This window comes from Dorea sp. MB18-49, assembly GCF_023669465.1.
In the GTDB taxonomy this organism is placed as follows: domain Bacteria; phylum Bacillota; class Clostridia; order Lachnospirales; family Lachnospiraceae; genus Dorea_A; species Dorea_A longicatena.
Map to the genome: position 1 here is coordinate 1 of NZ_JAMOYX010000016.1, position 52,968 is coordinate 52,968.

69 protein-coding genes and 1 tRNA gene are annotated in these 52,968 nt (G+C 41.6%); 13 read left to right on the forward strand and 57 right to left on the reverse strand.

Annotation, left to right across the window (positions count from 1 at the left end; translation table 11 throughout):
- Window positions 1–264: 264 nt before the first annotated feature.
- The 32 genes from NCY30_RS06545 to rpsJ all read right to left on the reverse strand — a co-directional run bounded on the left by NCY30_RS06545 (window position 265) and on the right by rpsJ (window position 16,548).
- Window positions 265–801, reverse strand: a complete 537-nt coding sequence (locus NCY30_RS06545; protein WP_006427410.1) for a bL17 family ribosomal protein — start codon at window positions 799–801, stop codon at window positions 265–267.
- A 90-nt stretch (window positions 802–891) separates the two neighbouring features.
- Window positions 892–1,851, reverse strand: a complete 960-nt coding sequence (locus NCY30_RS06550) for a DNA-directed RNA polymerase subunit alpha (protein WP_022415190.1) — start codon at window positions 1,849–1,851, stop codon at window positions 892–894.
- A gap of 29 nt (window positions 1,852–1,880) precedes the next feature.
- A complete protein-coding gene (gene rpsD, locus NCY30_RS06555; protein WP_006427408.1) occupies window positions 1,881–2,474 on the reverse strand; it encodes a 30S ribosomal protein S4 in 594 nt (197 codons plus the stop codon).
- A gap of 66 nt (window positions 2,475–2,540) precedes the next feature.
- Window positions 2,541–2,936: a 30S ribosomal protein S11 gene (rpsK, locus tag NCY30_RS06560; protein ID WP_005332330.1), complete on the reverse strand. Its 396-nt coding sequence runs from the start codon at window positions 2,934–2,936 to the stop codon at window positions 2,541–2,543.
- Between the two features lie 32 nt (window positions 2,937–2,968).
- Complete coding sequence (gene rpsM / locus NCY30_RS06565) at window positions 2,969–3,337, reverse strand: 30S ribosomal protein S13 (RefSeq protein WP_022415191.1); 369 nt, start codon at window positions 3,335–3,337, stop codon at window positions 2,969–2,971.
- Window positions 3,338–3,596: 259 nt separating this feature from the next.
- Window positions 3,597–3,710 (reverse strand): 50S ribosomal protein L36, encoded by a 114-nt coding sequence (rpmJ, locus tag NCY30_RS06570; protein WP_005339020.1) that lies wholly within the window; start codon window positions 3,708–3,710, stop codon window positions 3,597–3,599.
- Between the two features lie 180 nt (window positions 3,711–3,890).
- Window positions 3,891–4,109, reverse strand: coding sequence for a translation initiation factor IF-1 (gene infA / locus NCY30_RS06575; protein WP_004607275.1), 219 nt, complete (start codon window positions 4,107–4,109; stop codon window positions 3,891–3,893).
- A gap of 12 nt (window positions 4,110–4,121) precedes the next feature.
- Window positions 4,122–4,370, reverse strand: coding sequence for a KOW domain-containing RNA-binding protein (locus NCY30_RS06580; protein WP_006427406.1), 249 nt, complete (start codon window positions 4,368–4,370; stop codon window positions 4,122–4,124).
- 25 nt (window positions 4,371–4,395) lie between these two features.
- Window positions 4,396–5,160 (reverse strand): type I methionyl aminopeptidase, encoded by a 765-nt coding sequence (gene map, locus NCY30_RS06585; RefSeq protein WP_161159408.1) that lies wholly within the window; start codon window positions 5,158–5,160, stop codon window positions 4,396–4,398.
- Window positions 5,161–5,164: 4 nt separating this feature from the next.
- Window positions 5,165–5,809: an adenylate kinase gene (locus NCY30_RS06590; protein WP_250818578.1), complete on the reverse strand. Its 645-nt coding sequence runs from the start codon at window positions 5,807–5,809 to the stop codon at window positions 5,165–5,167.
- A 60-nt stretch (window positions 5,810–5,869) separates the two neighbouring features.
- Window positions 5,870–7,186 carry a preprotein translocase subunit SecY gene (gene secY, locus NCY30_RS06595; protein ID WP_250818579.1) on the reverse strand — a complete coding sequence of 439 codons (1,317 nt, stop codon included), beginning with the start codon at window positions 7,184–7,186 and terminating at the stop codon, window positions 5,870–5,872.
- Entirely contained in the window at window positions 7,186–7,626 is a 441-nt protein-coding gene (gene rplO, locus NCY30_RS06600) for a 50S ribosomal protein L15 (RefSeq protein ID WP_006427402.1), read from the reverse strand. Before rplO ends, secY begins: the two co-directional genes overlap by 1 nt.
- Before the next feature lie 29 nt (window positions 7,627–7,655).
- Window positions 7,656–7,835 carry a 50S ribosomal protein L30 gene (gene rpmD / locus NCY30_RS06605; protein WP_006427401.1) on the reverse strand — a complete coding sequence of 60 codons (180 nt, stop codon included), beginning with the start codon at window positions 7,833–7,835 and terminating at the stop codon, window positions 7,656–7,658.
- A gap of 14 nt (window positions 7,836–7,849) precedes the next feature.
- Window positions 7,850–8,359 carry a 30S ribosomal protein S5 gene (gene rpsE / locus NCY30_RS06610; RefSeq protein ID WP_006427400.1) on the reverse strand — a complete coding sequence of 170 codons (510 nt, stop codon included), beginning with the start codon at window positions 8,357–8,359 and terminating at the stop codon, window positions 7,850–7,852.
- A 14-nt stretch (window positions 8,360–8,373) separates the two neighbouring features.
- Window positions 8,374–8,742: a 50S ribosomal protein L18 gene (rplR, locus tag NCY30_RS06615; RefSeq protein WP_022415193.1), complete on the reverse strand. Its 369-nt coding sequence runs from the start codon at window positions 8,740–8,742 to the stop codon at window positions 8,374–8,376.
- A 17-nt stretch (window positions 8,743–8,759) separates the two neighbouring features.
- Window positions 8,760–9,302 carry a 50S ribosomal protein L6 gene (rplF, locus tag NCY30_RS06620; RefSeq protein WP_006427398.1) on the reverse strand — a complete coding sequence of 181 codons (543 nt, stop codon included), beginning with the start codon at window positions 9,300–9,302 and terminating at the stop codon, window positions 8,760–8,762.
- A gap of 126 nt (window positions 9,303–9,428) precedes the next feature.
- Complete coding sequence (gene rpsH / locus NCY30_RS06625) at window positions 9,429–9,830, reverse strand: 30S ribosomal protein S8 (RefSeq protein ID WP_118378334.1); 402 nt, start codon at window positions 9,828–9,830, stop codon at window positions 9,429–9,431.
- A 12-nt stretch (window positions 9,831–9,842) separates the two neighbouring features.
- Window positions 9,843–10,028 carry a type Z 30S ribosomal protein S14 gene (locus NCY30_RS06630; RefSeq protein WP_006427396.1) on the reverse strand — a complete coding sequence of 62 codons (186 nt, stop codon included), beginning with the start codon at window positions 10,026–10,028 and terminating at the stop codon, window positions 9,843–9,845.
- 11 nt (window positions 10,029–10,039) lie between these two features.
- Complete coding sequence (gene rplE, locus NCY30_RS06635) at window positions 10,040–10,579, reverse strand: 50S ribosomal protein L5 (protein WP_022416485.1); 540 nt, start codon at window positions 10,577–10,579, stop codon at window positions 10,040–10,042.
- 23 nt (window positions 10,580–10,602) lie between these two features.
- Window positions 10,603–10,914, reverse strand: a complete 312-nt coding sequence (gene rplX / locus NCY30_RS06640) for a 50S ribosomal protein L24 (RefSeq protein WP_250818580.1) — start codon at window positions 10,912–10,914, stop codon at window positions 10,603–10,605.
- 15 nt (window positions 10,915–10,929) lie between these two features.
- On the reverse strand, window positions 10,930–11,298 hold the full coding sequence (rplN, locus tag NCY30_RS06645; protein ID WP_006427393.1) for a 50S ribosomal protein L14: 369 nt from the start codon (window positions 11,296–11,298) through the stop codon (window positions 10,930–10,932).
- A gap of 19 nt (window positions 11,299–11,317) precedes the next feature.
- Window positions 11,318–11,572: a 30S ribosomal protein S17 gene (gene rpsQ / locus NCY30_RS06650; protein WP_022416483.1), complete on the reverse strand. Its 255-nt coding sequence runs from the start codon at window positions 11,570–11,572 to the stop codon at window positions 11,318–11,320.
- 37 nt (window positions 11,573–11,609) lie between these two features.
- The gene (gene rpmC / locus NCY30_RS06655) at window positions 11,610–11,813 is read right to left on the reverse strand and encodes a 50S ribosomal protein L29 (protein WP_021860015.1); all 204 of its coding nucleotides are present in this window, start codon (window positions 11,811–11,813) and stop codon (window positions 11,610–11,612) included.
- Window positions 11,803–12,240 (reverse strand): 50S ribosomal protein L16, encoded by a 438-nt coding sequence (rplP, locus tag NCY30_RS06660; protein WP_006427390.1) that lies wholly within the window; start codon window positions 12,238–12,240, stop codon window positions 11,803–11,805. The genes rpmC and rplP overlap by 11 nt, the downstream gene beginning before the upstream one ends.
- Before the next feature lie 2 nt (window positions 12,241–12,242).
- On the reverse strand, window positions 12,243–12,896 hold the full coding sequence (rpsC, locus tag NCY30_RS06665) for a 30S ribosomal protein S3 (protein WP_006427389.1): 654 nt from the start codon (window positions 12,894–12,896) through the stop codon (window positions 12,243–12,245).
- 11 nt (window positions 12,897–12,907) lie between these two features.
- Window positions 12,908–13,294: a 50S ribosomal protein L22 gene (rplV, locus tag NCY30_RS06670; protein WP_004607294.1), complete on the reverse strand. Its 387-nt coding sequence runs from the start codon at window positions 13,292–13,294 to the stop codon at window positions 12,908–12,910.
- A gap of 26 nt (window positions 13,295–13,320) precedes the next feature.
- A complete protein-coding gene (gene rpsS, locus NCY30_RS06675) occupies window positions 13,321–13,602 on the reverse strand; it encodes a 30S ribosomal protein S19 (protein WP_006427388.1) in 282 nt (93 codons plus the stop codon).
- A 23-nt stretch (window positions 13,603–13,625) separates the two neighbouring features.
- Window positions 13,626–14,468, reverse strand: coding sequence for a 50S ribosomal protein L2 (gene rplB / locus NCY30_RS06680; RefSeq protein WP_022416482.1), 843 nt, complete (start codon window positions 14,466–14,468; stop codon window positions 13,626–13,628).
- 57 nt (window positions 14,469–14,525) lie between these two features.
- Entirely contained in the window at window positions 14,526–14,831 is a 306-nt protein-coding gene (gene rplW / locus NCY30_RS06685) for a 50S ribosomal protein L23 (RefSeq protein ID WP_006427386.1), read from the reverse strand.
- Window positions 14,831–15,451 carry a 50S ribosomal protein L4 gene (rplD, locus tag NCY30_RS06690; RefSeq protein ID WP_006427384.1) on the reverse strand — a complete coding sequence of 207 codons (621 nt, stop codon included), beginning with the start codon at window positions 15,449–15,451 and terminating at the stop codon, window positions 14,831–14,833. Before rplD ends, rplW begins: the two co-directional genes overlap by 1 nt.
- A gap of 29 nt (window positions 15,452–15,480) precedes the next feature.
- Window positions 15,481–16,161, reverse strand: coding sequence for a 50S ribosomal protein L3 (rplC, locus tag NCY30_RS06695; RefSeq protein ID WP_006427382.1), 681 nt, complete (start codon window positions 16,159–16,161; stop codon window positions 15,481–15,483).
- 75 nt (window positions 16,162–16,236) lie between these two features.
- Window positions 16,237–16,548 (reverse strand): 30S ribosomal protein S10, encoded by a 312-nt coding sequence (rpsJ, locus tag NCY30_RS06700; protein ID WP_006427379.1) that lies wholly within the window; start codon window positions 16,546–16,548, stop codon window positions 16,237–16,239.
- A 506-nt stretch (window positions 16,549–17,054) separates the two neighbouring features.
- Between rpsJ and NCY30_RS06705 the strand changes: the two genes are divergently transcribed.
- From NCY30_RS06705 to NCY30_RS06720, 4 genes are all read left to right on the forward strand, one after another.
- Complete coding sequence (locus NCY30_RS06705; RefSeq protein ID WP_147578432.1) at window positions 17,055–17,174, forward strand: hypothetical protein; 120 nt, start codon at window positions 17,055–17,057, stop codon at window positions 17,172–17,174.
- A 522-nt stretch (window positions 17,175–17,696) separates the two neighbouring features.
- Complete coding sequence (locus NCY30_RS06710) at window positions 17,697–18,569, forward strand: LysR family transcriptional regulator (RefSeq protein ID WP_055214638.1); 873 nt, start codon at window positions 17,697–17,699, stop codon at window positions 18,567–18,569.
- A gap of 695 nt (window positions 18,570–19,264) precedes the next feature.
- Entirely contained in the window at window positions 19,265–20,155 is an 891-nt protein-coding gene (locus NCY30_RS06715) for a hypothetical protein (RefSeq protein WP_055214636.1), read from the forward strand.
- A 155-nt stretch (window positions 20,156–20,310) separates the two neighbouring features.
- Entirely contained in the window at window positions 20,311–20,850 is a 540-nt protein-coding gene (locus NCY30_RS06720) for a YcxB family protein (protein WP_055214634.1), read from the forward strand.
- Window positions 20,851–20,941: 91 nt separating this feature from the next.
- Here NCY30_RS06720 and NCY30_RS06725 read toward each other — a convergent pair whose 3' ends face one another.
- The 7 genes from NCY30_RS06725 to NCY30_RS06755 form a co-directional block, all read right to left on the reverse strand.
- Complete coding sequence (locus NCY30_RS06725) at window positions 20,942–21,424, reverse strand: glycine/sarcosine/betaine reductase component B subunit (protein WP_055214632.1); 483 nt, start codon at window positions 21,422–21,424, stop codon at window positions 20,942–20,944.
- A gap of 20 nt (window positions 21,425–21,444) precedes the next feature.
- Window positions 21,445–22,212 carry a proline reductase cluster protein PrdD gene (prdD, locus tag NCY30_RS06730; RefSeq protein WP_028088466.1) on the reverse strand — a complete coding sequence of 256 codons (768 nt, stop codon included), beginning with the start codon at window positions 22,210–22,212 and terminating at the stop codon, window positions 21,445–21,447.
- A gap of 211 nt (window positions 22,213–22,423) precedes the next feature.
- Complete coding sequence (gene prdB, locus NCY30_RS06735) at window positions 22,424–23,149, reverse strand: D-proline reductase (dithiol) protein PrdB (protein WP_117597705.1); 726 nt, start codon at window positions 23,147–23,149, stop codon at window positions 22,424–22,426.
- A 2-nt stretch (window positions 23,150–23,151) separates the two neighbouring features.
- Window positions 23,152–23,451 (reverse strand): CBO2463/CBO2479 domain-containing protein, encoded by a 300-nt coding sequence (locus NCY30_RS06740; protein ID WP_028088469.1) that lies wholly within the window; start codon window positions 23,449–23,451, stop codon window positions 23,152–23,154.
- 17 nt (window positions 23,452–23,468) lie between these two features.
- A complete protein-coding gene (prdA, locus tag NCY30_RS06745; protein ID WP_173784811.1) occupies window positions 23,469–25,319 on the reverse strand; it encodes a D-proline reductase (dithiol) proprotein PrdA in 1,851 nt (616 codons plus the stop codon).
- A 193-nt stretch (window positions 25,320–25,512) separates the two neighbouring features.
- Window positions 25,513–26,928: a proline reductase-associated electron transfer protein PrdC gene (prdC, locus tag NCY30_RS06750; protein WP_173784812.1), complete on the reverse strand. Its 1,416-nt coding sequence runs from the start codon at window positions 26,926–26,928 to the stop codon at window positions 25,513–25,515.
- A 144-nt stretch (window positions 26,929–27,072) separates the two neighbouring features.
- A tRNA-Sec gene (locus NCY30_RS06755) sits at window positions 27,073–27,170 on the reverse strand.
- Between the two features lie 294 nt (window positions 27,171–27,464).
- Between NCY30_RS06755 and NCY30_RS06760 the strand changes: the two genes are divergently transcribed.
- On the forward strand, window positions 27,465–28,499 hold the full coding sequence (locus NCY30_RS06760) for a proline racemase family protein (protein ID WP_055303688.1): 1,035 nt from the start codon (window positions 27,465–27,467) through the stop codon (window positions 28,497–28,499).
- 106 nt (window positions 28,500–28,605) lie between these two features.
- Entirely contained in the window at window positions 28,606–29,193 is a 588-nt protein-coding gene (locus NCY30_RS06765) for a TetR/AcrR family transcriptional regulator (protein ID WP_173784824.1), read from the forward strand.
- Between the two features lie 133 nt (window positions 29,194–29,326).
- Here NCY30_RS06765 and NCY30_RS06770 read toward each other — a convergent pair whose 3' ends face one another.
- The 13 genes from NCY30_RS06770 to NCY30_RS06830 all read right to left on the reverse strand — a co-directional run bounded on the left by NCY30_RS06770 (window position 29,327) and on the right by NCY30_RS06830 (window position 42,141).
- Entirely contained in the window at window positions 29,327–29,563 is a 237-nt protein-coding gene (locus NCY30_RS06770; protein ID WP_006427361.1) for a DUF3343 domain-containing protein, read from the reverse strand.
- 2 nt (window positions 29,564–29,565) lie between these two features.
- The gene (locus NCY30_RS06775; RefSeq protein ID WP_006427360.1) at window positions 29,566–29,769 is read right to left on the reverse strand and encodes a sulfurtransferase TusA family protein; all 204 of its coding nucleotides are present in this window, start codon (window positions 29,767–29,769) and stop codon (window positions 29,566–29,568) included.
- Between the two features lie 50 nt (window positions 29,770–29,819).
- Window positions 29,820–30,917 (reverse strand): YedE family putative selenium transporter, encoded by a 1,098-nt coding sequence (gene yedE, locus NCY30_RS06780; RefSeq protein WP_173784813.1) that lies wholly within the window; start codon window positions 30,915–30,917, stop codon window positions 29,820–29,822.
- Window positions 30,918–31,010: 93 nt separating this feature from the next.
- A complete protein-coding gene (locus NCY30_RS06785) occupies window positions 31,011–32,150 on the reverse strand; it encodes an aminotransferase class V-fold PLP-dependent enzyme (protein WP_006427358.1) in 1,140 nt (379 codons plus the stop codon).
- Between the two features lie 240 nt (window positions 32,151–32,390).
- A complete protein-coding gene (locus tag NCY30_RS06790) occupies window positions 32,391–33,299 on the reverse strand; it encodes a selenium metabolism-associated LysR family transcriptional regulator (protein ID WP_173784814.1) in 909 nt (302 codons plus the stop codon).
- Complete coding sequence (selB, locus tag NCY30_RS06795) at window positions 33,299–35,212, reverse strand: selenocysteine-specific translation elongation factor (protein WP_173784815.1); 1,914 nt, start codon at window positions 35,210–35,212, stop codon at window positions 33,299–33,301. The genes NCY30_RS06790 and selB overlap by 1 nt, the downstream gene beginning before the upstream one ends.
- Before the next feature lie 15 nt (window positions 35,213–35,227).
- Window positions 35,228–36,640: an L-seryl-tRNA(Sec) selenium transferase gene (gene selA, locus NCY30_RS06800; protein WP_173784816.1), complete on the reverse strand. Its 1,413-nt coding sequence runs from the start codon at window positions 36,638–36,640 to the stop codon at window positions 35,228–35,230.
- Between the two features lie 39 nt (window positions 36,641–36,679).
- Window positions 36,680–37,720 carry a selenide, water dikinase SelD gene (selD, locus tag NCY30_RS06805; RefSeq protein ID WP_080543136.1) on the reverse strand — a complete coding sequence of 347 codons (1,041 nt, stop codon included), beginning with the start codon at window positions 37,718–37,720 and terminating at the stop codon, window positions 36,680–36,682.
- A gap of 167 nt (window positions 37,721–37,887) precedes the next feature.
- The gene (gene yedF, locus NCY30_RS06810; protein WP_006427353.1) at window positions 37,888–38,493 is read right to left on the reverse strand and encodes a sulfurtransferase-like selenium metabolism protein YedF; all 606 of its coding nucleotides are present in this window, start codon (window positions 38,491–38,493) and stop codon (window positions 37,888–37,890) included.
- Between the two features lie 126 nt (window positions 38,494–38,619).
- Window positions 38,620–39,279, reverse strand: a complete 660-nt coding sequence (locus NCY30_RS06815; protein ID WP_250818581.1) for a PHP domain-containing protein — start codon at window positions 39,277–39,279, stop codon at window positions 38,620–38,622.
- A gap of 169 nt (window positions 39,280–39,448) precedes the next feature.
- Window positions 39,449–40,159 carry a GTP pyrophosphokinase gene (locus NCY30_RS06820; RefSeq protein WP_173784817.1) on the reverse strand — a complete coding sequence of 237 codons (711 nt, stop codon included), beginning with the start codon at window positions 40,157–40,159 and terminating at the stop codon, window positions 39,449–39,451.
- A gap of 178 nt (window positions 40,160–40,337) precedes the next feature.
- Window positions 40,338–40,862: a cob(I)yrinic acid a,c-diamide adenosyltransferase gene (locus NCY30_RS06825; RefSeq protein WP_173784818.1), complete on the reverse strand. Its 525-nt coding sequence runs from the start codon at window positions 40,860–40,862 to the stop codon at window positions 40,338–40,340.
- A gap of 214 nt (window positions 40,863–41,076) precedes the next feature.
- Entirely contained in the window at window positions 41,077–42,141 is a 1,065-nt protein-coding gene (locus tag NCY30_RS06830) for a PTS transporter subunit IIC (protein WP_250818582.1), read from the reverse strand.
- 237 nt (window positions 42,142–42,378) lie between these two features.
- On the opposite strand from NCY30_RS06830, the gene NCY30_RS06835 reads away from it, so the two are divergent.
- On the forward strand, window positions 42,379–42,642 hold the full coding sequence (locus NCY30_RS06835) for a hypothetical protein (RefSeq protein ID WP_055214624.1): 264 nt from the start codon (window positions 42,379–42,381) through the stop codon (window positions 42,640–42,642).
- 115 nt (window positions 42,643–42,757) lie between these two features.
- Here NCY30_RS06835 and NCY30_RS06840 read toward each other — a convergent pair whose 3' ends face one another.
- The 3 genes from NCY30_RS06840 to NCY30_RS06850 form a co-directional block, all read right to left on the reverse strand.
- On the reverse strand, window positions 42,758–44,170 hold the full coding sequence (locus tag NCY30_RS06840; RefSeq protein WP_250818583.1) for an ABC transporter permease: 1,413 nt from the start codon (window positions 44,168–44,170) through the stop codon (window positions 42,758–42,760).
- Entirely contained in the window at window positions 44,133–45,713 is a 1,581-nt protein-coding gene (locus tag NCY30_RS06845) for a COG1361 S-layer family protein (RefSeq protein WP_250818584.1), read from the reverse strand. The genes NCY30_RS06840 and NCY30_RS06845 overlap by 38 nt, the downstream gene beginning before the upstream one ends.
- A 70-nt stretch (window positions 45,714–45,783) precedes the next feature.
- Window positions 45,784–46,524, reverse strand: a complete 741-nt coding sequence (locus NCY30_RS06850; RefSeq protein WP_055214618.1) for an ABC transporter ATP-binding protein — start codon at window positions 46,522–46,524, stop codon at window positions 45,784–45,786.
- 287 nt (window positions 46,525–46,811) lie between these two features.
- On the opposite strand from NCY30_RS06850, the gene NCY30_RS06855 reads away from it, so the two are divergent.
- The 4 genes from NCY30_RS06855 (at window position 46,812) to NCY30_RS06870 (ending at window position 48,974) form a co-directional block, all read left to right on the forward strand.
- The gene (locus NCY30_RS06855) at window positions 46,812–47,171 is read left to right on the forward strand and encodes a CidA/LrgA family protein (RefSeq protein WP_055214616.1); all 360 of its coding nucleotides are present in this window, start codon (window positions 46,812–46,814) and stop codon (window positions 47,169–47,171) included.
- Window positions 47,164–47,856 (forward strand): LrgB family protein, encoded by a 693-nt coding sequence (locus tag NCY30_RS06860; protein ID WP_055214614.1) that lies wholly within the window; start codon window positions 47,164–47,166, stop codon window positions 47,854–47,856. The genes NCY30_RS06855 and NCY30_RS06860 overlap by 8 nt, the downstream gene beginning before the upstream one ends.
- 33 nt (window positions 47,857–47,889) lie before the next feature.
- Window positions 47,890–48,480 carry a cytidylate kinase-like family protein gene (locus NCY30_RS06865; protein ID WP_070097838.1) on the forward strand — a complete coding sequence of 197 codons (591 nt, stop codon included), beginning with the start codon at window positions 47,890–47,892 and terminating at the stop codon, window positions 48,478–48,480.
- Window positions 48,481–48,665: 185 nt separating this feature from the next.
- On the forward strand, window positions 48,666–48,974 hold the full coding sequence (locus NCY30_RS06870; RefSeq protein WP_055181566.1) for a hypothetical protein: 309 nt from the start codon (window positions 48,666–48,668) through the stop codon (window positions 48,972–48,974).
- Between the two features lie 79 nt (window positions 48,975–49,053).
- Here the strand turns inward: NCY30_RS06870 and NCY30_RS06875 are convergent, their stop codons facing one another.
- Window positions 49,054–49,887 (reverse strand): MerR family transcriptional regulator, encoded by an 834-nt coding sequence (locus NCY30_RS06875; RefSeq protein WP_022415987.1) that lies wholly within the window; start codon window positions 49,885–49,887, stop codon window positions 49,054–49,056.
- Between the two features lie 247 nt (window positions 49,888–50,134).
- On the opposite strand from NCY30_RS06875, the gene NCY30_RS06880 reads away from it, so the two are divergent.
- Both NCY30_RS06880 and NCY30_RS06885 read left to right on the forward strand, forming a co-directional pair.
- Window positions 50,135–51,382, forward strand: coding sequence for an iron-containing alcohol dehydrogenase (locus NCY30_RS06880; protein ID WP_250818585.1), 1,248 nt, complete (start codon window positions 50,135–50,137; stop codon window positions 51,380–51,382).
- Window positions 51,339–52,718, forward strand: coding sequence for an aldehyde dehydrogenase (locus NCY30_RS06885; RefSeq protein WP_250818586.1), 1,380 nt, complete (start codon window positions 51,339–51,341; stop codon window positions 52,716–52,718). Before NCY30_RS06880 ends, NCY30_RS06885 begins: the two co-directional genes overlap by 44 nt.
- On the opposite strand, the gene NCY30_RS06890 is transcribed toward NCY30_RS06885, so the two are convergent.
- On the reverse strand, window positions 52,710–52,968 hold a 259-nt coding region (locus NCY30_RS06890), incomplete at its 5' end, for a hypothetical protein (protein ID WP_250818587.1). The genes NCY30_RS06885 and NCY30_RS06890 overlap by 9 nt on opposite strands.

Consider the following 52,968-nt stretch of genomic DNA (forward strand, 5'->3'; position numbering starts at 1 on the left):
ACGATATTATATCATTTATTTGATAATTTGTAATCATATTTGTTAATAGTAGTAAATTTAACGCTATAGTCAGATTTTTAACAAATCTTGAATATTATTCCGTACAAAAAAAATATATTATATATGCAAACTGTTCCGTTCACTTCGTTCAAAGCCACTGTTTGCATATATAATATATTTTTTTCTGGTTTCAATATCGAATTTTATAAAAAAAAGAGGAACCCCTTTTGGTAGTTCCCCCCTCTTTATAAAATTGACTTCTAACTATACAAGTTCGATCAGAACTTCCATAGCTGCATCACCTTTACGCTGACCGATCTTTACGATTCTTGTGTATCCACCGTTACGATCTGCATACTTAGGAGCAATCTCATCGAATAATTTAGCTACGAGATCAACTTCTTTTGTATTTTTCTTCTTTCCAGCCTGTGCAGTTGGAACTTCCTTTACAGGATAAAGAACCTTCAGCATCTGACGACGAGCATGCAGTCTGCTTGGCATATCCTTTTTGATTGTTTTATCAACTTCGTCATATACAGTAACTTTCTTACCATCTACAACTTCTTTTACTCTCTTGCCATCTTTGTCTTTGCGGGCAACTTTAGCTTTTACAGTAACTTCTTCGAAGTTATCTTTTTCTTTAACAGCTAATGCGATAAGACCTTCAGCGATCTTGCGGATCTCTTTAGCCTTAGCTTCTGTTGTAACGATCTTTCCGTTATTCAGAAGTGCTGTTACCTGGTTTCTTAATAATGCTTTTCTCTGGCTTGATGTTCTGCCAAGTTTTCTATATTTTGCCATTTTAAATATCCTCCATTATAACACTTGGTTATGCTTCTTCGGGCTTACTAGCCAAATGCTCTGCCATGCACTTTCGGGCTTACTGACAGATTATTCTTCACCTTTACTCAGGCTTAAGCCTAACTCATCTAATTTTGCAAGTACTTCTTCCAGAGACTTACGTCCAAGGTTACGTACTTTCATCATGTCTTCCGGTGTTCTGTTTGTCAGTTCTTCAACTGTATTGATGCCAGCTCTCTTCAGACAGTTATATGAACGAACAGAAAGTTCAAGTTCATCAATGCTCATCTCAAGAACTTTTTCTTTTTCATCGTCTTCTTTCTCGATCATAACTTCTGCAGCCTGAGCCACTTCTGACAGGTCGATAAAGAGTTTCAGATGTTCGCTAAGTACCTTTGCAGCCAAACTTACAGCTTCGTCCGGAAGCAGTGTGCCGTTTGTGTATACATCCAATGTAAGCTTATCAAAGTCTGTAATCTGTCCGACACGGGTATTCTCTACTGTAAGGTTCACTCGTTCCACTGGAGTGTAGATAGAATCAATTGGAATCACTGCGATTGGCAGTTCGTCATTTTTATTCTTATCGGCACTCACGTAGCCTCTTCCATTTGTAATGGTAAGTTCCATATACAATTTGCTGTCTGCACCACCGTTTAATGTAGCGATTACAGTTTCCGGATTCATGATTTCAATATCCTGATCCACCTGAATATCAGCTGCTGTTACAACGCCTTCGCCTTCAAACTCGATATAAGCTGTCTTAGGCTCATCAGATTCAGATGTGTTTTTGATTGCCAGAGATTTCAAGTTCATGATAATCTCAGTGACATCTTCCTTAACACCCGGAATAGAACTGAACTCATGAAGAACACCGTCAATCTTAACCTGGCTGATTGCTGAACCAGGTAAAGATGAAAGCATAATTCTTCTAAGAGAATTACCTAATGTTGTACCATAACCTCTTTCAAGAGGTTCTACAACGAATCTACCATATTTCTTATCATCTGAAATATCAGTTATTTCAATATTGGGTTTATTAAAATCAAACACTAAGTCCACCTCCTGTGGGTTACGGTTTATTATTTAGAATATAACTCGACGATTAACATCTCATCTACAGGAACATCGATTGCTTCACGTTTTGGAAGTTCTTTTACTGTTCCTTTCAGGTTTTCCAGATCAGCTTCTAACCATTCTGGAACAAGACGTCCGCCTGTAACCTCAACGATCTCTTTGTATCTTGGTGAGCTCTTCTTAGCTTCTTTGATTTCTACAACATCTCCAGCCTTTACAAGGTATGAAGGGATGTTGATCTGTTTTCCGTTTACAAGTACGTGCTTGTGGTCAACGATCTGTCTTGCTTCACGTCTTGTTCTAGCAAGTCCAAGACGGAATACAACGTTGTCAAGTCTTGACTCTAAGAGTACCATCAGGTTTTCACCTGTCATACCATTCATCTTAGATGCTTTCTTGAAGTAGTTCAGGAAAGGTTTCTCTAATACACCATAGATGAATTTAGCTTTCTGTTTCTCACGTAACTGGAGACCATACTCGCTCATTTTTCTATTCGCTCTTTTTAACTGTCTGTTAGACTTTTTATCAATTCCTAAATAAACTGGATCCATTCCGAGGGATCTACATCTTTTAAGAACCGGAACTCTATTTACTGCCATGTTTTTGTTTTCCTCCTATATAATTCGGACACATACAATCCGTTAACGTAGTGAATAATAATAGTACTAGACTCTTCTGCGTTTTGGTGGACGGCAACCATTGTGTGGTACTGGTGTAACGTCTCTGATGCTTGTTACATCGATTCCGCATGCCTGCAGGGCACGAATTGCTGCTTCTCTACCTGAACCTGGTCCTTTAACCATTACGTCAACTGATTTTAAACCATGTACTAATGCTGCTTTAGCTGCTGTTTCAGCTGCCATCTGAGCTGCATAAGGGGTAGATTTTCTTGAACCTCTGAATCCGAGACCGCCTGCACTTGCCCATGACAGAGCATTTCCCTGTGCATCTGTTAATGTTACGATTGTGTTATTAAAAGATGACTGGATGTGAGCCTGTCCGTGTTCAACGTTTTTCTTGACACGTTTCTTTGTCACTTTTTTTGTAACTTTCTTTGCCATAATAAAACTAACCTACTCTTTCCTTAAATAAATTATTTCTTCTTGTTTGCTACTGTTCTCTTAGGACCTTTTCTAGTTCTAGCATTTGTCTTAGTCTTCTGACCACGAACTGGAAGTCCTTTTCTGTGACGGATTCCTCTATAGCATCCGATTTCCTGTAATCTCTTAATGTTGAGGGCGATTTCTCTACGAAGATCACCTTCTACTGTCTGAGTCTCATCGATTACAGCACTGATTTTCTTTACATCGTCGTCTGTAAGATCTCTACAACGAATATCAGGATTAACTCCTGCTTCTGTTAAGATACGAGTTGCACTTGTTCTACCGATTCCGTAGATATAAGTTAATCCGATCTCAACACGTTTGTCTCTTGGTAAGTCTACACCTGCTATACGAGCCATGTGAATTTCCTCCATTTTCTTTCATTGTTAATTGTCTTTAATAGGGGACATGATTTTGTCCCAGGCATGTTCGGTATCATGCCCTTTCCGGCCACCGCTCATGTTATGGAAACTATGCGGTAATGACGAGCCGGCATTAGAAGCAATATACGAGGATCGTCACCGGTCTTTCGGGTGCGCCTTGTATATTTGAAATAGTATCCACACCGCCTGGCGTGTCCACTATCAGCCGCCTAAATACATCAAACATTGCTCAGAATTAACCCTGACGCTGTTTGTGCTTTGGATTTTCGCAGATAATGCGAACGCTTCCTTTTCTTTTAATTACTTTGCATTTTTCGCAAATTGGTTTTACTGATGATCTAACCTTCACGGGGATCCTCCTTTCATCCATTGCTATGCCTTTGTTGCTACACTGCTTTCTGTTGAAATCGCAACTCAGAGATTCCAGCGCATAAATACACCCAGAAAACGTGCTTATATAGTATAGCATTTATTTGCAAGATAAGTCAATAGTTTTTTGACTTATTTTTACACATTTTTGTTAGAGTTCTTATTTATCTCTCCAGATGATTCTTCCTTTTGAAAGATCGTATGGTGACAGCTCTAATGTTACTTTATCTCCCGGCAGGATCTTGATAAAGTTCATTCTCAGCTTTCCGCTGATGTGAGCTAATACCTGATGTCCATTCTCAAGTTCTACCTGAAACATTGCGTTTGGCAGTTTTTCTACTACAGTTCCTTCAATTTCAATAACGTCAGCCTTTGACATTCTATCTTCCTCCTACTTCTCTTCTTTCATCCAATCCTTAATTAACTTTCTTATGCCTGCATCATCAAGTTCTTTCATATTATATATCCCGTGAACGATCTGTACATGCTTTTTCTTCTTTTTCTTCGGATGGCCGAGTGTTCTGATGCGGCCATCCACCAGATATACATATGTATCATCCACTTCTTTTATGATATACATCTGTGCTTTATCATGTCCGGCTTTTGATCTTGCAAGCATTCCTGCTTCATACATCACCATATCTGTTTCCTCTTATTATATCCGTCTATTCATTGTCACAGGTTAAGGACAGAATTCTAGGTTCGCCTTCGGTGATCAGTATCGTGTTCTCATAATGTGCCGATAAAGAACCGTCTCTTGTTACAACTGTCCAGTCATCATCCAGCCAGTCAACTTCGTAAGTTCCTATATTGATCATCGGCTCGATGGCAAGTGTCATACCGGGTCTTAATTTTACACCCTTGCGTCCCACTTCATAATTCGGGATTTCCGGTGCCTCATGAAGCGCTGTTCCGATTCCATGTCCACAAAGATCTCTTACAACACCATAACCTCTTTCTTCGGCATATCTGCCGATCGCACCGGATATATCAAATAGATGATTCCCTGCTTTGGCATATTTTATACCCTCAAAAAAGCATTCTTTTGTAACCTGGATCAGTTTTTTCGCTTCTTCACTGACTTCACCGACCGCATGTGTTCTTGCTGCATCCGAATGATACCCCTTATAGATTACCCCGGCATCCAGACTGACAATATCACCTTCATGAATGATTCTGTGTTTATCCGGAATTCCATGAACAACTTCCTGGTTCACCGATACACAGATCGATGCAGGGTATCCATTGTAATTCAGGAAAGAAGGAATACATCCATAGCTTCTGATGATTTCCTCCCCCAGTGTATCAATATCCTTGGTACTCATTCCCGGGTGAAGTGCTTTTTCCAGTTCATTATGTACACGTTCGAGTATCTTTCCGGCTTCCGCCATCAATTCGATTTCTCTTTCAGATTTAATCGTGATTGCCATAGTCTTATGCTCCAAGTATCTCTACAATCGCTGCAAATACATCATTGATGTCAACCGTTCCGTCTACTGTCTTTAAAATACCTGCTTTAGTATAATAATCGATCAGAGGCTGTGTCTGCTCATGATATACATTCAGTCTCTTCTGTACTGTCTCCGGTTTGTCATCGTCTCTTAAAATAAGCTCTTTTCCGCATACATCACAGATTCCTTCTGTCTTGGTCGGTGCATATACCAGATGATAAGTTGCTCCACATCCTACGCATGCACGGCGTCCACCCATGCGCTTTACAATATTCTCATCCGGAACATTCACATCAATTGCATAATCAATCTTGTCTCCGAATTCTGCCAGAGCCTTATCCAGAGCCTCTGCCTGTGGAATTGTTCTCGGGAAACCATCCAGAACATAACCATTCTTACAATCATCCTGCTGTACACGATCTACTACCAGACCTACTACCAGTTCATCCGGAACTAACAGTCCCTGATCCATGTATGTTTTTGCCTTATTTCCCAGTTCTGTTCCGTTTTTAATATTCGCTCTGAAGATATCTCCTGTGGAAATGTGTGGAATATCATATTTCGCTGCAATCTTTTTTGCCTGGGTTCCTTTGCCCGCTCCAGGGGCACCTAACATAATAATTTTCATTGGCAGTTCCTCCTTATAGCATTTTAACCCGCGAAAAAAATCTTCCCGCGAGTCAAAATATTAACTATTTAAAAATCCCTTGTATGTTCTTACAAGCGTCATTGAATCAATTTGTTTAAGTGTTTCCAATATTACACTGACAATAATGATCAGAGAAGTACCGCCAAAGGATACTTTTGCTCCAAGCCATCCATTAAATAATATCGGAACAATCTGTACCAGAATCAATCCGCATGCACCAACAAAAATAATATAATTCAAGATTTTTGTCAAATATTCTACTGTTGGTCTTCCCGGACGAATTCCCGGTATGAATCCACCGCTCTTCTTCATATTATTTGCAATCTCCAATGGATTAAATGTAATTGAAGTGTAAAAATATGCGAAGAATACAGTCAGGACAATATATAATACCAGTCCCCAAGAGTATTTAATCTGTTCCGGATTGCACCAGTTACTCTGATTCAATCCTCGAAGTATCTCACTTCCGATTCCACTTCCGTTATCTTTTCCAAGGAATGATGCAATTACAATTGGAAATTGCATCAAAGATGATGAAAAGATAATCGGGATAACACCTGCAGTGTTAACCTTCAACGGAATGTTTGTAGACTGACCACCATAAGATCTTCTTCCAACTACTTTCTGGGAATACTGTACAGCAATTCTTCTTTCTCCATCCTGCAGAATTACGGTAAATACAACCAATGCAAGAATGATTGCAATGATTACACATACTGCAAGACAAGCGGAAGCAATCGCTTTTCCTTTCACGAACTGGTCAAATAACGTCTTCATATCACTCGGAATACGAGAGATAATGTTGATCACCAGGACAATAGAAATACCATTGCCCACACCTTTTTCTGTAATTCTCTCACCAATCCACATCAGAAAAGCTGATCCAGCCGTGAGTGTTAATACGACAATTGCTGCATTAACAAAATTATACTTCACCAGAAGTCCCTGACGTCCAAATCCGACCGCCATAGCTCCAGATTCAATTAAAGCAAGACCAACGGTAAGATATCTTGTAATAGCAACAATTTTCTTTCTTCCGGTCTCGCCGTCACGCTGCATTTCTTCCAACTGCGGAATTGCAATTGTAAGCAGCTGAACTATGATTGATGAAGTAATATAAGGTGTAATGCTTAAGGCAAATACAGACATTTGCTCAAAAGAGCCACCGGTGAAGGCGTTAAATAAATTGAACGCCTCTCCAGTGTTTTGAGCAAAGAAATTCTTAATATATTCACCATTTACGCCTGGTGTTGGCAACTGCGATCCAATTCGTATTACGATTAACATCAAAAATGTATATCCGATCTTTTTTCGAATATCTTTTATCTTGAATGCCTTTCGAAATGCTTCTAACATTAGATCACCTCTGCTTTTCCACCTAATGCCTCGATCTTAGCTACAGCACCTGCGCTGAATGCATCAGCCTGAACTGTAAGTTTCTTAGTAAGTTCGCCATTTCCAAGGATCTTAACTCCATCCTTTGGATTTGTAACGATACCCTGCTCGATTAATGTATCTACAGTTACAACTGTATCATTCTCAAATACTTCAAGAGCACTTACGTTGATACCAACGATTGTCTTAGTGTTTCTGTTAGTGAAACCTCTCTTTGGTATTCTTCTATATAATGGCATCTGACCACCTTCGAAACCAGGTCTTGTACCTCCTGAACGAGCTTTCTGACCTTTATGTCCCTTACCAGCTGTCTTACCATTTCCAGAACCGTGTCCACGTCCTCTTCTGAAATTATCACTCTGCTTTGATCCGTCAGCAGGTCTTAAGTTAGATAAATCCATTGTGACACCTCCTTATCCGAATAAATTAATTATACTTCTTCTACTTTTACCAGGTGAGAAACCTGTTTAACCATACCTCTTGTTGCTGCATTATCTGGAAGTACAACAGTTTTGTTCAGCTTCTTAAGTCCTAATGCTTCAACAGTTTTCTTATGCTTAGGTACAGCACCAATTGTAGATTTTACTAATGTGATTTTTAAATCTGCCATTTTGTTCTACCTCCTTAGCCAAAGATCTCTTCAACAGATTTACCGCGAAGCTTAGCTACTTCTTCTGGAGTTTTAATCTGGCGTAATCCTTCGATTGTAGCAAGTACTACATTCTGTTTGTTGTTAGAACCAAGAGATTTTGTACGAATGTTCTTGATTCCTGCCATCTCGATTACGGCACGCGCCGGACCACCGGCGATAACTCCAGTACCTTCTGGAGCCTTCTTAAGTAATACAGAAGCGCCTCCGAATTTACCGATATAATCATGTGTTACACTGTCATTTTCATCTAATGCTACAGAGATGAGATTCTTAGCTGCATCTTCTTTTCCTTTGCGGATTGCTTCCGGAATTTCTGTAGCTTTTCCTAAACCTGCACCAACATGGCCATTTCCGTCACCAACAACTACTAAAGCTGTGAATCTCATATTACGGCCACCCTTAACAACTTTGGTTACACGTTTAATTGATACTACTTTTTCGTTTAATTCTAATGAATTAGCATCAATACGTTCCTGTCTCATGTGTGCTCCTCCTTCTAGAAATTCAACCCAGCTTCTCTAGCTGCGTCTGCTAATGCCTGTACTTTACCCTGGTAAATAAATCCGCCTCTATCGAAGACAACGTCTTTAATACCTTTTTCAAGGGCCTTTTCTGCGATTACTTTTCCTAAATATGCTGCTGCATCAACGTTGTTAGTTTTCTCCAGGTTTGCTTTCACATCTTTCTGAAGAGTGGAAGCGGAAACCAGTGTATTTCCAACTGTATCGTCAATAATTTGAGCATACATATGATTATTACTTCTGAATACTGCTAAACGTGGGCACTCAGCTGTACCAGATAAACGGTTACGTAATTTTCTGTGCTTGTTTACGCGAACTTCACTTCTTGATTTTTTGCTAACCATTTTCACACTCTCCTTACTTATTTTTTACCAGTCTTACCAACTTTACGTCTGATAACTTCATCAGCATACTTAATACCTTTACCTTTGTAAGGCTCCGGTCTTCTCTTGTCTCTGATTTCAGCTGCGTACTGGCCAACTTTTTCTTTACTGAGTCCTTTAACGATGATCTTGTTCTGACCTTCAACTACTGTCTCAACGCCTTCAGGATCTTCCATCTCAACTGGATGAGAATAACCAAGGTTCAGTGTTAATTTGTTACCTGATTTTGCTGCTCTGTATCCAACACCATTAACTTCCAGAACCTTCTGGTATCCTTCTGTTACACCAATAACCATGTTATTGATCAGTGTTCTTGTAAGACCATGTAAAGATTTCATCTTCTTTAAGTCATTTGGTCTTGTTACAACGATTTCTTCGCCTTCCTGTTTGATTTCCATCTCTGTTGGAAGTGCTTTCTCAAGTGTTCCCTTTGGACCTTTAACAGTCACTACATTGTTCTCAGCGATCTCAACAGTTACGCCTGCCGGGATAGCGATTGGATGTCTTCCGATACGTGACATACCTTGTTCCTCCTTAACTTAGATTCTCGGAAAAGCTCTTATGGCTTCTCTGTTTTCAGTTTCTATATGGCAATCAGTTCAGGCTGTGCCTTACGGCACACCTTCACTAAGTTGCTCGCGGGTTTCTTACCAAATATAGCAGAGAACTTCTCCACCGATACCAAGCTTTCTGGCAGCTTTATCAGTGATTACACCCTGGTTTGTGGAAATGATTGCTGTTCCAAGTCCACCAAATACCTTAGGTACATTCTCGCTTGAAGCGTATACACGAAGACCTGGTTTAGAAATTCTCTTAAGGCCTGTGATAACTTTTTCGTTCTTATCAGCACCGTATTTCAGTGTGATGTGAATTGTTTTGAATACTCCGTCTTCGATAACGTCGTATTTTTCGATATATCCTTCATCTAACAAGATATTAGCGATAGCAAGCTTCATCTTGGATGCCGGAACATCTACAGTATCATGTTTAGCAGTATTTGCATTACGAATTCTTGTAAGCATATCTGCGATTGGATCACTCATTGTCATTGTTCTTTCCTCCTACCAACTTGCTTTCTTAACACCTGGAATCTGTCCTTTGTATGCTAACTCACGGAAGCAAACACGGCAGATACCATATTTTCTCAAATATGCATGTGGACGTCCACAGATTCTGCAACGATTGTATTCTCTTGTGGAGAATTTCTGCTTGCGCTGCTGTTTTACTTTCATTGCTGTCTTAGCCATAATTTACCTCCTTATTTTGTAAATGGCATGTTGAACTGAGTAAGCAGTTCGCGTGCCTCTTCATCTGTTTTAGCAGTAGTAACGAAGATGATATCCATACCTCTTACCTTATCTACTTTATCGTATTCGATTTCTGGGAAGATCAGCTGCTCTTTAATTCCGAGAGCGTAGTTACCTCTTCCGTCGAATGCGTTAGGATTTACACCTCTGAAGTCACGTACACGTGGGAGTGCAAGGTTAACCAGACGGTCAACGAATTCATACATCTTTTCTCCTCTTAATGTAACTTTACATCCGATCGGCATACCCTCTCTGATCTTAAAGTTAGCAACGGACTTCTTAGCTTTACAAACTACAGCCTTCTGACCTGTGATTTTCTCCATGTCAGCGATTGCAGCATCTAAAAGTTTTGCGTTATCTTTTGCTTCACCAACACCCATGTTGATAACAACTTTATCGAGTTTTGGTACTTCCATAATATTTTTATAACCGAACTTTTTGATCATTGCATCAATGATCTCGTTCTGGTACTGTTCTTTCAGTCTACTCAAAGCTTTGGACCTCCTTCCTCAAATTAATCAATCACTTCGCCTGTTGATTTAGCGTAACGTACTTTTTTGTCTCCGTTCATCTTGATACCAACTCTTGTAGCTGTTCCTTTGTGAACATACATTACGTTAGAGATATCGATAGGTCCTTCCTGACGAACGATTCCGCCTTCCTGGTTCTGAGCACTTGGTTTTGTGTGCTTTGTCAGCATATTTACGCCTTCAACGATAACCTTTCCAGTCTTCTGGTTAACAGCGATAACTTTGCCTTCTTTGTCTTTATCTTTACCGGCGATTACTTTAACTGTATCACCTTTTTTGATCTTTAACATTGACATCTTACGCGCACCTCCTTAAAGTACTTCCGGAGCCAGAGAAACAATTCTCATGAACTGTTTGTCACGAAGCTCTCTTGCTACTGGCCCGAAGATACGGGTTCCTCTTGGTGTCTTATCATCTTTTATAATTACAGCAGCATTTTCATCGAAACGGATGTAAGATCCATCTTTACGACGAGTACTGTTTACAGTACGAACAACTACAGCTTTAACTACGTCACCTTTTTTAACAACGCCGCCTGGTGTTGCATCTTTAACAGTCGCAACGATTACATCACCGATACTTGCATATCTTCTTGTTGAGCCGCCAAGTACACGGATACACAGTAACTCTTTCGCACCTGTGTTGTCTGCTACTTTAAGTCTGCTTTCTTGCTGTATCATGCAGGTTTCCCTCCTTATACTATTTCACTTTTTCCATAACTTCAACAAGTCTCCATCTCTTGTCTTTTGACAGAGGTCTTGTTTCCATAACTTTTACTTTGTCGCCGATATTGCACTCATTGTTTTCATCATGTGCTTTTAATTTATATGTCTTCTTTACAATTTTCTTGTAAAGTGGATGTTTTACATGATCTTCGATTGCTACAACGATAGTTTTATCCATCTTGTTGCTGACAACCTTACCAACTCTGGTTTTTCTAAGATTTCTTTCCACAGTCTGTAACTCCTTTCATTTTGTGAGTTTTCAGTTTCTACTGAGCTGCCTTTTCAGTGATTACTGTCTGAATTCTGGCAATATTTCTTCTTACTTCTTTAATTCTGCTTGTATTGTCCAACTGGTTTGTTGCGTTCTGGAATCTTAAATTGAAAAGTTCCTTTTTAGCAGCTACTAATTCTTCATTCAGCTCTGCAGCTGATTTTGTTTTTAAATCTTCAACAAATGCATTAATTTTCACTGTTATCACCGCCTTCTAAGTCTGCGCGAGAAACTACTTTACATTTACATGGCAGCTTGTGAGTTGCAAGACGAAGAGCCTCTTTAGCAACTTCTTCTGGTACACCTGCGATCTCGAAAAGAACGCGTCCCGGTTTAACAACAGCTACCCAGTATTCTAAGGTTCCTTTACCAGAACCCATACGTGTCTCAGCTGGTTTCGTAGTTACAGGTTTATCTGGGAATATCTTGATCCAAACTTTACCACCACGTTTGATGTAACGTGTCATAGCGATACGGGCTGCTTCGATCTGGTTAGAACGGATCCAACAAGGTTCCGTTGCAACGATACCATATTCACCGTTTGTAATCTGGTTACCGCGAAGAGCTTTACCCTTCATGGTACCACGGAATTGTTTACGACGTTTTACTCTTTTTGGCATTAACATGATTATCTATCTCCTTCCTTAACTGTTTTCTCCGGAAGAACTTCGCCTTTGTAGATCCAAACTTTAACACCAACTTTTCCGTAAGTTGTGTTTGCTTCAGCGAATCCGTAGTCAATGTCTGCTCTCAGTGTCTGAAGAGGAATTGTTCCCTCGCTGTAAAACTCTGTACGAGCCATATCAGCTCCACCAAGACGTCCTGATACAGAAGTCTTAACACCAAGTGCTCCAGATTTCATAGTTCTTGACATGCATGATTTCATTGCACGTCTGAAAGAAATACGGTTCTCAAGCTGTAATGCGATGTTCTCAGCTACTAACTGAGCATCTTTATCCGGTCTCTTGATTTCTTTGATGTCAACGATTAACTTTTTATCTGTAAACTGTGCTAATTCACCTTTTACTTTCTCGATCTCTGCTCCACCTTTACCGATTACAACACCAGGTTTTGCTGTGTAAACGATAATCTTTACGCGGTCAGATGCTCTCTCGATTTCAATTTTAGAAATACCAGCACTGTATAATCTCTTCTTAAGATATGTTCTGATTTCATGGTCTTCCACTAAGCAGTCTGCGAAATCTTTCTCTGCATACCATCTTGAGTCCCAGTCTTTGATAACTCCGACTCTCAAACCATGAGGATTAACTTTCTGTCCCATGTTTGCCCTCCTTATCTTTCATCAAGCACGAGTGTAATGTGGCTCATTCTCTTTTCGATTCTGTAAGCTCTACCCTGTGCTCTAGGTCTGATTCTCTTCATTGTTGGTCCTTTGTTTGCATAAGCCTCTGCAATGTACAGATTCTCAGCATTCATGCCGTTGTTGTTCTCAGCATTTGCAATTGCAGACTCTAATAATTTCTTTATTAAACTAGAAGCATATCTTGGATTATATGTCAAAATACCAAGTGCTGTTGTTACATCCTTACCTCTGATGGCATCTAATACGAAGCATGCTTTCTGAACAGAAACTCTTGCGTAAGATAACTTAGCAGAAGGTCTTGTATCTTTGTTAGCATTTCTTTCTCTTTTAATTTGGGATCTATGTCCTTTAGCCATGGATGAACCCTCCTTTCACAATCTAATTATCTAACTTTGGATTTCTTTTCGTCTTTTCCGTGTCCTCTGTAAGTTCTGGTTGCTACGAACTCTCCGAGTTTGTGTCCAACCATATCTTCAGTAACATATACAGGTACGTGCTTTCTTCCGTCATGAACAGCAATTGTGTGTCCGATCATGCTTGGGAAGATTGTAGAACGACGGGACCATGTCTTGATTACAGACTTGTCTCCAGCCTCGTTCATAGCATCAACCTTTTTAAGCAGGCTTGCGTCTGCGAATGGTCCTTTTTTAATAGAACGTGCCATAGGTTCTAACCTCCTTATGAAAACTATTTAATTGCTTTACCATCTCTTCTTCTTACGATCATCTTGTTAGAAGCTTTATTTTTCTTTCTTGTCTTAAGACCAAGTGCTGGTTTACCCCAAGGTGTACACGGACCCGGACGACCGATTCCTGTCTTACCTTCACCACCACCATGCGGATGGTCATTCGGGTTCATAACAGAACCACGAACTGTAGGTCTGATTCCCATATGACGTTTACGTCCTGCTTTACCAATGTTGACCAGGTTGTGATCACCATTTCCTACAACTCCGATAGAAGCTCTGCACTCAAGCGGTACCATTCTCATTTCTCCTGATGGAAGTCTGAGAGTTGCATATTTTCCTTCTTTAGCCATTAACTGAGCACTGTTACCTGCGGAACGAACCATCTGTCCGCCTTTTCCAGGATGAAGCTCGATGTTGTGGATCTGAGTACCAACTGGAATCTGTGCTAATGGGAGGCAGTTACCGATCTTAACTTCAGCTTCTGGTCCATTCATAACTGTCATTCCGTCTGTCAGTCCTTCAGGTGCGATGATATATGCTTTTTCACCATCTTCATAGCAGATCAGAGCAATGTTAGCTGTTCTGTTTGGATCATATTCGATACCAAGTACAGTAGCGTGGATATTGTCTTTTCTTCTTTTGAAGTCGATAATTCTATATTTTTTCTTAGCTCCGCCTCCGCGGTGTCTAACTGTGATTTTTCCTTGATTATTACGTCCAGCCTGTCTGCTCTTTGGAGCTAACAGAGATTTTTCTGGTGTTGTCTTTGTGATTTCAGAGAAATCAGAACCAGTCATCTGTCTTCTGGAAGGCGTATATGGGCGGTATGTTTTAATTCCCATGATTAATCTCCTTTCAATTGTTTATTGTCACGGTTTCTATCCGTATGCTTTGCAATCTTATAATCCCTGGAAGATTTCGATATCTGCGCTATCTTCTGTAAGTTTTACGATTGCTTTTTTAGTTTTAGCTGTTTTTCCGAAGTTGTAAGTTCCACGAACTCTTTTCTTCTTTCCATCGTTGTTCATTGTGTTTACTTTCTCTACTTTAGTTCCTGTAAACATCTTTTCAACAGCTTCTTTAATCTGAGATTTTGTTGCTTCTGGGTGTACTAAGAAAGTGTATTTCTTTTCTCCCATAAGTTCCATACTCTTTTCTGTTACTACAGGTTTAAGGATTACATCATAATACTGAACATTTGCCATTATGCGTACACCTCCTCGATTTTAGCAACAACAGCTTTTGTTGTGATTACTGTGTTGTATTTTAAGATATCGTACACATTGATTGTATTAGTCTTTGCAGTCTTAACATCAGCGATGTTTCTTGCTGAAAGCTCTGCGTTCTTGTTGTCATCCTCTAATACTACTAATGCTTTAGATACATCTAAATTCTTAAGAATGTTTGCAAAGTTCTTTGTCTTTGCTTCTTCGAAGTTGATCTCATCGATTACGATGAATTTGTTTTCTTCGACTCTTGATGTGAGTGCAGATTTCAGAGCTGCTCTCTTCTCTCTCTTATTCATTTTGAAAGAATAATCTCTCGGAACTGGTGCGAATACAACTCCGCCGCCTGTCCACTGTGGAGCTCTTGTAGATCCCTGTCTTGCATGACCGGTTCCTTTCTGTCTCCATGGTTTTCTTCCACCACCAGAAACTTCAGAACGTGTTTTTGCTTTCTGTGTTCCCTGACGGTTATTTGCAAGCTGGCTTACAACTGCCATGTGTACAAGATGTTCATTAACTTCAACACCGAATACAGCATCGCTTAAGTCGATCTTACCAACTTCTTTACCTTCGATATTATAAACAGATACGTTAGCCATCTTAAGTGTCCTCCTTCCTTCGCCAAATCTTAGTTAGCTTTTACTGCTTCTTTGATAGTTACTAAAGATTTCTTAGGTCCCGGTACTGAACCTTTAACCAGAAGTAAGTTGTTCTCAGCGTCAACACGTACAACTACGAGATTCTGGACTGTAATCTTCTTACTTCCCATGTGTCCCGGCATGTGTTTTCCTTTGAATACTTTACTTGGATCTGAACAAGCACCGTTTGAACCAGCATGGCGATGATACTTAGAACCATGAGCCATAGGTCCTCTTGACTGATTGTGACGTTTGATTGCACCCTGGAATCCTTTTCCTTTAGAGATTGCAGTTGCGTCAATCTTATCTCCAGCAGCGAAAATATCAGCCTTGATTTCCTGGCCTAACTCATATTCGCTAGCATTTTCAAACTTAAATTCTCTTACATATCTCTTACCTGTAACACCGGCTTTAGCAAAGTGTCCCTGCTCTGCCTTTGTTACACCGTGACGGTGAACAATTTCTTTCTTTCCGCCTTTGTCCTTGTTGATGATCTTGTCTTTCTTGTCAACGAATCCAACCTGAACAGCTTCGTATCCGTCATTCTCAACAGTCTTGATCTGTGTTACAGCACAAGGTCCAGCCTGAAGAACTGTTACCGGAGTAAGTGTTCCGTCTTCGTTGAAGATCTGAGTCATTCCGACTTTTGTTGCTAAAATAGCTTTCTTCATTTTATTTTACCTCCTGTGATTTACAGCGGAACGCCCGATTGGACGCTCATCCTAAATTATAGGAATTACTGCTTCTTATTTCATTTTGATATCAATAGCTACACCAGCTGGCATCTCTAATCTAGATAATGCATCTACAGTCTTCTGTGTTGGTGCAATGATATCGATCAGTCTCTTATGAGTTCTCTGTTCGAACTGTTCTCTGGAATCTTTGTATTTGTGAACAGCTCTTAAGATTGTAACTACTTCCTTCTTTGTCGGAAGTGGTACAGGTCCACTCACCTTAGATCCATTTTTCTTTACAGTTTCGATGATTTTCTTAGCGGATGCATCTACTAACTGATGATCATACGCTTTCAAAGTGATTCTCATTACTTGACTTGCCATAAAAAAAGTCGCCTCCTTTTCGTACTTATAATCGAGTACGACAAGCGGTGACTGTACACTCTCCCGTGTGTGTCGTGAGAACCCACACGTTGTTACCACATCGCAGTGGCCGTTATAGTAGTTTCGTACAGTGACTTGTCGCCAGTTTCCTAACTTGACATTCGCTCCACGGAAAACCTGCTAATTCCTAGCAGCAACCTCACGCTTCAACGCTATCATGTCACAGCTCTCTTAGTATATCCGATTCCCATACATTTTGCAAGTACTTTTTTTGTTTTTTTATTCATACAATTTATTTTGTACTTTCCACTCAAACATGTTAAGTTTTTGCCAAATAGTATTATTTTCTCTTATTTTAATATTACATTTTCTAATATTTTATTGATATTTCAAATTTTCCAGACTATACTATTACTATAAACCAAAGCAATCAGGGGAGTCAGACATCATGGATGTGTTGCTTCCCTTTTTTTGCACAATATTATAATGAATGGAGTGTGTTACATATGAGTGAAAATGGAAATCAATCTCGTGAATGGAACTCTCGTTTTGGTTACATTATGGTTGCCGCAGGAGCTGCGATCGGCCTCGGAAACATTTGGAAATTCGCATATCTCGCCTTGTAGAGAAAGTAACCAAAATCATTATGCTGTATTCTTTCTCTTCCTTATTATATGTAGTATCTGAGCAATGTTCGTAACCAGCAATGCAATCAATGGTTTAAAATACTATCTTCTGCCTGATTTTAGCAAATTCAATTTCACTGTATTTTCCCAGGCAGCAACCCAGGTTTTATTCTCTGTCGGAATCGGTAACATTATCATTTCCCTCAGATTCGGACTCTTAAGTAATATTAAACTTCCATGGCTGGATGCTTCCGGAATATCACACCTGGGGATTTAAAGAATACGAAAAAGAACTCACCAATGACGGTAAGTTCGGCAGAGTAACTTTATACGACAAAATCCTTACCTGCATTGTTGTTCCGATATTTATGATAATCATCATTTTAAATGTATTCGGATTCATACGATGATTTTAAAAAAGTCATCCGATAAGCTTGTAATTTTGATATTTTTTAGCTACTATTAATAAGCAAATAAATTTTTTATAAATTTTTGTATTTTCATACATTGGAGAATAAAAGAATGGACATCAAAAGTTGGAAAATCATGTTAGCCGTTGATGATTACGGCAGCTTTACCCGCGTAGGCGCGGAACTTGGATACACACAATCCGGTATTACGCAAATGATGAAAAATCTGGAAAAGAAAGTCGGGTTCCCGCTCTACATCAAAGACCACCACGGTATTACACTTACAAATGAAGCAAAGTCACTTATTCCGGCAATCCGCACATTATTGAATGCCGATGAAGTAATTCATCAGGAAATTGCTGCATTAAATGGTGCGCAGAGAGGAACCATCCGCATCGGCACTTATCTAAGCTGTTCAATTCACTGGATTCCAAAGATCATCCGAGAATTCCAGCAGAAACATCCGGATATCATCATCCAGGTTATCGAAGGGGTTGAAGGAGAACTTGCCGACTGGATTCAGGAACGACGTGTAGATATCGGATTTATCAGTCTGCAGAAAAATCATAAATATCAGTTCCTTCCGGTCATGAACGACTTGATGTACGCAGTTGTTCCAGAAAACGATCCTCTTGCAAAAGAAGAAGAAATTCCAATCGAAGCATTTGAAGATGCACCTTTTATCATCACAGAATACACACCAGGAAGCGACGTACACCGTATTTTAAAAAAGCATAAAATCCATCCGGATATCCGCTATGTAACCAGAAATGAATTTTCTTCCCTTTCCATGGTCGAACACGAACTGGGATATTCTATCCTCCCGGGTCTTTTACTTCGCGGCCAGCAGGGAAAATTTGTAAAACGTCCATTGAAGCCAACAATTACAAGACAGTTAGGACTTGCATATTCTTCTCTCGAAAATCTGTCACCTGCTTCAAAGACTTTTCTGGAATATGCAAAAGACTTTCTGCTAGATGATTAAGTCAATATTCATGCAGAGTAAATGACGTTCTTTCTCATTTATTCATTAAAATTGCACGAAACACCTCCCGCTTTATCACGTTTTTCTTGTTGCAATGCCAGTTTTTTCCATCCTTATTGACATCATCGAATTAACGTGCTATATTAATATCAACTTAAAAACAGACACAGACACCAATGGCGGTTCCTTAACAGAATTCTATTATGCGGGAACTGCTCTTTTAAAATCAGACATTATATTATAGTAATTTGTTTTTAAGAAACCATTATTATGGTTGTTATTGCAGTTATACCTAAGCCGGTCGTTTCCCCCAAGAATGACCTTGCGAAGGTGAACTCCAATTGATATATACATCCTCTATATAGAGGAGCATTCCCCAGCTTTGTATATAAAGACAAAACTGCAATGCAACGAGGAAAAACCTCTCAATGACATACCAATAAGAAAGAGCACGACATGTTCAGATGTCGTGCTTTTTCTTATTGAATCTGTCTATAATTTTCATGTTTGATTGACTTTTAACGATTTAATTGGTAAAATATTAATACAAAGCAATGCGTGAATTTATAGAAAATCTTTACAAATCGGGGTGTATAAGATTTCTTTTTTTAAAGTGCTAAAATACATTTTGCACTTATGTATTCACATGTATAGCTTGTCAACAATTAAATATGAAAATCTGGAGGGATGAATTTATGTTATTAGCGATCCAAATTTTATTAGGTGTTTTGTTCGCCGGAACAGGTATCGGCCTTGTTGTCGACATAGGCAAGAACCGCATGGATGAACTCAAAGGTTCTACAGGTAAGCAGTGGGCTTCCGCTTTTGCGGTTGGTATCATAGCCAACTTCCTTGATACTTTAGGATGTGGTTCCTATGCACCATCAACATTCATGTACAAACTTTTTAATCAGATTGATGATATCAACATTCCGGGTACACTGAATGTTGGTGACACATTCCCAGTTATTTTTGAGGCATTCATCTTCACAACTTCTGTAGAATGTGATCCTATCTTCTTATGGGTAATGTATATCTGTGCCGCTGTTGGTTCATTCGGATTTGCATCCATCGTAACAAAATGGCCACGTAACAAGATCAGAATTGCTCTTGGAACCATTATGATTCCTCTTGCTGCGATCATGCTTTGCAAGAACTTAGGTGTCGGACCTTTCGGTATTGTTGGTACTGCAACAGGATTAAGCGGATGGAAACTGATCGTTGCCGCAGCTCTTAATATCTTATGGGGTGCTTTAATGGATATCGGTTTCGGTCTTTATGCACCATGTATGGCAACATGTCTGCTTCTTGGTGTTGATGCTGCTACATGCTTCCCTGTATTCATGGGATCTTGCGCATGCTTAATGCCGGCTTGTTCTATCGAGTTCATTAAATCACACAGATATGACGTACCACACACAGTCGGTAATGCGCTCGGCGGATGTATCGGTGTATTCATTGCATGGAAAGTGGTTACAGGACTTCCGATGTTCTGGCTCATCAACTTAATTTGTATCGTTCTTCTTTGGACTTCTTACACATTACTTAGTGCAGCAAAGAAAGATAAAGCAAAAGGTATTGCTTAATATCTGCAAAACATATAAATAAGCAATGCACTTATTTAAACAAAATAACATCCGGATGGCAGTCTTAACAGACTGCCATCTTTATATCCTGACACTCAAGAAGAACTGCCTGTGCAGTTTCCACGCATTACAATTTTATTTATGGAGAATATCATATGTTTGTTAACGAATATGTAATGACACGCAAGCGTTATGACAAATGGGCAGCTCCAAAATTCTGGAAGCTTCCCATCTTTTACGTATATTGTATAATCTTCGCAGCCGGAACTTTTGGCTGGATTTATTTTCATCATGTAGGCGCTTCGCTCAGATGGCAGTCTGTTGGTGCTACACTTTCCTTTATAGCCCTCTACCGCGGAGTATTTTTCAAATGGATGCATGCTGACAAAACTTTCCGTGTGACACGCGCACAATATTTCAATGGAAAAGACTGGACATGTAAAGTGATGATCCGTGAGAAAGATATAGCACTCTTTATCAACAATAAGATCAACAATCATGTAAACTGGGAAGATCTCACAAAATTTGAAGAAGCAAAAACTTATTATAAATTAACTTCCAAAGATCAGATAGAAGGAGTTATGCTTGACAAAGACTCTTTTACAGAAGGGGATTCGAGCAGTTTTAAACAATGGATGTTAGAACAGCATCCGGAAATCAAATACGGACCTATTGATTCGGCATTTGACAAATAGAAAAAGAGAAGATTTCCATCGCAAAATGTGGTAATCTTCTCTTTTTACAAGTTCTCCGTTTTCCTTTTTTCAGACATTCTGTCCAGATATTTTAACGTCCTTCCAGTTCGTCTTTATGGCGCATCTTGAGTTTCAGAAGTGCCTTCGCCTTCAGACAGTCTACTTTCACCATATTATTTTCTCCGACAACGTCTGTTTCTGTGCCATCGGCACTCTTATTAATATCAATGATTCCATCCAGATAATCATTGACTACAACGAACTTCGCAACCGTTCCGCTGAAATTAAGTCCCGTTACCGGAATTCCACGAATACCAAGTTGTTCACATGTGTTGGTATAATCCACATCACTATTTCCCCATCCATCTGATGATATGATCACACCATCTGCACGCATACACTCAGCCATTGCTGCCGCTCTGGTTCCAACCAGCATCTTATCTTTATTATCATCCGGAGTCCCTACTATAATAAGTCCAAGAAGGTCCAGATCTGTATCCTCAGATACGACTTCCAGAAGAGGATCTCTGAAATGATGTAATGATGTTTCTTTTGTCGATGGTCCAATACCCATAACTTCTGCACCTCCTATTATTACTGCATCGAACGGATAATACCGTCTCTGTACTCATTTGGAGTAATCATAACCGGCATATTACCCATATCGATAATTGAACGTCCGCCTTCAACCCCTGACGGTTCATCCGGGAACATCCACGTATCATACATAGCTCCCTGACCTGCAACCTGACGGATAATGACAACCTTCTTCTTTCCAGGTCTCACCTTATCATGATATTCATGCCGTTCCGTACACTTGTCCCCTTTGAACTTTTTCAGTTTATCCCTGTATGTCTGAATAAATTCATCACACAGTCTGTGCGCAGTAAATGGTCCATGTCTCTCCTGTCCCATTCCGGCCGCAAATGTAACATCAAAAGAAATGATATAATCATCATCTCCCGGTGTACCTGCACGGTTTAAGTATAACTGTTCTTTCAGATTCCCTTCCGATGAACCAAATTCGTGACACTGCTTTCCATTCACATCAACGCCTGTCAGCATTACATATACACCGGTTATGGTGTGAGTAATTCCTTCTCCCAATTTACCAAGCACTTTTGTTGAGATTGGAATGATATCCATGATCGTGTTCGTCCATCTGTCGTGGTCTCCCGGTTTTATGATTTGAATATCAATCTTCTCAATACAATCATCCTGTGCAACAAGCTGATCGATCATCTCTTTACTGACTGTCATATGTCCATCCGTTGTGATATTATTGTGTTCACCCCATTCCACATCTGTCATATGAAATGCTTTGATCACAAGGCGTCTTAAGTCTATCTCTTTCTCAGCCATCATGTCACCTCCTATATTCTTAAGGCATATCTCTTTCCTGTACCGTTCAGGAAATTAAGCATATCTCTGCCCCTTTCTATGCCTTCTCCATGTCTCTAGTATACAATATACTGCAAGAAATTCCAATATATTGTCTCATTCTTTTTTTAAAAAAGGGCAGATGCAAAATACATCTGCCCTTCTTAAGATCAACAATATTCTTTAAATAGAATTAGATCTTAGCAACATACTCGAATGGCAACGGAACAATCTTTCCTGGAGTTTCGATTTTCTCTAACTGCTCCAGAGTTGCCTTTACGATCTGTGTCTGCTGTTCTACGTTGTGAGGACCACCCGCATTAGCACCCATAGGTACCAACGGAGCTACCGCACGAGGAGTACCAGTCTGACGAACAACTGGTGGAAGAGCTGCAATAATAATTGTAGGAATTCCAGCTTCTTCAATCGCTCTCTGCACCAATACTGCAGAGCGGTGGCAGGTACCTCAGCCAGCGGTGAGGATTACTGCGTCAACATCCTCATTTTTGAACATTTCAGCGATAGCAGGACCAGTTTCATGTTTGAATTTCTCCTGGTTTCCACCACCACCCATGAATCCAGCATGTACAGGAGCACAAGCTCTGATAAATCCTTCTGCAGCTAATTCATGAATTCTGTCAATTGGGAACATACAGTTGATGTCCTTATTAACATCACTGTTATCATATCCACCGTGTGATACCATCAGATCACTAGATGGTGTAGTGTTTTCGATCTTTCTCCATGTGAAGTCACCAGCAAGGTTAAATCTCTCCTGGCTCTTCTTGTGAACACCTGCTGCTGTTGCAAGAGCGATAGACATATCTTTCAGCTCTTTTGTTACAGGAGCCCATACTGACGGTGGAGTAATAGGAACGAATATTTCAGACTGTAAGCCTTTAACAACCGTTAAACTCATTTTTAATCCTCCTTATTAGCATCCAAACGTGCTTGCATTTCTTGTTGTTTGCGACGTTCTTTTTCAATATTGCTGACGTATTTCTCATTTACTTCCGGTCCGAGCTGTTCCGGGAAACTCATGTTCCAGCCAACTTCCTGACCTACTTTCGGTTCTGTATCGCAGATGAACATTCTCTTCGGAGCTTTAAAGAACCCCAGACGTCCTTTCAAGTCGATGCTGATGCTACAGTCATCAACATCTACGATCACACCTTCCATATAAATGATCTTATCGCCATAGTGTAAACGTTCATTATCCATTATGATAACACCCGATCTTAGTCGTATTTTTCTTTACGTTTCTGGCTCATCGGCAGAGACTGTTCGTTGTCTACGAGTTCAATCTTCTTACCGCAAGCTGCTTCGATCAGCTCTACGTTTGTAGATTTAACGTTTGGATTCCACTTCTTCTCAGCGGCCTTTACTTCTTCACCAGCCATAGCTGCTTTCAGCATAGCAAGAGCACGGATACCCTCTTCCTGGCAAAGTGTATTACATCCAAGTACCTCATTCTCGATACCAGACTCTGATTTGTTATTGTCAACCATGTACTGCATGTACTTGTTACCAACAACAAGTGCACCCTGAACAGCGCAGAATGAAAGTCCTACTACAGGAATTCCTCTCATACCGATCTGCTCGATGTGGCTTGCGAAATCAATGTGGTTATTTCCGAATCCTTCTGTTGTAACGAAAGCTCCGTCAACATCCATCATTTCTACAGTATGTCCTACACGACGAGATACATAGTACTTCTCAGCATTGATCTGAGGTGATCCTACGAATATAACTCCGCAAAGGTCAACTTCTTCATCATGTAAAGCTTCAAGTACAAGTGGCTCTCTCCAGTAATGTCTTGACATCTCTTTAGATGCAGGTCCGATACACGTTAATGCATGGATACATCCATCAAGTACCTCAAGTGGAGATACGCATACAGGTACGTTTCCTAAGTCTACGTTAGCTCTTGCGCCAAGGATACCAACTGGTTCTACAGGAAGGATGAAGTTATCATGCATAGCTCCCTGTCCCATGATCTCTTTTACGATTACGACTTTCTTCTTACCTGGACGACGGATAGATTTCAGTTCTTCGTCTTCAACAATGAAGCTGTCATCTAATTCTTTCATTACTTCACGGATTTCCTGAGTAATGATATCGAATGCTGTATGTGCAGCCATAGGTCCACGACGTTCCATGTTAGTCTTTTCCTGAACTACGATGTTACCTTTGATAAAGATTTCTCCCTTATCCGGGCATCCAGGACGTCCCCACATGATGTTCTCGTCAAGGTATCCTTCTGAAGAACCGAACTCACCAATCTGAACTCCGCCTTCATCTGTTCCTGTCAGCATCATAACAACGCCGTCAAGTACTCTTGTTGCGCCTTCACCAAGGATTGCATCGCCTTCTTTTGTAGCGATTGGCTGAACATCCATGATTGTCTCTGAGTATGTGTGGTATTGGTCAGGAGTGATGATTTCAAGATGGAAATCTTTAACCAGTTCCTGATTAGCAATTACTTCTGCTTCAATTCCTTCACGGATGTAAAGAGTTGTTCCTTCGATCTTTGTCTCTGGTCCTCTCTTAACCTCTGTGATCTTAATGTGTCTTCTTGTTAATGTTCCTACTACTTTTGTTTCTTCAACAGGTGCTTCTGCTGTTGCTGTAGCTGCTACTGCTGCAGGTACTTCTGCTACTGCTTCTCCTGTTGCTCCAAGAGCTCCAACCGGAATTTCAAGATTGATATCTTTTCCTTCTCCGATATGGATCTTGAGTGTTCCTCCAGCTACTGTTGCTGCTGTTGCAACTGGTGCTGCTGGTGCAGCTTCCTCTGCCGGAGCTTCTTCCTCTGCCTCTTCTGCTGGAGTTGTAGGTGCTTTTACACCATCCAGAACATCATTTGTTAACGGGCAAAGAGAATCACAAGTTTTTGTAAGTTTTGCACCCAGTACTTCTTCGATTGTAAGGCATCCGTCCAGGTTTAATAATCCTGAATCTACCAGATCATCAAAAATTGCTGGATCTTCGAGATTAGCCGGCTCAATTGTGATACCAGCTTCTGCTCTACAGCACAGTACTGCAGGATCATGAGCATGTGCTTTTGCTGTTTCAGCTGTGATTGACATATTGTTTCCCTCCTTGTTTTTGTTTCATACATTTTCCTTGCGGAATATTGTAGTTAAAAAATATATATACAGCTGCGTCCAACTTCCAGAAGAACCTCTCAATTACTTCTGTCAGGCAAAAGAATCGGGGGGTCTCCTACCTCATTGTACGCAACGGTAATACCGATAATATTATGTTTCATTCAGGTTATAATTAAAAATCAATTTCCTGACTTACTTCTTTAGAAACCTTCAGGCTTCTGTACAGTGGATGTCCAACTGTTCTCATAACATGGTCTGTCTGATGGAATACCTTCAGTCCCATCTTCGGTCCGGATGCCATTACAGTATTTGAACAGTCTGAGCAGTTACCGATCAGAATGTATTCACATTTGTCTTTCTTGAACTGCATATTGTTCTTAACCTGTCCAGGACAGTTACCAGGTCTTAAGCACTTCAGTGGTGCTCCCGGTTTGTTTTCAATTGCCTGTTTACATTTGCACATAGATACTACTTTGGCATTCATCTTAGAAGCGATCTCACGCATACGCTCTTCGCTTCCGCCGCAGGCACATACAAGAATTCCCATTGTTGCTCCGTGGAGATCCGGGAACTCGACTGTTACAAGGATTGCTCCTGTCGTTTTGGTTGTTGGTGCATCTAATGTAGTAGACTTTCCTGTGAAAGCTCCACCCATGATGATCTCGCCATATTTTCCGTCGATTCCGCCGGCTTTTTCGATCATCTCTCCAACGCTTACACCAACTGGTACGTCGAAGAATACGTGTGCTTCATTTCCACCGTTTAATTTACCACGGACTGTCATGTTCTTGCTGATACAAGGTTTCTTTTCATCAACCGCTTCAGCAATCTTACAGACAGTTTCTACATTGATAACAACAGATCTAGCTGCTGATGGAAGCTGTGTAGTTGTGAGTAATACCCCAAGACACTCTCTTACTACTGCACGTTCCTCACCCATCGGGTAGATATCAGCCATCAGGTGCATCTTGATATCAGGCTCATTCTCAAGAGCTTTCTGTAATACCTTGATTGCTTTATGATGTTTCTTCTTAATAGCAATAATTGCTTTCTTTGCGTGAGTGATTTCCATACTATATTTAATACCACGGATTAATTTATCACTCTGCTCTTCGATCTGTCTTGTGTTGTGTTCCAGTCCCGGTTCGCATTCAGCTGCATTTACAAGAATGTATCCACAATCCAGTTTGAAGTCTTTCGGAAGCTCTGGGTTAATCTCAGGATCAAGCTCACCCATCGGAGTTTCTTCTAAATTAATATTAAGTTTTACTCCTGTCGGGAATCCGGCTCCTCCCATTCCTACGATTCCGGCTGCTTTCACCAGATCAAGTTTTGATGATTCATCTGTGATACCTTCTACTGATTCGGTAACTGGAATGAATTCATCCGGCTGTTCAGCGGCCGGCTCGATGATGATGCGGTCTTCTGTAATCTCTGTTACTTTTCCATACACGCTTGAAAAGATGTTAGCTCCCAGGCCTGTTGGTGTAGCAATGAGAGTACCCTTTTTCACCTCAGCACCAACTTCTACACATGGTGCACAAGGAGCGCCAACATGCTGACGTAATAACATCTGTACATTTCCCATGACACACTTCTCCTTTTTAATTTTTATTTTATCTAAGTCAAAACGAAACTATGCAAGCTCGTTTACTTATTCTAATTTGATTAATATAGAAATTTTCTATGAATTATTTTTCGCCATTTTTTTAACAAAAACTGTCTGTTTTTTTGGCGGAGGCATGTGGGAATCGAACCCACCCAGGACGCTCTTAACGCCCTACACTAGTTTTGAAGACTAGGAGGCACACCAGTTACCCAACTACCCCCATGTGCTTATATACCATATCATATTTGCCCTTAATTTTCAACACTTTTATTTATTTTTATAATACCAAAAAAGCATTGACTTTTCAAGGTATTTCGTACATAATGAAATCAACAGGTTGAACGAAATACTAGAATGCAGTCTATTTGTTAATTTTATATCGCAATATCTGTTAATTTTATTATTTTTATTTTTCACTCATAGAAAAAGGCACTACGAAAATATAGAGATTTTCAATGTGTTTTTATAAAAACTTATAGATGAATTCTATAGGATATTATAAGGAGGTAAGGATTATGAAGTTAGAAGCAAAAGTTAACTTCAACCGGTTTGAAGAAGCACTTCAGGTTGTAGATGCTCATACAGCCGGTGAGTTCTGCCGTATGGTCATCGGAGGATTCCCTGAGCCAGAAGGCAGCACAATGATCGAAAAGAAAAAATGGATGGAAGAAAAATACGACCACGTTCGTACAGCATTAATGCTGGAGCCGAGAGGACATCACGATATGTTCGGTGCTTTCCTTTGCGAGCCGATCCACGAAGAAGCAGATCTTGGGGTAATCTTCATGGATACAGGCGGATACCTGAACATGTGCGGACACTGTACGATCGGAGCTGTTACAGTAGCCCTTGAAGCAGGTCTTGTTGAATGCCACGAAGGTGAGAACGAAGTTGTTCTGGATGCTCCTGCAGGAATCATCAGAACAAAAGCTCATGTAAAAGACGGAAAGGTAACAGATGTAACTCTTACAAACGTACCTGCATTCATTTACAAAGACAACTTAACAGTTAATATCGACGGAGTAGACATTCCTTATACTATTTCTTTCGGTGGAAGTTTCTTCGCACTGGTTGATACTACAAAGCTTGACATTGGCGAAATCAACGCTAAGACAGTTCCTGCTTATACAGAACTCGGAATGAAGATTCGTGATAAAGTCAACGCAGAAGTTAAGATCCAGCATCCAACTCTGGACATCACAGAAGTTGACCTGGTTGAATTCTACGGACCAACACCGAATCCGGATCAGGCTACAATGAGAAACGTTGTTGTATTCGGAGATGCTCAGGCTGACCGTTCACCTTGCGGAACAGGTACAAGTGCCAAACTCGCTACTCTTCACGGATGGGGCGAACTCGGAATCGGCGAAGAATTTATTTATGAAAGTTTCATGGGAACACGCTTCAAAGGTGTGATCAAAGAAGAAACTAAGATCGGTGATTACGATGCAGTAATCCCAATGATCACAGGAAGTGCATATCTTACAGGTGTTGCTACTTACTTAATTGACTCTACAGATCCATTAAAATATGGTTTCCTTGTAGGCTAATGCATATTCGGGGTTGAATTAGATTGCATTATCATATATGATAATAGAAGCGGATTCGTGTGATCCGCTTCTATTTTTTTATACAGCAAAGAAGGGAATGATCCGAATGCCACGTAAACGCAGATCTACAAAAAGCCGAATTGTTAAAGCAGCCTGGAACCTCTTTTACAAAAATGGCTACGAACAGACTACCGTAGAAGACATCATCAACGCTTCAAAAACTTCAAAAGGTACTTTTTATCATTATTTCAAGGGAAAAGAAGCACTTTTAAATTCACTTTCTTATCTTTTTGACCAGAAATACGAAGACCTTGCTGCGGTGATTGATCCGAATCTTTCTTGTTATGATAAACTTTTATTTTTAAACCATGAATTATTTTATATGATAGAAACCAGCGTCGATATACATCTGCTGGCCTACCTCTACTCTTCGCAGCTGGTTACCAAAGATAAGAAATCTTTGTCTGACAAAAAACGTATTTATTTCAAATGGCTGACAGAGATTATGGAGGAAGGTTTAAAAAGCGGAGAATTCAAAAACACCAGCACCGCTTCCGAACTAATGGAAATATATGCCATGTATGAGCGTGCTCTTCTCTATGACTGGGCCCTTTTCAAAGGCAAATTCTCACTGACCGAACGTACAGACAAGTTACTTCCACATGTATTACAGACATTTGTGGATGGACTTTAATCGCCATGTATTCGAAAGAAGCTGTCAGTTTCCCTTATATACAAAAATTAACAGGCGTTGACCGCAGAGATTTCTCTGCAGTCAACGCCTGTTCTCTTTCAGTCCAGATTTTCCATACCCTTGTTATGACCTCTTATACAAGGCATTCATGAACATCTTCCTGTTCAATCCCTACCTCTTTCATCACATCAAGGATCTGTTCTCGGTCTGTCAGATCCGCACACCAGGAAAGTCCGCATCCTGCCGAAATCGCTCTCGGTACAGGAATCAGTCTGCCTGGTACATTTCTTTCCTTGCATACCTTCTCCATCGCCATCGCATCAGACGTCGTATGGAAAGTTACAACAAGTTTCATTACTTTTTTTCTCATCTTTACTCAATCACCACTTCGTAGTAACCGTCTTTCTCCACAGCTGTTGACTTTTTCCCCTTACTTTTGGCAAATTTTTCAACATTCATCTTCTGATGAGGCTCTGTGACAAGAATTTTCACAGGTCCTGTTTCTCCTTTTAACGCTTCTGCTGTCAGCATTAATGGTTCCGGACAAGAAAGACCTCTTGCATCTACTTCTTTCATATTTAATTCCTTCTTTCCTAGAATACTATGTATTTAAGCATATTTCAATCTTATTTTGTTTCTTCTCTCTTATTCGTAAATGCGATAATAAAGCAAATCACAATACAGATAATACATGCAATCTTACCATTCAATGGTACTGCACCTGCCACTACTTCTTTCGTCTCAGGATTAAGTGCAGTTCCACTTGCCGCAAGTCCGAAGTTATGACACATTGCAGCTCCCACAAACATTCCGACTACGGTTACCGCCGAATCAGAAGATCCCTGCCCCGCAAGGATCAGCTGTCTTAATGGGCATCCTCCTGCAAGTACAGCTGCGAATCCAACTGTGTACATTCCAAGAATATTCCACAGATGTTCAGAATGCGCAATAATTCCAGGTGTATCAAATCCAAGCACGAAACGTCCTGTTGCAAGATTAAATACAAGCATCACTACAAAAAGTCCCGCAATGACACTGATAAGATCAAAGTTTTTCATCAGGATAATATCCCGGATACTTCCCGCAAAGCACATTCTTGATTTCTGTGCAAATGCTCCAAATACAAGACCTCCGATCAAAGATGCAATAATCGGTGCATGCATGCTTCCAGGTCCTGCCTGGCTCGCTTTCAGAAGTGTTGTACATGTAGCAAGGATCAAAATCGCAACCACGATTGCCGGAAGAACCGCTCCGTTAACTTTGTTAGTTACATGTGCTCTTCCAAGACTGAATCCCTTCTTTAATGCAAATACTCCCGTTGCCACTCCAAGGATGAAGCCAACGAAAGCTACCCATGCATTCAGATCACCTGCCGACATACGGATTACCATACGCAGAGGGCATCCCAGGAATACAAGTGCACCGATCATAATGATCACACCAAGAATAAAACGGATCATCGGCGATGATCCCGCCGTTGAGCGATATTCTTTTGTTGCTATTGAAATGATAAATGCCCCAAGTACAAGACCAATAACCTCCGGTCTTGCATACTGTACCACTTCTGCCTGATGCATTCCCATTGCTCCCGCCGTATCACGGATAAAACATGCAATACAGAATGCCATGTTCGCCGGATTTCCAAGTGTTGCAAGGCATGCCGCTACAATACCACACACAACACCGGCCAGTACCAGTTTTTTCTTTGAATCTGATAAATTCATATGTGTTTCCTCCTATACTCTCATTTTCTTGCATTTCCCCATAACTATATGCCTGGCATACTTTTTATGACGCCTTGTCACATATCACATATTTTACGGTTCTTCTGCCAGTTCGCGGATCGCCCTTATAGCCGTATCCACTTCTTCCTCCGTGTTGTAATGTGAGAAACTGAATCTCACAGCCCCCTGTTCTACCGTTCCAAGCGCCTCGTGCATAAGCGGTGCACAATGCCCTCCCGATCTGGTAGAAATATCATATTCCATAAGAAGCTCATCACTCACTTCTGAAGAATCATAATCACCGATGTTCAGCGTCACGATCGCACAGCGTTCTTTCTGACTGTAATCCCCATAAATCTTAACGCCCGGAACATCTTTTACCCCGTTATAGAACCGCCACATCAGATTTTCTTCTTTTTTGCGGATATTATCAATTCCTGTTTTTTCCAGATATCCAAGTGCCGCATGAAGTCCGGCGATTCCATGTCCGTTCAAAGTACCTGCCTCCAAAGCCGTCGGCATCTGCACCGGATGTTCTTTGCTATATGTCTGTATTCCACTTCCTCCGGTCTTTAACGGTCTGATCTGTATTCCTTCTTTTACATATATTCCGCCTGTCCCCTGAGGTCCAAGAAGTCCTTTGTGTCCTGTAAAACATAATATATCTATATCCATCTTCTGCACGTCAATTGGAAATACTCCGGCCGTCTGTGATGCATCCACCACAAAGATCAGTCCGTGCTTATGCGCCATCTTTCCAATTACTGCCACATCTACATAATTGCCGGTAAGATTCGATCCATTGGTACAGATAATCATCTTCGTATTCTCTTTTATCGCTGCCTCCATCGCAGCTATATCCGGCATTCCTTTCTCGTTACATCCTATAACTGAAAGTTCTGTGCCTTTCTTCTCCATCTCATATAACGGTCTTAACACCGAATTATGTTCCAGAACCGTTGTGATCACATGATCTCCCGGATCCAGTATTCCTTTTATAGCAATATTCAGACTTTCCGTAGAATTCGATGTAAATGCAATCTGCCTTGCATTCTCTGCACCGAATAATTTTGCCAGTCCCTCCCTGGTATCATAAATAATCCTGGATGCACTGAGTGCAGCTTCACTGGCCCCGCGTCCTGCATTCCCCATCGAACTCATCGCACTTACTACCGCATCGATCACTTCCTGTGGTTTGTGCATTGTTGTAGCTGCATTGTCCATATATATCATACTTGTCTCCTCCTAATGACCGCACATGATTCAAGTTTTATTATAAAAATATTATTCCGTTCATTCAATACTATTTAATTTCTAAGTAAATTCATACCTCTTTCATATGCTTTTAGTATAGTCTATTTTCTTCATCCCGTCTAATCGAAACATTACATAAACCCACAGCATTCATAGTAATTATCTATAAATGTTGTGGGTTTATTCTATTATTTAGATCTACAGATCATAAACTGTAATCTATTCTTCTATTCCGTATACTTCTTTTACCACTTTAACAAAGCGCTCTGCACTTTTTGATATCTGATAATTCTTATTATACACCAGGTTAATGTCACGTCCCTGATCTGCCTTTGGAATAGGAAATGTCAGAAGATCTCCTGATTTTGCTTCTTCTTCCGCCGCAAGTCTGGATATGATCGAAATTCCCATTCCTTGTTTTACCGACTTCTTGATCGTCTCCTGATTTTCAATACTTGCAATGATCTTAAGCTTATCCAGATTGATTCCGGCATTACGGAGCTGTTTTCCGGCTTCTTTTCTTGTGCCGGATCCTTCTTCCCGCATGATCAGACATTCCTCACTGATCCAGCTTATATCTTCAATATTCTGATGTAACACCTGATATTTCTCCGTATTCGGAGTGATCATTACCAGTTCATCCTTATAAAACGGAATATATTTACAGTGTTTTTTCTCCAGAACCGTTCCGGTAAATCCTACATCTACCATATGATCAATGATCTTGGTCACAACCTGACTGCTGTCCGTTTCAAGAAGCTTTACCTGTTCTTTCGGATACCGTTCATTGAACTTCATAAGAATCTCCGGAAGCAGATACTGTGCCGGAATTGTAGATGCCGCAATTGTGATCAGATGTTTGCTCTCACTTTTCCCTGTTTCAAATCTTTCCTCGATCTTTTTCTGAAGATCGATCATCTGTCTTGCGTAACGGTACAATTCTTTCCCGTCATCCGATAATTTTACTTCTTTTGTATTTCTTACGAAAAGCCTTGCATTCAGTTCTTTCTCCAGTGACGAAATGTGTGCACTGATGGTTGGCTGTGTCAGAAACAGCTGTTTTGCTGCCTTTGAAAAACTGCCTCCCTCTGCTACCTGAACGAAAGCTTCTAATTGTTTTAAATTCATTAGTATGCCACCCTTTCGCTCTCTGCTCCCTTTTTCTTGGTTACCTTAATACTGTCCATATATTCCAAGATCGGTTTTGCACTTTTTCTGCTTGTCTCAAACATGTCTCTGACCTGTGCGATCGTGATCAGCGGATCTTCTTTCAAATGCTCTTTGATCTTCTCTTTCGCAGTCTCCATATAAGAGGTCAGCGTATACATTTCATCATTTATTTTTACAATCTGTTTTTCTTCTAATAAGATGTTCAGGATGTCATCCATGATATCCTGTGGTACATCCTTACATGTAACCTCGGAATATCTTGCAAAGTCAAATCCTGCTTTTTCAAATGTATCCAGCATGATCTTTGACACTTTATCATAAATCTTGTCTTTCCGTACTTCATACTCCGGAGTACATAAGAATTCATCGACTCGTTTCAATACTCCCTGTTCTTCAAAAAGCGTCAGAATCTTGTCGTATACATTTGGTTTTACCTTTTTGAAATATGTGGTCTGTACCTGTGCCTTCTTAATTCCGTAGCGGTACGGATACGTTTCTTCATATTCCTTCAAAGCTTTCAGCAGGATACGTTCTGCCTCTCTTGCAGAATCGCTGTGCCATACATACGTATCTTTCCGCATTGGAAATGCATAGATACTGCCCTGCTCTTCCAGTTCTTTCACATCCTGCTCCACCTCTTCCGGCGAAAGTGCCGTAAGCTTGGCCAGTTCCGTGACTGTGATCAAGGTCTCTGCATGACTCTTCACATGCATTTCTATAACATCTGCGGACGATCCTTCTTCCTTGCGCTTCAGTTCTTCGATCACTTCCGGCTGGAATCTTCTCTTGATCTTCGGATTCGGCTCAAGAACAACACCTCCGCCGATCGTCTCCATTGGTGAATAGAAACGTACTACGAATTTGTCTCCTCTTCTTACCGCAACTTCTTCTTCCATACGAAGCTGTACATAACCGCTTTCTCCAGGTCCAATCTCTTCCTTATCCAGAAGTACCGCACGGCAGAGCACTTCACTGGTTCCTGTAAAGAAATGCAGACGTGTATGATTCGTCAGGATTCTCACAGAAGAATCCAGTACATTTAACTTTACATCCAGAAGGTCGGTATTTTTCATACTGTTCGGAGGCGCCAGTACGCAGCCTCTCTTGATTTCTTTTTTCTTCACATTTGAAAGGTTGATCGCCACACGTTGTCCGGCGTAACACTCTTTCTTATCTTCTCCGTGAACCTGAATGCTTCGGATCTTACATTCTTTTCCGACCGGATACATCTGAAGTGTGTCTTCTTTCGTGATCGTTCCGGACACCAGTGTTCCGGTGATGATTGTTCCAAATCCGGAAAGTGTAAATACTCTGTCGATCGGGAGACGCGGAATAGTATGAATATCTTTCTGTACCACTTCGTCTCTGGTCTGATGTTCAATCTCTTTTACCAGATCATCAAGGCCGGCACCTGTCGCTGCCGATACTTTGACAAGCGGCGCATGTTCCAGGAATGTTCCGGAAAGTTCTTCCCTTACATCCTCTTCCATCATCTCCAGCCACTCTTCATCTACGAGATCACATTTATTCAGCACAATGATACTCTTCTCGATTCCGAGAAGGTTCAGAATATCCATGTGCTCTCTTGTCTGCGGCATGATTCCCTCATCCGCCGCGATCACCAGGAGTACCAGATCCATTCCGACAACTCCGGCAACCATGTTATTGATGAATTTCTCATGTCCCGGTACATCGATGATTCCCGCACGGTCTCCTCCCGGCAGGTCAAAATACGTAAACCCTAAGTCAATCGTAATTCCTCTTCGCTGTTCTTCTTCCCAGCGGTCTGTATTTCTTCCGGTCAGTGCTTTGATCAGTGTTGTCTTACCATGATCAATGTGTCCGGCCGTTCCGATAATAATATTCTTCATAGCCTTCTTTTGCACCTACCGTTCTTCTTTCTTTCCTAATAATTCTGCAAGCTCTGCTGCAATCATCTTATAATCCTTGCGTTCGATCGTTCTGACATCCAGACAGATACTGTCATTGATCGTTCTCGGAATGATCGGGATCTCCAGATGACGCATCTTCTCTTCCATCTCTGCAACACTCATGCCATTTGGCTGGATTGCAACTGCACGGCTTTCCATACGCTCAAGTGGAAGGGATCCGCCGCCGATCTGTGATTCACAGGATACCATCTGAATCTTTGCATCCATTCCAGTGTGACGCAAGATACGCACAAAGCTTCTGGCTTCTTTTTCAATTTCTTCCAAAGGCGTTGCGATCATACGCAATACCGGAATATTCTGAACAGCCATCTCCTCTGACAGATATTCCATCAGAACCATTTCCAGTGCTGCCGCCGTAAATTTATCAATACGAAGTGCACGGGTAAGCTGGTTCTTCTTCATCATATCGATGTACTTCTTCTTACCGATGATAATTCCCGCCTGTGGTCCCCCAAGAAGCTTGTCACCGCTGAAACATACCACATCCGCACCATGTGCGATGGATTCCTGTACGGTCGGCTCATGTGTCAGACCGTATTTCTCCAAGTCGATCAGCACACCGCTTCCGAGATCTTCCACAACCGGAATCTCATGTTCCTTCGCAATCGGTACCAGTTCATCAATTCCCACACTTTCTGTAAATCCAACAATACGGTAGTTACTGGTGTGTACCTTCAGAAGAGCTTTCGTCTCTTCTGTGATTGCTTCTTCATAATCCTCATAATGTGTCTTGTTCGTCGTTCCGACTTCCACGAGGCTTGCACCGCTCTGTTCCATCACATCCGGAATGCGGAATTTACCACCAATCTCGATCAGCTCCCCGCGGGAAACGATTACTTCTCCGCCTTTTGCCAGAGAACTTAAGATCAGAAGTACCGAAGACGCATTATTATTGACCGCCATGGCAGCCTCTGCGCCGGTTAATTTACACAGAAGCTTTTCAAAATGCGAATAACGCTCTCCTCTTCTTCCTGCTTCCAGATTGTATTCCAGATTGGAATACCCACTGACGATCTCTGCTGCTTTCATCATGTGTTCGTAACTGATCGGTGCACGTCCGAGATTCGTATGCAGGATCGTTCCGGTTCCGTTGATCACCTTTTTCATATTCGGTGTATGCATTGCCGCAACGGCTTTTTCTATATTTTCATTCAGTAATGCGATCTGGTGTTTTGCTTTTTCTTCATCATCGCATGTTCCGATATATGCACGGAGCTTTTCCATCTCACTGTGGATCGCTTCCATTACACTTTCACGGCTGTAGGCCTCTATCAATACTTTGATTCCTTCATCCGCCAGAAGAATATCTACTTTGGGGATACTCCGGTATAATACATTCTTATTCATTATGTTTCTCCATTCTGTCATTCTTTTATGACTTCATATCTAGAATAACCGGATCAGCTTATCACTCTTTGGTGCAACTGTTCCGATTACGGAAACGGTTGTATCCAGTCCTGATGCTCTGAAGTCTCTCATCATATTCTCGTATTCTTTAGGCGAAACACTGATGAGAAGTCCGCCGGAAGTCTGTGGATCATAGAGAAGATCTAAGTATGTCTCTTCTACCGAACCAACTTCCACCTGATTGATCGAATATCTCTTATTCTTATAAGCTCCTGCCGGAACAAGGCCCATCTTCGCATAATCGTATGCATCCTGAAGATACGCAATGTCATGCACACTGAGTTCAAATGTCACATCACTTGCCGATGCCATCTCAACACAATGTCCAAGCAGTCCAAATCCAGTGATATCCGTACATGCGGAAACATCATACTTTTCCACAACCTGCTTGCCTATCTTATTCAAGGATGCCATGACCGTCTGTGCCTCGCGGATTGCCGATGGCGATGCCATCTCTGCTTTGATCGCAGTATTCACGATACCACTTCCGATCTGTTTTGTAAGAATCAATATATCTCCCGGTCTGCAGCCATAGTTCTTAAAGATCTTATCCGGGTGAACGAATCCGGATACGCAGAGACCGTATTTCGGTTCATCATCCTGTACCGAATGTCCTCCGACTAATACTGCACCTGCTTCTTTTACTTTGTCTGCGCCTCCCGCAAGGATATCGCCGAGGATCGCCGGATCCAGGCAATTCGGGAAACCTACGATGTTCAGGGCTACCGCCGGTTCTCCTCCCATCGCCCATACATCACTGAGCGAGTTGGCAGCGGCGATCTGTCCGAACATATATGGATCATCCACAATCGGAGTAAAGAAATCAACCGTCTGAATCATCGCAATATCATCTGTCACTTTGTAGATGGCAGCATCATCGGAAGTCTCGATTCCTACTATTAAATTGTCATCCTCAAATTTTGGCAGCTTACTCAGAACCTGAGCAAGGGTCTCCGGACCAATCTTGGCCGCTCAACCTGCTGTTTTGCTTAAACTCGTTAATTTTACATCTGATTTCATTCTTTTTACTCCTCCTGTTTTTCATACCTTTCTTCAGAGGCAGTACAGTCGATGAACTGTCATGCAGACTCTTTTGTATTCATTATACATACGCCGTAGTACAAGAAAGCCGGAACCCCTGTATCTTACTTCAGGAATCCGGCTTTTTATCCAGGTATGTAACTAATTTATGATGGTCTGACGATTCTTCCTGCTTTTGCCATCGTTTCAACAATGCTGTACATGTTCGTTACTGTACCAACTGCAAGCTTGTCTTTCAGACCATAATAATCCAGACAGGTTCCACATGTCATGATCTCTACTCCCTGTGCTTCCAGAGATTTCAGATCTTCCAGAGAATCAGAACCTTCTGTAGTCAAAGTTGCTCCTCCATTATAGAAAAGCATTGTCTTTGGCAGTGTATCAAGCTGTGTCACTGCAAAAATAAATCCTTTGATCAGAACTTTTCCTAATTCATCATTTCCAGATCCCATACGGTCAGAAGAAACGACAACGACTGTATTGTCTCTTGCATCCGGCGCACATACTGCTTCAGCTCCATCTGCTGCCGGTGCTCCTTCCATTTCAATCGTAACTTTATATTCGGCATCCCCCAATTTTTCAGAAGTTACTTTTCCTCCTGAGCTAGATGCCATCTTTGTTACATTCTGCACTGCGATCTCATTATCAACCAGAACTTCAATCGTCTCCGGTCCTGTCAGTGCAGCCATTGCCTTCTTGGTTTTAATAACCGGGATTGGGCAATTGTCTCCCATAGCATTAACTGTAATCATAATGATTCCACCTTTCTATCACCATTTCCACAATCAACACATATAGATTCATTCTATCATCATTTATGGAAAAGGTAAATATATAATTTATAGAATTATTATATAAAAGTCTGAAAACGTCTATCCTTAGAATCCTACCTTCGGGTATCCATTTCCATACTCTTGTACCTCCAGTATGTGATATGCACCGTCCTCATAATATGCCGGTTTCATACCACCTTTTTTCAGAGCTTGCATAAACTCTTCCATTGTCTTTACTTCTTCCGGAAACCAGGTCGCACACGCACCGACTTTCTCCGGTACATGACAGTCGCTGGATCCCATCGTACACAGTCCGAGTTCCTGTGCATATCTCGCCGCCTTCTGGCACGCCTCTACAGAAGTGCTTCCATTTAAGACTTCCAGGCCGTCCAGACCTTTGACTGTCCTTAAGTTCTCTTCCAGACCTCTGTTATTATTGCGGAACGGATGTGCCGCAAAGCAGAAGCCTCCCTGTGCTTTTACCAGATCAATAAAGTCCTGCGCGGAAATTCTCTCATCCGGATATTCTTCAATTCCAAATGCAATAATGTCTCCCTGCAGAGAAAAGAATTCAATTCCTCCAAAGATCGGGAATCCTGTCTTCTTCGAATATTCTGCTGCGTATTCTTTTAGTCCCATATCATCATGGTCCGTGATGCAGATTGCACCGAGACCTTTCTCTCTGGCAATTTCTACCATCTCTTCTAATTTTAAGAAACTGTCTTTTGAACAGGTCATTTCGTGCATATGCGTATCTACAAACATACTTTCCCGGCTCCTTTGTTTTTATTCATACTAAACTTTTCTCTTACTTTTCATTATATAAATAACCACACCGGCTTTCAAATAGGGAATCTTAATATGCCGTCTTATATATAGATCGTATCTATAGTAACGTTAAAGACACTGCCTACGGCAGTGTCTCCTGCGTATCTTAGTCAAGTCCCTGCAGGACACGCTGATCCTCTCTGTTGCTCTCTTTTGTCCTTGTACTCATATTTAACTCTTCCTGCTTCTCCAGACATTCCTGAATTGCTTCATTCAGTGACAGCATCTTCTCATCCAGAGTCGATACCATCTCTGCACATTCTCTCAGATCCCTGCTGATATAATCAGGAGCATCTCCTTCAAATTTGTAATAAATCTTATGCTCCAGACTTGCCCAGAAATCCATTGCGATCGTACGGATCTGAATCTCTACCTTAGTATCCACAACGCTGTCAGAAAGAAAAATAGGTACGGATACCAGCATATGGTAGCTCTTATATCCACTTTCTTTTGGATTCTTAATATAATCTTTGATCGACAATACTTTCAGATCGCTTTGATTACCGATCATCTCCGCCAGCCGGTAAATATCTGATGTAAAGGAACAGATCAGGCGGACCCCTGCGATATCATTGATATACTTTACCATATTCTCGATTGATATCTCGTAGCCGTATCTGCGTAACTTCTTTACAATACTTTCCGGTGTCTTGATCCTAGTCTTAATATGTTCAATCGGGTTGTATTTATGCACATGTTGGAATTCATCGTTCAGTATCTCCAGCTTTGTCCCCACTTCTTTTAACGCTGAATTATACAGGAACATGATCGTCTTCCAACTGTCGACATCCTCATAGTTCTTCATCGTATTTTCCATATAAATGTTCTCTCTCCTCTCTTCGCGAAGAGTTAAACCAGCACTGTTAATATTATACCATAAGCTGTACTAATATGTCATATTTTTCACATTTATTTAAGAAAGATTATACATTTATAAACTACAAAAGAAGCCGTCATCCGACAGCTTCTCTCTATATCTTTTATAATTTCTACTTTTAGAATTCAATTCCTTCTCTTGCCATTACCTTACGGTCATATGGGTGCTTCACCTTCATCATCATCGTTGCATAATCTGCAAGATCCAACATATCCTGCGATACTTCATGCCCTGTTAAGATAACCTCCAGTCCACGCGGTTTATGCTCCAGAAAACTTTTGATCTTCTCCTCACTTAAGACATTCAGATGGATCGCACATAATGCTTCATCCAGCACCAGTACATCAAAATTCGTACAGAACTTCACGATCTCATCCAGTGCTTTGTTGTTATAATGACGCAGCTCTGCTTTCTCATCCCCGTTCATCCGGCTTACGAATTTCACCTGATCACGCCCCGGAAGACAGGTGATCCCCGGTACTGCTTCCAGAATCTTTCTTTCATTCGATGAATTGTCCTTCAGGAACTGGAAGAAGAGCACCTGAAGTCCATATCCGGCGGCTCTGACTGCCTGGCCGACTGCTGCTGTTGTCTTTCCTTTGCCATCTCCGTAATACATATGAATTCTTCCTGTGCCCATCATAACATTCTACCTGCTTTCTCCTAAAAATCTATGTAAAAATTGAACTCATTTTTATTCTATTGGACATTATAATCGTTTAAGCCTGAAATGTAAATGCCTGGAAATCTACTAGCCGCAGTTTTCCAGGCACTCTTTACATTATATTATGAAGTTTTATTTTATCCTGTCATTTTTCGTACATGTTTTTTACACACGATAATTTAAATATAACACTTTAAAATTCCAGCTTCATATCTCCCATCTTGATCCAGTCTTTCTTTCTCATGAATTCTGAAACACCAAGTGTCACAACTGCCGGAAGCACAATCTGGATCAGCAAGATCTTGATCAGCACCATTTGTGCAGACTCTGTCTGGATCATCGTCTGCCATGTCATGATCTGTCCCACTAATCCTGCCGTTCCCATACCGGAACCGGTCGCATTGTTCGTCATATGGAGTACCATTGTTCCCACCGGTCCGAGGATTACACTCGATATAATCGCCGGAAGCCAGATTACCGGCTTCTTCACAATATTCGGAACCTGCAGCATCGAAGTTCCGATTCCCTGTGCCAAAAGTCCTCCGACTTTATTTTCACGGTAACTTGCCACGGCAAATCCTACCATATTACAGCAGCATCCAACCGTTGCCGCACCTGCTGCCAGACCGGACAGATTCAGGATTACACCAAGTGCTGCTGAACTGATCGGCAGTGTCAGTATCATTCCCATCAGTACAGATACGATAATTCCCATCAGGAACGGTTGCTGTTCTGTTCCCCAGTTGATCAGTGAACCAAGCCAGCTCATGAATCCCGAGATCGGTGGTCCGATCAGGAATCCTACCAGACATCCACTTCCAATCGTCACAACCGGAGTCACCAGGATATCTACCTTCGTCTTTCCGGATACCATATGACCGAAGAAAATACCTACATATGCGGCAATAAATGCCCCCAGCGGTTCTCCCGGTCCGGCAAATACCATGGCTCCGTCTACGAATACCTTTCCTGCCAGAATACTGCTTGCAAATGCCCCTGCCATTCCGGCGGTTGCTGCCGATACGACTACCAACGGTGCTTCTTTGAACTTATAGGCTACTGCCACACCGATACCCGCTCCGGTAAGGGATGCTGCAAGTTTCCCTGCGATAAAGATCATCTCTCCAATATTTCCACCCATAAATGTTCCAATCTGCTGGATGATCGTGCCGATGATCAGTGTTGCGAACAGACCGTGCGCCATAGCACTTAAGCCTTCGATAAATATGCGGTCTAATGCTTTCTTTACTTTTTCCATCTTTCTCTCTCCTGTATCTCATTTCCTGTTATATTGACTTTGATGTTTATTACATATGTCTTGTCACTTGTCAAGAGTGTACCATACACATACTGCAAAGGCAACCATTTTTTTCGTGTCAATTTCCCGCCTTTACTTTACTTTTGATTCCTTGTATACTTGGAATATCGAATTGTAATATTTTTCAGATTATCCGGTCTGAAAATCCAAATATATACACGAACAGGAGGTTTTGCTATGTTCCGTTTATGGGGAAAAGAATTTAAAGACAATCATATGCTGCGTGACACCGTGATCTGCGATGATACGGACGACACCAGAACACACAAGATTTTTAATGCGCTGGATTCGATCTGTTATGAGTTCGATCTCAGCAAGCCAATCTGGCTGGATCATAATATTGATGAATTCAAGCGACACGATAAGACAAGATTCTATCAGGATAACTTTGTAGATTCGATTGATTTCGATTATCTGGAGATTCATATTATTGAGGAATAAAAAAATATAAAACAGAAAACACGCGATATACCATCCGGTCTATGATACTCCCAAACACTTTGTGGAGCGTCATAAGATTCCGATTGTATATCGCGCATTTTCTGTTTTTCAATTTTTACTCATTCCGGATCGCCGCCAGCGGACTTAACTTCATCGCCCGCTTCGCCGGGAAATAACCCGCAAGCACGCCGACCAGCACCGCAAATGCCATCGACAACAGTACAAGCCACCACGGGATATACGAGATACTACTGTCTGTGCCTGTAGACAATACCCCACTGCTTCCCACTACAACATTGATGACCGCCGACATCACAAAGCTTAGAATATTTCCGGCAATGCCGCCCAAAAGTCCGATAAAAGCTGCTTCTAACAGGAACATTTCGCGGATATTCCTAAGGCTGCATCCCAGTACCTTCATTACACCGATTTCTTTCGTCCGTTCATAGATCGACATCATCATCGTGTTGGCAATTCCAATCGCCGCTACCAATAATGAGACAGCTCCGATTCCACCAAGTACTGCCTGCACGACTGCAAACTGGCTCTTCATACTGTCCAGATATTCCGCATTGGTCTCAACATTATATCCCATATTACGGATCACATCAGCCACTTCATTCACATGGTCCATATCATCTGCCTTCACCTTCAGCGATGTGTAATAGAATTCTTTCAACGGTTTTCCTGCTTTGGTCTGTGGCTGTCCCGGAATCACTCTTCCCGCATATTCTTTCCGAAGAATCTGCTTTAATGTCTCCAGATCACAATATACACTGTCATAGTTTGCAGAATAATCATCCAGACCGCCGCTTACAATACCGCTTGCCCTTACCACATACTTCTGCACGTTCTTTGGCTGTCCGGAGTCCGACTGTCCATCGCTTCCAGAACTATCGGTACTTTCTCCGAAAGCCGCGCTGTTATCCGTATCATAATTTTCTGTATCTGTGATCAAAAACATAGAATCTTTCATCAGATTAATATTCGGAGTTTCTCCGGTATCATAATACCCATTTCCACTTCCTTTTTCATAAAAATCCGTGATCACACCATTTCCAAATACAAGATCCAGTTTTCCTGTCTTTGGAAGCGTTCCTTCGCCAAGATCAATATTCTGCGCTTTTAATCCTTCCTGTGTCATGCCCTGTAACTGGACATTTGCGATATAAGATCCTTTCAGCAGAATTACGGATGTCTCATAAATTGGTGCTGCCAGCTTCACATGGTTCAATTTGCTGATTGTTTCTACAAGCCGGTCATCAATTCTTTTTTCCGACTGCTCATCGGCTCCGGTGCTGTCTGACATCATGCCGTCACCGCCGTCTGTTCCCGTCACAGTGATACTGGTCAGTCCCCCGGACTGCTCAACCTCCTGATAAAGGGATTGCTGCATGCCAAGTCCAAGTGAAATCATAACTACGATAGATGCTGTACCGATCAACACGCCAAGGACCGTCAGAAATGTACGAAGCTTTCTTCTCCGCAGACTATTGATGCTCATCCTCAGAAGATCGTTCCAGTTCATCCAGTAATTCCTCCTCTTCACTTTCTGCCAGTTGTTTCTTTTTGCGTTTCTTTAAGATTACGACTGCTGCCACGGCTGCAATGACCAGAACCACGATCACAACAGGAATCACCGGAAAGCTTTTCTGTGTCTCTTCTTCCGGAACATCTGCTGCCACCGACTCATCATCCATTTTTTCCGTGACTTCCAGTGTCAGATCTTTCGTTGTCTTAGAAATATTGCCGGATTCATCTTCATAACTGAGCGTCATCGTCACTTTCGACGGACCGTCCGACACTTTCTTACCTTCCAGCATTGCATCGATCGAACCCGTAGCACCTGATTCTACATTTCCGATAAATACTTCTGATTTCTTAATATTCTTTCCTTCAAATGTTGCCTTTACATTATAGAGCTTGATTCTTCCCAGATTATACAGACTGCACATTACATTGGCCTCTTCACCGACTGCAATGCTCTGCGGACTGATCTCAAAATCACTGAATTCGAATCTTGCATCCTGTTTGACAGGAATGGAAATACTTGATGAACCCTCTACCTGTGTGGCATTCGGATCTTCGTATTTCATAGAAAGATCCATACTGTATGGTTTCTGTAACAGATCTGCCTTGGCATTCAGTTCGATGCTGATATCGGCTGTTCCGTTTGGAGCAATACTGTCCAGATAGATGGAGCTTGCGCCGGATGACGGTAAGAATGCCGGTGATGTAGACTGCTCGTCACTTCCCTCGGTCGGTGCTGCAAGGTCGAATAACATATTGCTGACTTTCATCTTAGATGTGTTCTTCAGATGGATCGTCAGTTTAAAATTGCTGCCCGCACGTACCTCTGCCGGATCAGTTGAAAATCCGGTAACGATCACACGTGGAACCGATCCATCTCCGGATGCTGCACTTCCATCTGAGCCGCCATCAGAAACGCCTCCACTGTACACTGCATCACCGTTGCTGTAGCCTCCGGCATCCAGACTCTGATAAGATGCATCATAACCGCTGTCTGCACCTTTGCCATTATTATCTACATTGTTATCTGTATTTTTGTCATCTTTGTTATTTTTATTATCACTCTTCTGCTCCGGCTTTGCCGTAGTATTTACATAGAATTGTTTTTCAGCTTCTTCCTGTCCGTCCGCTGCGATTTTGAACTTTAATGTATAGCGGGATGTCGGAACATCTTCTCTCTGTGTGAAATCAAACGATACGTCTTCAGATTTTCCACTTTCTAATGTTCCTAAGTTCTTCTGATAGCTCTGCATCTCTGTCTTGAACGGCCAGACATCATTGTTATCCCCCAGATCCGGTGTCACCGTTACATTATTCATTCGATTATCCGAATGATTCGTTACGGTAAATGTCCAGGTCTTCTTTTCTCCGGCCTTGTAAGTCGGTACCTTATTGTCCTTCGACTCGATTGTGATTCCGGCAGATGCTGCCTGTACTATCTGTGGGCGCAGCATGGTTGTCATCATGATTACTGCCAGAAAGGCAACAACGATCCTTTTCAAGTAATTATCTCCTGCTTCTTTTTTTATTGCTCTTTGCATGTTTTCCTCCTTCTTTTCTTCCTTTTCTTTTTCTATTTTTATCTGTTTTTATTTTCTGCCAGCCATTGCTCTATTGTTTTATTTTATCGTCTCTTTTTGTCATCTCTTCGCGTTGCTCTGTTTTCCTGTTATCTTCTATCTTCAGGATTTTCCCATCCCGGATATGGAATACACGATCCGCATAAGTTGCCAGATGATCGTCATGTGTTACCATGACCAGTGTCTTCTTCTGCTCTCTGACTACCCGCTGCATCAGTTCCATCACTTCTTCTGAGGTATGCGAGTCCAGATTTCCGGTTGGCTCATCGGCAAATATAATATCCGGATCGACCACCAGCGCCCTGGCTACGCCGACTCTCTGCTGCTGTCCTCCCGACATCTGGTTCGGCAGATGCTTCTTATGCTTTCCAAGCTTCACCAGATCTAACATTGCATTGGCCTTTTTCATCCTGACATCTCTTGGAACCCTACGGAAACTTAATGGCAATGCTACATTTTCCACCGCATTCAGTGTTCCCATCAGATGAAATGACTGAAAGATGAATCCGACATGATCCCGCCGGAATGTAACGAGCTGTTCTTCATTTAATTTTTCAATATGTTTTCCGGCAATGCTGACTTCTCCTTTGGTCGGTTTTTCCAGACCCGCCAGCATATTCAGTAATGTCGATTTACCGGAACCGGATGTTCCTACGATCGCACAGAATTCACCTTCATATATCTCAAAATTCACACCATCCAGTGCCCGCACAATTTCGTCACCGACACGGTACAGCTTGTATAGATTCTTTACTTCAATTACCTTTTTCATAATCCTCCCCTCTGTCTTTTTCAGACTTTTTACAGTATAAATTTACATTACTATAAAAATATAAAGACTTCTTCCATGAAATTATGAAGATTTTATGAAGATTAACCATCCGTCAGATAACACTTCTTTTTTATCTATTCTTCTTTTATCGTGCCGTATCGCATTTTGTACAATTTTCCCTTATATTCTTCGTGCATAATTTTTCAAAAGTGGTATAATTGGTAGGACAATTTCTACTAAAGATACGTGGACACACTTTTTGTCCACCAGAATATTGGGAGGAAAAAATGAAATTTGTAAAACAATTCATGATTATTCTGGCGATATCTTTCGTCGGAGAAGCATTGCACTCTTTACTGCCGCTCCCGGTTCCTGCCAGCATCTATGGTCTTGTCCTAATGCTGATCGGATTACAAACCGGCATACTTCCGCTCAGTGCGGTGAATGAAGCCGGCGGATTTCTGATTGAGATTATGCCGATGCTGTTCATTCCTGCAGGAGTCGGGCTTATGGTTTCCTGGGGCGCATTGAAACCCGTGATTCTTCCGATCAGTATTATCATCGTCGTTACAACAATTCTCGTCATGGGCGTCAGCGGACGGATAGCACAGTTTATACTAAAAAGAGAGGATAAGAAACATGAGTAAAATATTACAGGATTCCACATTTTTCTGTCTGGCGATCAGCCTGATCGGATATGAGATTGGTATCATTCTCAGACAAAAAACGAAACTTGCGCTTTGTAATCCACTGCTGATCTCCATTGTATTTGTTATTATTATTTTGAAAGTTACCAATATTAAATATGAAGTGTATGAGGACGGCTCGCAGTTACTCAGCTATCTGCTGACACCTTCTACGGTCTGCCTTGCAATTCCTCTGTATCAGCAGATGGGACTGCTAAAGAAGAACATGAAAGCAATTCTTGCCGGAATTCTCTCCGGAGTCTTCACAAGTCTTGCCGGCGTGTGGGTCTTCTCAACATTATTTCATCTGGATAAGCAGATCTATGCAACGTTACTTCCGAAGTCGATTACAACAGCAATCGGAATGGGTATTTCGGAAGAGCTTGGCGGAATCGTTACCATTACAGTAGCCGCCATCATTATCACCGGTATCATCGGAAATATGTTTGGTGATGTAATCTGCAGACTGTGCGGAATCAGACATCCTATCGCAACGGGACTTGCGATCGGTACCGCAACGCATGCCATGGGAACTGCAAAAGCTATGGAAATCGGTGAGATCGAAGGTGCCATGAGCAGTCTTTCTATTGCGGTTGCCGGACTTATAACGGTTGTCGGATCAACTATTTTCTATCAATTATATTAAAAATATGAATCAGACATATGGAGGTAAATGATTATGGAAAAAACAATTATCTGCATCGGACGTGAATATGGAAGCGGTGGACATGCCATCGGAAAGATTCTGGCAAAACGCACCGGATATGAATTCTATGACAAAGACCGTTTCATCGCAATCGCAAAGGAACGCGGCTTCGAAGGTGAAGTCGAAGAATATCTGGAAGAGCAGCCGATGAACAGCTTACTGTATTCTATCGCTCTTAACTACTCCAGACCGAAGAAAAAACCTTTCCCTTTTGAATTGGTAGAAGAACTGGCTGCCGAAAAGCCCTGCATCATTATCGGACGTTGCGCCGGTTATCTGACACACGGACAGGACAATGCATTCAGCGTATTCGTTCATGCGGATATGGAGAAACGTATCGCAACCGTTATGGCACACGATCATATCAATTCTCGATTAAAGGCCAAACGCAAGATTGAAGAGATTGACGAGAAGCGCAGTGCTTTCCGTAAAGAATTCACAGGGCAAGAGTGGGGACAGTCAAAATATTATAATCTGTCTGTTGATACCACACATCTGACTTTTGATCAGGCTGCGGATCTGATTCTTTATTATAAGAAACTTGCGGAAGAATCACATGAATAGACACGAATCTGCAAATCTAACTTTATAAATTTCTTTATGAATCAGACTTTCTGTGCTAAAATTTTTGTGACAAGAATTTTGGCACAGAATTTTTATACCCAATATACAAGAAAAGCTGCCAGTGGTAGGTTTTCTGTATTACCATTTATCATAAAGATACGGATTTGACATAAGGAGGATTTGACATGATCAAGGTCATTGGTCTTAATATCAAAGTATTAAAAAAAGAGCCTTTCTCCGGCTCTCATCAGGGGATGCGCTTCTTCATGCGTGCAGAAGATGATACACTGCATGTATGGGTATATCCGGAACCGTGGTGTTTCGAGAAGACTTCCGATGATATGAAGACAGCAAAAGATTTTCCATTTACCCAGGAGGGACTGGATGATTCAATGGAATGGATCAGCCAGGAATTCGAAAATCGGAAGGATTACTGGATGCAGATGGAGAAGGATAAGATGAAGATGATATTGCAGGGGCGCGGGGATTCGTAGATGGGACGCCGCTGCGGCTGGGATCTTATGAATCCCGCCATAAATACTTAAGCTCGCTACGCTCGCGTGAAATTTCTTTTTATATTTGTTTTACCTTTGCGAATATGTATTTCAGGTATTTGTGTTCTTCATTCGGATCGATGACGTTTACGATACTCAGGCTGTAGATGTCGGAATCGAATTGTTTTGATTCTTTTTTCATAAGGTCTTTGATTTCCCGGTATGTATCTCTGATATCGCCGTCACTCTCCCGGCAGACTGCTGCCAGATATTCACCTGGTTCCATTTCCACGATATCTTCTTTATTCCTGCATCCTTCTTCTGTAAAACTAAATACATTTTTATAGGTATAATTTTCTCTCAGAAATTGTTCTTTATCGATAGAAGCACCCATCGGAAATGCCTGAATGCCTGGATTATCACAACGTTTCAGGTGTCTGCGGATATCTTTTTCAATCTCTCCGGATGAGGTTGCCGGCTTTGATATTACTTCGGTAAATATAAAATACCACGAAACCCCAATCTCACGAATTACCGGATGTCCCTGATCTGCAATACGGATCTGATCCAGAATCTGTCTGGTTCCTGCAATGGTGCGAATCTTACGGTCCAGTTCCTGCCGCATAAGAAGCAGTTTGTCATACTGCTGTTCTACAAATTCATCGAATCTTATCTCTTCTCCGCCAAGCAGATATTCTTTGATATCTCCAACCGAACAATCCAGCCCCCGGAATGTCCGTATAAAATAATATGAACTGATCTGTGCATAACTATAGTAACGATAGCCATTGACCGGGTTCTTCTTCGGCACAAGAATTCCCTGTCGTTCATAATACCGTAAGGTATCTCTGGTGGTCTGGCACATCTTTGCAAATTCGCCTGCGGTGATACAATATTCGCCTTTTGCCTGCATAGCTTTCACTTCTTTCTTCTCTTAACTTTCTGCAATCAGCAATACTTTCTTTTATAAATCAATTTCTTTCTTGTTCTCTTGACATGGGGGTTACACCCAGTTTTATTCTATCACAGGATTTACGGTATGACACTGCATTTTCCGCAACTCACTGAACTTAATCACTATTTAGTATTTTTTGAATTTTAGACGAAACGCAAATACCGTTAAAACTTCGGAAATACAGCATACACAATGGAGGTCTCTCATGAATATTTTAAAGAAAATATACTGCCGCATTTTTCAGACTTGTTTTCGTATCGCACTCCCTGTTCTTCCTTACAGAGAACCGGAACTGATCGACGGATTCAAACACGTCCCGGAAGTCCTGAAAAAACATCACATTTCCCATATCCTGCTCGTCACCGATCCGGGGGTCTACAAACTCGGACTTACAAAACCTTTGGAAAAACAGCTTTTAAAATCTGAAATTTCATGTACAATATATAAAGATACAGTTGCAAATCCGACTTCTGCCAATATAGAAGAATCCAAAGATTTTTATCTGGCACACGGATGTCAGGCACTTCTGGCTTTCGGTGGCGGCTCTTCCATGGACTGTGCCAAAGCAGTCGGTGCAAGACTTGCCCGCCCGAACAAACCGCTGGCCAAAATGGAAGGTATCTTAAAGATCTGGCATAAGCTTCCACTTCTGATCGCAGTTCCGACAACTGCCGGAACCGGAAGTGAAACCACGCTTGCAGCTGTCATCACTGATGCAGATACACATCACAAATATGCAATTAACGATTTTAATCTGATTCCGGATTATGCGGTTCTGGAGCCGTCCGTTACGTATGGACTTCCGCCGCAGCTTACGGCAACTACGGGAATGGATGCGCTGACACATGCGATCGAGGCTTATATTGGTCGTTCAACTACGAAGCAGACCCGCGCCGCATCGATCGAAGCGATCCAGCTGATCTTCGATAACCTGCAGACTGCATATAAAAATGGAAATGATAAAACTGCAAGACGTAACATGCTCCGCGCCTCTTATCTCGCCGGAACGGCATTTACCAAGAGTTATGTCGGATATGTACACGCTGTAGCTCACAGTCTCGGCGGATGCTACGGTATCCCGCACGGACTTGCCAATTCCGTACTCCTTCCGATCGTACTGGAAGCGTATGGAACTGCTGCACATAAGAAACTGGCCAGACTTGCACGGATCACCGGCATTTCTGATTCGAAACTTGATGCAGTTGCAGCCGAAGAATTCATCAACCACATCCGCAGCATGAACATTTCCATGAATATCCCGGAGACCCTGGACGGTATCCGTAATGAAGATATTCCAAAGCTTGCCTGTTATGCGGACAAAGAAGCCAACCCGCTCTACCCGGTACCTGCGTTATGGGGACCTGAGAAACTGGAACAGATGTATCATCTTGTACAGGAGGTAAGTGAACATGACAGAAACAGAAATTCAGAACATCCTGGAAAAGCAGCATAAATTTTTCCAGACAGGCCAGACACTGCCTGTAAATTATCGTATAGAACAACTCAAAAAATTAAAAGATTCCATCATCCGGCATGAACCGGATCTGAACCTTGCCTTAAAAGCCGACCTCGGAAAAAGCGAGACTGAAAGCTATATGTGTGAGGTAGGACTCACTCTTTCAGAACTTAGCTGGATGTTGAAGCACATCAAGAAACTGACGAAGGAGAAATGGGTTCCGACGCCATTGGCACAGTTTGCCGCCAAAAGCTTCCGCTCGCCTTCGCCTTACGGAACAGTTCTCATCATGAGTCCGTGGAACTACCCGGTTCTTCTGACACTGGAACCACTGATTGACGCACTGGCAGCCGGCAATACCGCTGTTGTTAAACCAAGCGCTTATGCACCAGCCACCAGCCGTGTCATGCAGGAGATCATCGAAGAATGCTTCTCCGAAGAATATGTTGCTGTCGTAACCGGCGGACGTGCGGAAAATCAGGCTCTTTTGAACCAGCGTTTTGATAAGATTTTCTTCACCGGCGGAAAGACGGTCGGACGCGAAGTCTTAAGACATGCAGCTGAATACCTAACACCGGTCACACTGGAGCTTGGTGGCAAAAGCCCATGTATCGTGGATTCCACAGCCAAGATTCCACTTGCCGCAAGACGTATCGTTTTTGGAAAATACTTAAACTGCGGACAGACCTGTGTTGCTCCGGATTATATCCTCTGCGACAATGCCATTCGTGACCAGTTGATCGATGCAATCAAATCCGAGATCCGCCGTCAGTTCGGCAAACACCCGTTGGAAAATCCAAGTTACGGTAAAATTATCAACCGGAAGCATTTCCATCGTCTGCAGGGACTGATCGATTCATCGAAAGTAATAATCGGCGGGCAGTCCGATGCCAAGATTTTACGCATCGCACCTACCGTTATGAAAAATGTCACCTGGGATGATGCCATTATGGGCGAAGAAATCTTCGGACCGATTCTTCCAATTCTGACTTACGAATCACTGGATGAAGCCATCCAGACCGTGGAATCGCATCCACATCCGCTGGCACTGTATTTCTTCAGTGAAGACAAAGCTGCTCAGAAGAAAGTCCTTGACCGCTGTCACTTCGGCGGTGGCTGTATCAACGATACCATCATCCATCTTGCCACCAGCGCCATGCCGTTCGGTGGTGTCGGCGAAAGCGGCATGGGCGGATATCACGGACAGGCCGGATTTGATGAGTTTACACATTACAGAAGTATTGTGGATAAGAAGACGTGGATGGATCTGCCGGTGCGGTATCAGAGGTATAATAAGTTTAAGAGGAAGATGCTGCGGATGTTTTTAAAATAATTTTCTATTTAATGCATCATGGCGGCTGTCACCGACCGGAATAAAACTACAAAGTCGCAGCCTGTGCTGACTCCAACATGGGGAAATTCTAAAGCAAAAAAGTTGACCTAAAAACGAGCTCATAAAAAATCCAAACTCGACATTCGTCTCAGACAGTGGATTTTTTGTGAGCAAACGGTCAACTTTTTTACTTAAGAATTTCCAACCATGAGTCCGTATGCACAGGCTGGGACCTTGTAGTTTTATTCCT

What these genes read in the sequence shown, in the direction of transcription:
- rplR (WP_022415193.1), bottom strand. Translation starts at nt 8,742, where the DNA reads ATGGTTAGCAAAAAATCAAGAAGTGAAGTTCGCGTAAACAAGCACAGA.
- selB (WP_173784815.1), bottom strand. Translation starts at nt 35,212, where the DNA reads ATGAAGAATATTATTATCGGAACGGCCGGACACATTGATCATGGTAAG.
- NCY30_RS06825 (WP_173784818.1), bottom strand. Translation starts at nt 40,862, where the DNA reads ATGATGGGCACAGGAAGAATTCATATGTATTACGGAGATGGCAAAGGA.
- rpsJ (WP_006427379.1), bottom strand. Translation starts at nt 16,548, where the DNA reads ATGGCAAGTCAAGTAATGAGAATCACTTTGAAAGCGTATGATCATCAG.
- NCY30_RS06860 (WP_055214614.1), top strand. Translation starts at nt 47,164, where the DNA reads ATGAGTAAAATATTACAGGATTCCACATTTTTCTGTCTGGCGATCAGC.
- selA (WP_173784816.1), bottom strand. Translation starts at nt 36,640, where the DNA reads ATGAATAAGAATGTATTATACCGGAGTATCCCCAAAGTAGATATTCTT.
- prdD (WP_028088466.1), bottom strand. Translation starts at nt 22,212, where the DNA reads ATGGCTGAGAAAGAGATAGACTTAAGACGCCTTGTGATCAAAGCATTT.
- NCY30_RS06705 (WP_147578432.1), top strand. Translation starts at nt 17,055, where the DNA reads ATGAGTGAAAATGGAAATCAATCTCGTGAATGGAACTCTCGTTTTGGT.
- NCY30_RS06765 (WP_173784824.1), top strand. Translation starts at nt 28,606, where the DNA reads ATGCCACGTAAACGCAGATCTACAAAAAGCCGAATTGTTAAAGCAGCC.
- rplB (WP_022416482.1), bottom strand. Translation starts at nt 14,468, where the DNA reads ATGGGAATTAAAACATACCGCCCATATACGCCTTCCAGAAGACAGATG.
- rpsC (WP_006427389.1), bottom strand. Translation starts at nt 12,896, where the DNA reads ATGGGACAGAAAGTTAATCCTCATGGTTTGAGAGTCGGAGTTATCAAA.
- rplF (WP_006427398.1), bottom strand. Translation starts at nt 9,302, where the DNA reads ATGTCACGTATCGGAAGACATCCAATCGCTATCCCGGCAGGCGTAACT.
- rplN (WP_006427393.1), bottom strand. Translation starts at nt 11,298, where the DNA reads ATGATACAGCAAGAAAGCAGACTTAAAGTAGCAGACAACACAGGTGCG.
- NCY30_RS06845 (WP_250818584.1), bottom strand. Translation starts at nt 45,713, where the DNA reads ATGCAAAGAGCAATAAAAAAAGAAGCAGGAGATAATTACTTGAAAAGG.
- yedE (WP_173784813.1), bottom strand. Translation starts at nt 30,917, where the DNA reads ATGAATTTATCAGATTCAAAGAAAAAACTGGTACTGGCCGGTGTTGTG.
- NCY30_RS06850 (WP_055214618.1), bottom strand. Translation starts at nt 46,524, where the DNA reads ATGAAAAAGGTAATTGAAGTAAAGAATCTATACAAGCTGTACCGTGTC.
- rpsM (WP_022415191.1), bottom strand. Translation starts at nt 3,337, where the DNA reads ATGGCTCGTATAGCAGGTGTAGACTTACCAAGAGACAAACGTGTTGAG.
- NCY30_RS06720 (WP_055214634.1), top strand. Translation starts at nt 20,311, where the DNA reads ATGTTTGTTAACGAATATGTAATGACACGCAAGCGTTATGACAAATGG.
- rplC (WP_006427382.1), bottom strand. Translation starts at nt 16,161, where the DNA reads ATGAAGAAAGCTATTTTAGCAACAAAAGTCGGAATGACTCAGATCTTC.
- rplV (WP_004607294.1), bottom strand. Translation starts at nt 13,294, where the DNA reads ATGGCTAAAGGACATAGATCCCAAATTAAAAGAGAAAGAAATGCTAAC.
- prdA (WP_173784811.1), bottom strand. Translation starts at nt 25,319, where the DNA reads ATGTCAATCACAGCTGAAACAGCAAAAGCACATGCTCATGATCCTGCA.
- NCY30_RS06710 (WP_055214638.1), top strand. Translation starts at nt 17,697, where the DNA reads ATGGACATCAAAAGTTGGAAAATCATGTTAGCCGTTGATGATTACGGC.
- NCY30_RS06815 (WP_250818581.1), bottom strand. Translation starts at nt 39,279, where the DNA reads ATGTTTGTAGATACGCATATGCACGAAATGACCTGTTCAAAAGACAGT.
- rpsD (WP_006427408.1), bottom strand. Translation starts at nt 2,474, where the DNA reads ATGGCAGTAAATAGAGTTCCGGTTCTTAAAAGATGTAGATCCCTCGGA.
- NCY30_RS06880 (WP_250818585.1), top strand. Translation starts at nt 50,135, where the DNA reads ATGAATATTTTAAAGAAAATATACTGCCGCATTTTTCAGACTTGTTTT.
- rplW (WP_006427386.1), bottom strand. Translation starts at nt 14,831, where the DNA reads ATGGCAAATGTTCAGTATTATGATGTAATCCTTAAACCTGTAGTAACA.
- NCY30_RS06875 (WP_022415987.1), bottom strand. Translation starts at nt 49,887, where the DNA reads ATGCAGGCAAAAGGCGAATATTGTATCACCGCAGGCGAATTTGCAAAG.
- NCY30_RS06630 (WP_006427396.1), bottom strand. Translation starts at nt 10,028, where the DNA reads ATGGCTAAGACAGCAATGAAAGTAAAACAGCAGCGCAAGCAGAAATTC.
- rplO (WP_006427402.1), bottom strand. Translation starts at nt 7,626, where the DNA reads ATGGATTTATCTAACTTAAGACCTGCTGACGGATCAAAGCAGAGTGAT.
- rpsS (WP_006427388.1), bottom strand. Translation starts at nt 13,602, where the DNA reads ATGGCACGTTCTATTAAAAAAGGACCATTCGCAGACGCAAGCCTGCTT.
- NCY30_RS06835 (WP_055214624.1), top strand. Translation starts at nt 42,379, where the DNA reads ATGTTCCGTTTATGGGGAAAAGAATTTAAAGACAATCATATGCTGCGT.
- secY (WP_250818579.1), bottom strand. Translation starts at nt 7,186, where the DNA reads ATGTTAGAAGCATTTCGAAAGGCATTCAAGATAAAAGATATTCGAAAA.
- NCY30_RS06545 (WP_006427410.1), bottom strand. Translation starts at nt 801, where the DNA reads ATGGCAAAATATAGAAAACTTGGCAGAACATCAAGCCAGAGAAAAGCA.
- NCY30_RS06790 (WP_173784814.1), bottom strand. Translation starts at nt 33,299, where the DNA reads ATGAATTTAAAACAATTAGAAGCTTTCGTTCAGGTAGCAGAGGGAGGC.
- NCY30_RS06870 (WP_055181566.1), top strand. Translation starts at nt 48,666, where the DNA reads ATGATCAAGGTCATTGGTCTTAATATCAAAGTATTAAAAAAAGAGCCT.
- NCY30_RS06715 (WP_055214636.1), top strand. Translation starts at nt 19,265, where the DNA reads ATGTTATTAGCGATCCAAATTTTATTAGGTGTTTTGTTCGCCGGAACA.
- map (WP_161159408.1), bottom strand. Translation starts at nt 5,160, where the DNA reads ATGGCAATCACGATTAAATCTGAAAGAGAAATCGAATTGATGGCGGAA.
- NCY30_RS06885 (WP_250818586.1), top strand. Translation starts at nt 51,339, where the DNA reads ATGACAGAAACAGAAATTCAGAACATCCTGGAAAAGCAGCATAAATTT.
- rplP (WP_006427390.1), bottom strand. Translation starts at nt 12,240, where the DNA reads ATGTTAATGCCAAAAAGAGTAAAACGTCGTAAACAATTCCGTGGTACC.
- NCY30_RS06855 (WP_055214616.1), top strand. Translation starts at nt 46,812, where the DNA reads ATGAAATTTGTAAAACAATTCATGATTATTCTGGCGATATCTTTCGTC.
- NCY30_RS06770 (WP_006427361.1), bottom strand. Translation starts at nt 29,563, where the DNA reads ATGAGAAAAAAAGTAATGAAACTTGTTGTAACTTTCCATACGACGTCT.
- NCY30_RS06865 (WP_070097838.1), top strand. Translation starts at nt 47,890, where the DNA reads ATGGAAAAAACAATTATCTGCATCGGACGTGAATATGGAAGCGGTGGA.
- rplX (WP_250818580.1), bottom strand. Translation starts at nt 10,914, where the DNA reads ATGTCAATGTTAAAGATCAAAAAAGGTGATACAGTTAAAGTAATCGCC.
- rpmD (WP_006427401.1), bottom strand. Translation starts at nt 7,835, where the DNA reads ATGGCAGATTTAAAAATCACATTAGTAAAATCTACAATTGGTGCTGTA.
- NCY30_RS06740 (WP_028088469.1), bottom strand. Translation starts at nt 23,451, where the DNA reads ATGGATAATGAACGTTTACACTATGGCGATAAGATCATTTATATGGAA.
- NCY30_RS06725 (WP_055214632.1), bottom strand. Translation starts at nt 21,424, where the DNA reads ATGGGTATTGGACCATCGACAAAAGAAACATCATTACATCATTTCAGA.
- rpsH (WP_118378334.1), bottom strand. Translation starts at nt 9,830, where the DNA reads ATGACAATGAGTGATCCAATCGCAGATATGCTTACAAGAATTCGTAAT.
- prdC (WP_173784812.1), bottom strand. Translation starts at nt 26,928, where the DNA reads ATGGGAAATGTACAGATGTTATTACGTCAGCATGTTGGCGCTCCTTGT.
- rpsK (WP_005332330.1), bottom strand. Translation starts at nt 2,936, where the DNA reads ATGGCAAAGAAAGTTACAAAAAAAGTGACAAAGAAACGTGTCAAGAAA.
- NCY30_RS06760 (WP_055303688.1), top strand. Translation starts at nt 27,465, where the DNA reads ATGAAGTTAGAAGCAAAAGTTAACTTCAACCGGTTTGAAGAAGCACTT.
- infA (WP_004607275.1), bottom strand. Translation starts at nt 4,109, where the DNA reads ATGTCAAAGGCTGACGTTATTGAAATTGAAGGAACTGTAGTAGAAAAA.
- NCY30_RS06775 (WP_006427360.1), bottom strand. Translation starts at nt 29,769, where the DNA reads ATGAAAGAAGTAGATGCAAGAGGTCTTTCTTGTCCGGAACCATTAATG.
- NCY30_RS06580 (WP_006427406.1), bottom strand. Translation starts at nt 4,370, where the DNA reads ATGGTGATGTATGAAGCAGGAATGCTTGCAAGATCAAAAGCCGGACAT.
- yedF (WP_006427353.1), bottom strand. Translation starts at nt 38,493, where the DNA reads ATGATTACAGTTAATGCTATGGGAGACAATTGCCCAATCCCGGTTATT.
- NCY30_RS06590 (WP_250818578.1), bottom strand. Translation starts at nt 5,809, where the DNA reads ATGAAAATTATTATGTTAGGTGCCCCTGGAGCGGGCAAAGGAACCCAG.
- NCY30_RS06820 (WP_173784817.1), bottom strand. Translation starts at nt 40,159, where the DNA reads ATGGAAAATACGATGAAGAACTATGAGGATGTCGACAGTTGGAAGACG.
- rplD (WP_006427384.1), bottom strand. Translation starts at nt 15,451, where the DNA reads ATGGCTAACGTATCTGTTTATAATATCGAAGGTAAAGAAGTTGGTAAG.
- NCY30_RS06840 (WP_250818583.1), bottom strand. Translation starts at nt 44,170, where the DNA reads ATGAACTGGAACGATCTTCTGAGGATGAGCATCAATAGTCTGCGGAGA.
- rpsE (WP_006427400.1), bottom strand. Translation starts at nt 8,359, where the DNA reads ATGAGACAGGAACGTATTGATGCTAATTCATTAGAATTAAACGAAAAA.
- NCY30_RS06785 (WP_006427358.1), bottom strand. Translation starts at nt 32,150, where the DNA reads ATGATATATATGGACAATGCAGCTACAACAATGCACAAACCACAGGAA.
- NCY30_RS06830 (WP_250818582.1), bottom strand. Translation starts at nt 42,141, where the DNA reads ATGGAAAAAGTAAAGAAAGCATTAGACCGCATATTTATCGAAGGCTTA.